At 46.2% G+C, this 57,671-nt stretch carries 40 protein-coding genes (1 of these 40 cut by a window edge); 26 read left to right on the top strand and 14 right to left on the bottom strand.

The window, feature by feature from the left end:
- From ON006_RS28215 to ON006_RS28190, 6 genes are all read left to right on the top strand, one after another.
- Positions 1-244 carry the 3' portion of a PfkB family carbohydrate kinase gene (locus ON006_RS28215; RefSeq protein WP_244821535.1) on the top strand. Its footprint begins 1,682 nt before the window's first position, so only the last 244 of its 1,926 coding nucleotides appear in the window; the start codon falls outside the window, past its left edge; its stop codon occupies positions 242-244.
- Complete coding sequence (locus tag ON006_RS28210; protein WP_244821534.1) at positions 241-2,499, top strand: ligand-binding sensor domain-containing protein; 2,259 nt, start codon at positions 241-243, stop codon at positions 2,497-2,499. Before ON006_RS28215 ends, ON006_RS28210 begins: the two co-directional genes overlap by 4 nt.
- A gap of 26 nt (positions 2,500-2,525) precedes the next feature.
- Complete coding sequence (locus ON006_RS28205; protein WP_244821533.1) at positions 2,526-3,587, top strand: polysaccharide deacetylase family protein; 1,062 nt, start codon at positions 2,526-2,528, stop codon at positions 3,585-3,587.
- Positions 3,584-4,780, top strand: coding sequence for a sialidase family protein (locus ON006_RS28200; protein WP_244821532.1), 1,197 nt, complete (start codon positions 3,584-3,586; stop codon positions 4,778-4,780). Before ON006_RS28205 ends, ON006_RS28200 begins: the two co-directional genes overlap by 4 nt.
- Positions 4,781-4,879: 99 nt before the next feature.
- Positions 4,880-7,108, top strand: coding sequence for a hypothetical protein (locus ON006_RS28195; RefSeq protein ID WP_244821531.1), 2,229 nt, complete (start codon positions 4,880-4,882; stop codon positions 7,106-7,108).
- A gap of 49 nt (positions 7,109-7,157) precedes the next feature.
- Positions 7,158-8,510 carry a DUF3748 domain-containing protein gene (locus ON006_RS28190; RefSeq protein ID WP_244821530.1) on the top strand — a complete coding sequence of 451 codons (1,353 nt, stop codon included), beginning with the start codon at positions 7,158-7,160 and terminating at the stop codon, positions 8,508-8,510.
- Here ON006_RS28190 and ON006_RS28185 read toward each other — a convergent pair.
- Positions 8,497-9,054 carry a Uma2 family endonuclease gene (locus tag ON006_RS28185; RefSeq protein ID WP_244821529.1) on the bottom strand — a complete coding sequence of 186 codons (558 nt, stop codon included), beginning with the start codon at positions 9,052-9,054 and terminating at the stop codon, positions 8,497-8,499. The genes ON006_RS28190 and ON006_RS28185 overlap by 14 nt on opposite strands.
- A gap of 80 nt (positions 9,055-9,134) precedes the next feature.
- Positions 9,135-10,160, bottom strand: coding sequence for a LacI family DNA-binding transcriptional regulator (locus ON006_RS28180; protein WP_244821528.1), 1,026 nt, complete (start codon positions 10,158-10,160; stop codon positions 9,135-9,137).
- Positions 10,161-10,333: 173 nt separating this feature from the next.
- On the opposite strand from ON006_RS28180, the gene uxuA reads away from it, so the two are divergent.
- The 4 genes from uxuA to ON006_RS28160 are packed head-to-tail and all read left to right on the top strand — an operon-like array spanning position 10,334 to position 14,688.
- On the top strand, positions 10,334-11,539 hold the full coding sequence (gene uxuA / locus ON006_RS28175; RefSeq protein WP_244821527.1) for a mannonate dehydratase: 1,206 nt from the start codon (positions 10,334-10,336) through the stop codon (positions 11,537-11,539).
- Positions 11,540-11,569: 30 nt separating this feature from the next.
- A complete protein-coding gene (locus ON006_RS28170) occupies positions 11,570-12,334 on the top strand; it encodes an SDR family NAD(P)-dependent oxidoreductase (RefSeq protein ID WP_244821526.1) in 765 nt (254 codons plus the stop codon).
- Between the two features lie 39 nt (positions 12,335-12,373).
- On the top strand, positions 12,374-13,213 hold the full coding sequence (locus tag ON006_RS28165; protein WP_244821525.1) for a ThuA domain-containing protein: 840 nt from the start codon (positions 12,374-12,376) through the stop codon (positions 13,211-13,213).
- A gap of 38 nt (positions 13,214-13,251) precedes the next feature.
- A complete protein-coding gene (locus tag ON006_RS28160; RefSeq protein ID WP_244821524.1) occupies positions 13,252-14,688 on the top strand; it encodes a Gfo/Idh/MocA family protein in 1,437 nt (478 codons plus the stop codon).
- A gap of 45 nt (positions 14,689-14,733) precedes the next feature.
- On the opposite strand, the gene ON006_RS28155 is transcribed toward ON006_RS28160, so the two are convergent.
- Entirely contained in the window at positions 14,734-15,594 is an 861-nt protein-coding gene (locus ON006_RS28155; RefSeq protein WP_244821523.1) for an AraC family transcriptional regulator, read from the bottom strand.
- Positions 15,595-15,888: 294 nt separating this feature from the next.
- Between ON006_RS28155 and ON006_RS28150 the strand changes: the two genes are divergently transcribed.
- The 6 genes from ON006_RS28150 (at position 15,889) to ON006_RS28125 (ending at position 22,459) form a co-directional block, all read left to right on the top strand.
- A complete protein-coding gene (locus ON006_RS28150) occupies positions 15,889-16,317 on the top strand; it encodes an META domain-containing protein (RefSeq protein WP_244821522.1) in 429 nt (142 codons plus the stop codon).
- A gap of 280 nt (positions 16,318-16,597) precedes the next feature.
- Positions 16,598-17,425 (top strand): sugar phosphate isomerase/epimerase family protein, encoded by an 828-nt coding sequence (locus tag ON006_RS28145; protein ID WP_244821521.1) that lies wholly within the window; start codon positions 16,598-16,600, stop codon positions 17,423-17,425.
- 608 nt (positions 17,426-18,033) lie between these two features.
- Positions 18,034-20,508: a TonB-dependent receptor gene (locus ON006_RS28140; protein WP_244821520.1), complete on the top strand. Its 2,475-nt coding sequence runs from the start codon at positions 18,034-18,036 to the stop codon at positions 20,506-20,508.
- A 28-nt stretch (positions 20,509-20,536) separates the two neighbouring features.
- Entirely contained in the window at positions 20,537-21,709 is a 1,173-nt protein-coding gene (locus tag ON006_RS28135; protein WP_244821519.1) for a PepSY-associated TM helix domain-containing protein, read from the top strand.
- Positions 21,710-21,785: 76 nt separating this feature from the next.
- Positions 21,786-22,079, top strand: a complete 294-nt coding sequence (locus ON006_RS28130) for a type II toxin-antitoxin system HigB family toxin (protein ID WP_244821518.1) — start codon at positions 21,786-21,788, stop codon at positions 22,077-22,079.
- Positions 22,076-22,459 carry a helix-turn-helix domain-containing protein gene (locus ON006_RS28125; RefSeq protein WP_244821517.1) on the top strand — a complete coding sequence of 128 codons (384 nt, stop codon included), beginning with the start codon at positions 22,076-22,078 and terminating at the stop codon, positions 22,457-22,459. The genes ON006_RS28130 and ON006_RS28125 overlap by 4 nt, the downstream gene beginning before the upstream one ends.
- A 207-nt stretch (positions 22,460-22,666) precedes the next feature.
- Here ON006_RS28125 and ON006_RS28120 read toward each other — a convergent pair whose 3' ends face one another.
- The 3 genes from ON006_RS28120 to ON006_RS28110 form a co-directional block, all read right to left on the bottom strand.
- A complete protein-coding gene (locus ON006_RS28120; protein ID WP_244821516.1) occupies positions 22,667-24,103 on the bottom strand; it encodes a glycoside hydrolase family 125 protein in 1,437 nt (478 codons plus the stop codon).
- A gap of 83 nt (positions 24,104-24,186) precedes the next feature.
- Positions 24,187-25,449 (bottom strand): acyltransferase family protein, encoded by a 1,263-nt coding sequence (locus ON006_RS28115; RefSeq protein ID WP_244821515.1) that lies wholly within the window; start codon positions 25,447-25,449, stop codon positions 24,187-24,189.
- Between the two features lie 28 nt (positions 25,450-25,477).
- Positions 25,478-26,032 (bottom strand): GNAT family N-acetyltransferase, encoded by a 555-nt coding sequence (locus tag ON006_RS28110; protein ID WP_244821514.1) that lies wholly within the window; start codon positions 26,030-26,032, stop codon positions 25,478-25,480.
- 234 nt (positions 26,033-26,266) lie between these two features.
- Between ON006_RS28110 and ON006_RS28105 the strand changes: the two genes are divergently transcribed.
- From ON006_RS28105 to ON006_RS28080, 6 genes are all read left to right on the top strand, one after another.
- Positions 26,267-27,394 (top strand): Gfo/Idh/MocA family protein, encoded by a 1,128-nt coding sequence (locus tag ON006_RS28105; RefSeq protein WP_244821513.1) that lies wholly within the window; start codon positions 26,267-26,269, stop codon positions 27,392-27,394.
- A 173-nt stretch (positions 27,395-27,567) separates the two neighbouring features.
- The gene (locus ON006_RS28100) at positions 27,568-31,323 is read left to right on the top strand and encodes a PVC-type heme-binding CxxCH protein (RefSeq protein WP_244821512.1); all 3,756 of its coding nucleotides are present in this window, start codon (positions 27,568-27,570) and stop codon (positions 31,321-31,323) included.
- Positions 31,324-31,475: 152 nt separating this feature from the next.
- Positions 31,476-35,294: a hydantoinase B/oxoprolinase family protein gene (locus ON006_RS28095; protein ID WP_244821511.1), complete on the top strand. Its 3,819-nt coding sequence runs from the start codon at positions 31,476-31,478 to the stop codon at positions 35,292-35,294.
- 35 nt (positions 35,295-35,329) lie between these two features.
- Positions 35,330-36,496: an NRAMP family divalent metal transporter gene (locus tag ON006_RS28090; RefSeq protein ID WP_244821510.1), complete on the top strand. Its 1,167-nt coding sequence runs from the start codon at positions 35,330-35,332 to the stop codon at positions 36,494-36,496.
- Positions 36,497-36,659: 163 nt separating this feature from the next.
- Positions 36,660-36,980, top strand: coding sequence for an ArsR/SmtB family transcription factor (locus ON006_RS28085; RefSeq protein ID WP_244821509.1), 321 nt, complete (start codon positions 36,660-36,662; stop codon positions 36,978-36,980).
- On the top strand, positions 36,977-37,471 hold the full coding sequence (locus tag ON006_RS28080) for an SRPBCC family protein (RefSeq protein WP_244821508.1): 495 nt from the start codon (positions 36,977-36,979) through the stop codon (positions 37,469-37,471). Before ON006_RS28085 ends, ON006_RS28080 begins: the two co-directional genes overlap by 4 nt.
- Before the next feature lie 66 nt (positions 37,472-37,537).
- On the opposite strand, the gene ON006_RS28075 is transcribed toward ON006_RS28080, so the two are convergent.
- From ON006_RS28075 to ON006_RS28055, 5 genes are all read right to left on the bottom strand, one after another.
- Positions 37,538-38,953: an APC family permease gene (locus ON006_RS28075; RefSeq protein ID WP_244821507.1), complete on the bottom strand. Its 1,416-nt coding sequence runs from the start codon at positions 38,951-38,953 to the stop codon at positions 37,538-37,540.
- Between the two features lie 184 nt (positions 38,954-39,137).
- The gene (locus tag ON006_RS28070; RefSeq protein WP_244821506.1) at positions 39,138-40,139 is read right to left on the bottom strand and encodes a 4-hydroxyproline epimerase; all 1,002 of its coding nucleotides are present in this window, start codon (positions 40,137-40,139) and stop codon (positions 39,138-39,140) included.
- Between the two features lie 49 nt (positions 40,140-40,188).
- On the bottom strand, positions 40,189-41,688 hold the full coding sequence (locus tag ON006_RS28065; protein WP_244821505.1) for an aldehyde dehydrogenase (NADP(+)): 1,500 nt from the start codon (positions 41,686-41,688) through the stop codon (positions 40,189-40,191).
- Positions 41,689-41,796: 108 nt separating this feature from the next.
- Positions 41,797-43,689 (bottom strand): DUF3857 domain-containing protein, encoded by a 1,893-nt coding sequence (locus tag ON006_RS28060; RefSeq protein WP_244821504.1) that lies wholly within the window; start codon positions 43,687-43,689, stop codon positions 41,797-41,799.
- A 61-nt stretch (positions 43,690-43,750) separates the two neighbouring features.
- Positions 43,751-45,787, bottom strand: a complete 2,037-nt coding sequence (locus ON006_RS28055) for a DUF3857 domain-containing protein (protein ID WP_244821503.1) — start codon at positions 45,785-45,787, stop codon at positions 43,751-43,753.
- 223 nt (positions 45,788-46,010) lie between these two features.
- Between ON006_RS28055 and ON006_RS28050 the strand changes: the two genes are divergently transcribed.
- The 4 genes from ON006_RS28050 to ON006_RS28035 all read left to right on the top strand — a co-directional run bounded on the left by ON006_RS28050 (position 46,011) and on the right by ON006_RS28035 (position 54,778).
- Positions 46,011-47,102 (top strand): Gfo/Idh/MocA family protein, encoded by a 1,092-nt coding sequence (locus ON006_RS28050; RefSeq protein WP_244821502.1) that lies wholly within the window; start codon positions 46,011-46,013, stop codon positions 47,100-47,102.
- A 661-nt stretch (positions 47,103-47,763) separates the two neighbouring features.
- The gene (locus tag ON006_RS28045) at positions 47,764-51,006 is read left to right on the top strand and encodes a SusC/RagA family TonB-linked outer membrane protein (protein WP_244821501.1); all 3,243 of its coding nucleotides are present in this window, start codon (positions 47,764-47,766) and stop codon (positions 51,004-51,006) included.
- Positions 51,007-51,044: 38 nt separating this feature from the next.
- Positions 51,045-52,625, top strand: a complete 1,581-nt coding sequence (locus tag ON006_RS28040; RefSeq protein WP_244821500.1) for a RagB/SusD family nutrient uptake outer membrane protein — start codon at positions 51,045-51,047, stop codon at positions 52,623-52,625.
- Positions 52,626-52,774: 149 nt separating this feature from the next.
- Positions 52,775-54,778 (top strand): T9SS type A sorting domain-containing protein, encoded by a 2,004-nt coding sequence (locus ON006_RS28035; protein ID WP_244821499.1) that lies wholly within the window; start codon positions 52,775-52,777, stop codon positions 54,776-54,778.
- A 79-nt stretch (positions 54,779-54,857) separates the two neighbouring features.
- Here ON006_RS28035 and ON006_RS28030 read toward each other — a convergent pair whose 3' ends face one another.
- From ON006_RS28030 to gltX, 3 genes are all read right to left on the bottom strand, one after another.
- Positions 54,858-55,637, bottom strand: coding sequence for a TIGR00266 family protein (locus ON006_RS28030; RefSeq protein ID WP_244821498.1), 780 nt, complete (start codon positions 55,635-55,637; stop codon positions 54,858-54,860).
- Between the two features lie 52 nt (positions 55,638-55,689).
- Positions 55,690-55,947: a hypothetical protein gene (locus ON006_RS28025; protein WP_244821497.1), complete on the bottom strand. Its 258-nt coding sequence runs from the start codon at positions 55,945-55,947 to the stop codon at positions 55,690-55,692.
- Positions 55,948-56,069: 122 nt separating this feature from the next.
- On the bottom strand, positions 56,070-57,620 hold the full coding sequence (gene gltX, locus ON006_RS28020; protein ID WP_244821496.1) for a glutamate--tRNA ligase: 1,551 nt from the start codon (positions 57,618-57,620) through the stop codon (positions 56,070-56,072).
- Positions 57,621-57,671: the final 51 nt, after the last annotated feature.

The raw sequence follows: 57,671 nt of genomic DNA, 5'->3' as shown, positions 1-57,671 counted from the left end.
CAACCTGCGTGGTAATGAACTCGCGGTTTTCGGCGACGGACCTGACGAAATACGGGAAGGAAGGCGCGCAGGCGGCGTTTCGGTGGGTATTACGAGCAATGAGGTGCAGCGTTTCGGGCATAACCCGGCCAAACGTCCACGCCTCGTGAAAGCGGGAGCGCAGTTGCTGATCCCCGACTTTTCCCAATACAAAAAGCTGGTAACCCTTCTCTTTCAGGAAAATGTAAATTACGCCGACGCATGACGGATCTTTTTCAAAAGACTTTTCCCGTGTACATTTTATGCTTTGGGTTAACATTCCTTATTTCCTGTGGAAGGAATATAACTGTTGATTCCGAGGATGGGATTTACCAGGATCAGGCTTTCTGGCAAGAGGTGCATCATGCATTTCCGGTAACCAATGAGCCCGCGGCCGGGGATGTCCGGAGTGTGACTGTTGATCATGGTTCTAATGTTTGGATTGCTACTGCAGCCGGTATTTTTCAAAAAAAGAAAGACGCTTCTGAATGGACCAATGTAATCACGGGCAATGACAAAGGCCCTGCATTTGTGGTCGAAGCCGGCTCCGATGGCAGCGTTTGGCTGGGAACATGGAATGGATTGTATCGTTTCAAAAACAATGCATTGGAGAAAGTCGCAGGTCCCGACGGCCCTGTATCGGCAGTATGTGTCGCGAAAGAAGGTACTTATGCACTAGGCCCGAACGGTTTCTGGTTCGACGGTGGGAAAGGTTTTCAAAAACTGAAAGCTAACATCTCAAAATCTGTCCGGGATGTCATTTCTGACGGGAGCAAAGGCTTATGGATCGCTACGGACGTAGGTTTATATCATTGGACGGAAAAGGAATTAAAACATTATTACAAAACAGATGCATTGATCAGCGGCTACGCAAAAGGTCTGGCATTTGACATTGACCAAAAACTATGGGTCGGCGGACTCGGCGGTGTAACGATTCGCCAAGCCGACCAGATTGAAAAAGAACTGCGTCCCGAAAATGGTATCCCTTCCAGATATGTGAGTGCGCTAAAATATGCCCCTGACAGCTCCATGTGGGTAGGTACGCAGGCAGGCATTGTCCGTTACCGGCACGATGGCAATCATTCTCTATTGTTTTCACGACGCTGGCTCCTTGATGACCAGGTTCGCGACATTGCTTTTGACCAAAATGGAACTGCCTGGGTCGCAACTGCGCAGGGTGTGAGTGCGATTGCAAAAAGTAAGATGACATTGACGCAAAAGAATGATTTCTTCTTTGACGTACTAATGAAGCGGCACATTCGAGCACCCTGGATCGCCGGACAAGCACATTTGAAGGTTCCCGGCGACACCACTACCTGGGAGCCGGAAGACGATGACAATGATGGGGAGTATACTGGTAACTACCTGGCTATGGAAAGTTTCAGGTATGCGGCAACCAAAAGTCCGGAGGCCAGAGAGAATGCGAAAAAGGCCTTTGGCTTTCTGAAATTATTACAGGAAGTAACTGGTACCGACGGCTTTTTTGCCCGTACCATTATTCCTTCGGACTGGAAAAATATGCATGACGGCAACCGGACTTTCACCGAGCGAGAAAAAGCCGATGAACTGGTTAAAGAGCCGCGTTTCAAGCCTGTGGAAGTACGTTGGCATTTATCAAAAGACGGAAAATGGCTTTGGAAAGGGGATACCAGCAGCGACGAAATGTGCGGCCACATGTTTGGTTACTATTTCTACTACACTTTGGTCGCCGACGATGCTGAGAAAAAAATCATAGCAAAGCACGTCAGTAATATTGTCGACCATTTGATGAAAAACAGTTTCAATCTGGTGGATGTGGACGGTACGCACACGCGGTGGTCCGTATGGTCGCCCGATAGGCTGAACAATGACCCGGAATGGCTGCCTGATCGCAATCAGAATTCAATGGAACTACTGGCATTTGTTAAACTTGCTCACCACATGACGGGTGATCAGAAGTACCAGAATGAATATTTGCGGCTGATCGAAAAAGAGCATTTTTTGGATAATATGGCGGAGGTGACCAAGCAAAATCCAGCCTGGCTGATCTATTTTGATGTGGTACTGCAAGCTTATCTCTATCCTATTCTGATCCATTGCGAGAAAGATCCCGAGCGGCGGAAATTTTACAAAAATCACCTGGAAGAATGGTTTACGCATCGGAAAGGCGACCATAATCCGCTGATCAATTTTATCTACAATTATTCCCTGGATCAAAAAGCGGAGCTGAATAATTCCGTCGATTTTCTGATAGACACCCCGCTGGATCTCGTCGACTGGCCCATTGACCATAGTAAAAGAGAAGACGTTCGCATTGTGCATGCGCCGGTACTGGAAGACGATCAGGTGGATCAGTTACAGCCTGCGAGCATCAGGATGACCGTGCGCTGGGATAAGAATCCCTGGACATTGGCAGGAGGAAACCCTCAGGTAGAAAGGGAGCCTGTTTTCTGGCTGCTACCCTACTGGATGGGCCGGTACCTGGGTATGATTTCCGAATAATAATAAACCTTATCAAAAAAGGAGATATGAAGCGATTAATAGTACCTTTTGTTATCACCATGCTGTCGCTCGCCATGAACCAGACCATCGCCCAAACGGGTGAAACTTATGCTGAAAAACTAGGTTGGCCCAAAGGCTCGAAAGTTGTGATTTTCCATGTGGACGATGCCGGTATGTCTTATTCGTCCAATCAAGGTGCCAAACGATCCATTGAAAACGGCATTGCTACATCGTGCAGTATTATGATGCCCTGCCCGTGGGCGGCGAGTTTCACAAAGTTCGCAGTAGCCAATCCTAAAATGGACGCCGGGCTTCACCTGACATTGACTTCTGAATGGCAAGACTATCGCTGGCCTCCGCTGGGCGGGATAGCACATTCACATGGGTTGGTGGATGAGGAAGGTTGTATGTGGCATGAGGTTGAACAGGTCATTAAAAATGCCAGTCCTGACGTGGTGGAGCAGGAAATTCGCGCCCAGCTGGACCGTGCATTGAAACTTGGACTCAAACCAACCCATATGGATTCTCACATGGGGACCCTTTTCGCACACATTCCTTATCTGGAAAGATACATTAAGGTCGGCGTCGAGTACGGCATTCCGGTAATGTTCCCGGGTGGAAATAACAAGCTACTTATCGAATCACTCAATAATCCGGTGATTAAAAAGCTGAAATCCGAAGGAAAATGGAAGGAAGGCATGAAACTTCCCGACCCTGAAATTACGAAGCAAACCGGGCCGGTAGGACAAAAAATATGGGCTGCCGGGCTACCTGTATTGGATGATCTGCACACGATCAGCGGCGACTGGAAACCGGAAGGTACCGACATTAGTCCGGCACAATGGGGCAAATATAAAGCGCAGAAATTCAAAGAGACATTAACCAAAATGCAGCCGGGCGTGGCGATGATGATCGTTCACAGCAGCGACATTACCGACGAATTCAAGCATATCAGCGCCTCGGGCGGCTCGCGTTATGCCGATATGCTGTCGATGTTAGATCCCGATTTGAAAGCATTTGTCAAATCCGAAGGCATTATCCTCACGACCTGGAAGGAGATGATGGAAAGAAGAAAAAAAGTAAAATGAGCGATAATTTGATGAAGAAACTGATCACAACCTTAGTTATTACCCTGTTTGTTAAAGTATTACTATTCGCGCAGAGCACACCTGTTGTTCAGCAGACGCTGATATTCCCTCCGCAGGAAAAACATGTGCACGGCAGCAGCATTGTCAGTTTGCCCAATGGGGATTTTCTGGTAGCATGGTTTCAGGGAAGCGGCGAACGTACCGCTGATGACGTGAGGATTATGGGTGCAAGATTAAAAAAGGGTGAAACGAAATGGAGCGAACCCTTTCTAATGGCTGACACGCCACATTTACCCGACTGCAACCCGGTACTGTTCCTGAATGCAGAAGGGAAATTGTTTTTGGTATGGATCGCAGTGCAGGCCAATCTCTGGGAGCAATCTATTCTGAGATTTAAAACTTCGACGGATTATAACAAAACAGGCGCACCGGTATGGAACTGGCAGGATAATATTTTGCTGAAACCGGATAACCGTTTCGCTGAGGAAGTTGCTAAAAAATTCAAGGACTTGCCGGAAAGTACCATTGGCTGGGCAGGGTATGCGCCCAAATACGATGAAATGATCGTAGAAGCCAGCAAGGATGTTACCAAAAGAAGCATTGGCTGGATGACAAGGATCAAGCCATTACTGATGGAGAATGGCAGAATCGTACTTCCGCTTTACTCCGACGGCTATAACTTCTCGCTTACCGCTATTTCCGACGACAACGGTACTTCCTGGAAACCAGGTCTGCCGATTGTAGGACGCGGCCCGATCCAGCCCGCCATTGTCAGGAAGAAAAACGGCACATTGGTTGCATATATGCGTGACAGCGGCGACGAGCCTACCCGCGTTCACGTGAGTGAGTCTGCAGACAATGGTGAAAGCTGGAAAGCAACTATTAAAACTGACATTCCCAACACAGCCAGCGTCGAACTCTTGACCCTTAAAGATGGCAAATGGGCGTTTCTGGGCAATGATATTGACAATGGACGCTACGAACTTAGTCTTAGGGTCTCTGACGATGAAGGTAAAACCTGGAAATGGAAAACGTTGATTGAGAACGATCAGAGCAAAAAAGGTGGCTACTCCTACCCTTCTCTTATCCAGACTGCGGACGGACTTTTACACATGACCTATTCCCATCACCCCGAAAAAGGAAAAAAATCGATCAAGTATGTGGTCGTTGATCCGAAGATTTTGACGCGTTAAAAATTACGAATAACTAAAACCGATAAGGGCACGAAGCATTGTTTCGTACCCCCCAATACAAGGCATCAGGCCTTTTTCATATCTAAAACCTGTATTTTAATGCAAAAGCCCAACCCAATTTCCCTGTTATCCCTCCTGTTCATTATTCTGATATTTGCTAAAAATGTCTCAGGCCAGTCGGTATATAAAGACAAACCTTTCTCACAGGATTTCAGCATCAAATTTTATACGGATACCACCAAGTCAACGCTTCTGCAAGCAGCCGCTGATCGCAACGGTAACATTCAAATTCTCGCGAAAGAAGGTTTGCAACATGTTTACGACGGACAGTTTTTATATCCGGGCACCATCCGGCCGGACAATACTTACCGCTTCATGAAAGACAAAAAAGTTGCGGCAATTGCAAGTTATCAGCAGCAATTTGTTTATCTGACCGATTCGGAGGTTTTGAGCAATGCGTGGGCCGGAACATTGTTTTCCAAACATACGCTTCCAAATGCAAACCTGTTTGCGGGAGGAAAGGATTTTGAATTTCTAATTTCAGACGGCAAATCTCTCCAGTTGATTAAAGATTCTCAAAATCTATGGAGTGGAAAATTGCCTGATGATGAAATACAAGGCCTGGCTTATCAAAAGAATGCTAATCAGTTCTGGGTTCTTGGCAAGAAGTCGCTGTACCTGTTCGCTGTCGCTGGCAAAAAACTGACCAAGGCTTTGGAAGGTTCCAATTTCACGAGCTTTGACATTACAAAAAAAGAGTCCAACGTCACGATCGGAACCACTGACGGCTACATTACATTCAACATTGCAACAGGCAAACAAGCCGGCCCCATTCAGAAAAAACTTCCGGTAACCAACATTACCGCAGTGAAGGAAATTAATGGAAAAATTTGGTTTGGATCGAATCAGGGTGCATTTGCACTTCGTACCGATGATAAATTCGATTACTACTACGGCGAACGCTGGCTACCAGGGAACAATGTTACCGACATTGCGCAAGGTCCAAAAAACTCTGTGCTGATACTTTCTAAAAAAGGTTTGGGACAGATCGTTTTCAAATCCATGACCCTGGAAGAAAAGGCATTGCTTTTTGAAGATCAGGTAAGAGCGAGACACATTAGAAACGGTTTTAATGCGACATTGGTAGGCCTAAATCACGGTGATCTTTCATCAGGTCGCATGGAAGATTCGGATAATGACGGGCTTTGGACGTCGATGTACCTCGGCGGTGAAATATTCAGATATGCGGTTACCAAAGATCCCGAGGCGTTGCAAAACTGCCGCGAGTCGCTGGATGCGATGGAAAGGTTATATTCGGTAACCCATATTGCGGGCTTTCCAGCAAGGTCTTTTGAGCGGTCGGGACATATAAATGAATTGCACGACCGGGACCGCTGGCAACACTCGCCGGAAAAAGAATGGGACTGGAAATCGACAACCAGCAGCGACGAAATTATAGGCCACATTTTTGCATTCGGTGCGATGGCTGAACTGGTCGATGACCCGTCTATGAAAAAAAGGGCCGTTGCGCTAATCGACACGGTGATGTCACATATTGTTAAAAATGATATGTACCTCATCGATTTTGACGGCAAGCCTACATTGTGGGGAAAATGGCATCCTGATTATGTCAATTCATTTCCAAAGAATGTGGGTGACCGCAAGCTGAACTCTTCCAACATTGTGGGAATGCTTCAAACTGCCTATCATTTTACAAAAAAAGAAAAGTATAAGAAAAAAGCATTCGAGCTGATGACCAAATATGGCTACCTCGACAACATGATGCGTCCTATGAGCGTGATCGGAAAAGCCCCTGAGGATGCGGACGAGCATAGCAAGCACATGTCCGACGGCTGGAACCATTCCGACGATGAAATGTATTTTGTCGGCTACTGGGGACTTTACAGATATGCCTTTAATGATACGCTGAAAGCTAAATACAAGCAATCCATCATCGATCACTGGCAGGCGGAAAGACCTGAAAAAGAAGGTGCATGGAATATTTTCACGGCACTAACCGGCACGAAAGAATTTGACTTGAATGAAGCCGTTTGGTACTTGCAGGAACATCCCGTGGACCTGGTAGACTGGGTGATTAAAAACAGTCATCGCAAGGATATTGAAATAGTAGAACCTAACTTCCGCAAGCAAACCACCAAAGAGGTGCTTCCTCCCGACGAACGTCCTATCCAACGCCATAATGGAAATATGTTCAATCTGGACAGAAACGGTGGAAATGGCAACTCTGAACATAGTGCCGGGGATATCTGGCTGCTGCCCTACTGGATGGGCCGGTACCTGGGCGTAATTACCGCACCTCAAAAATAATGGTATGCGAGCCGCAACTAACCTTTTTTTGTCATTAACCTTACTTTGCATGTTGTCCTGTCAAACTGATTCCATTTCCGAAGAAAAACAGATTACCAATGATCTGACCTACAATCACGATCTGGATAATAATGACAATTTTTCGCCTGATGGGAAATGGTTGGTGTATGACACAAGAACAGACGACGGAGGCATTGCAGCGTCGGCCAGAATTGAAAGGGTAAATATTGAAACAGGCGAAAAACAGGTTTTGTTTGATATAAAAAATAACCAGACCTGGGGCCCTGGCGCCGGGGCTGTGAGTTACAGTTCAAAGGACAATGCAGTTGTATTTATTCACGGATTAACGAATAGTACCGAGGCGAACCCCTACCAACAATGGCGCAGGACGGGAGTTATCATTCATGATTCCCGTCCTAACGAGCCTATTTATATGGATGCACGGGATGTTACTTTCCCTTTCACAGCAGGTGCGCTACGCGGTGGAACCCACCGACATGAATGGAGTGGCGACGGACAATGGATTGGCTTTACTTACAATGATGCGATATTAAAAGCACTCGAAGACTCGACCGGGCAAAAACGTAATCTGCGTACAATCGGTGTTTCGAAGAAAATAAAAGCTGTTCACGTCGACAAAAACGAAGAAAATGTTTCGGGAGAATGGTTTAGTGCGCTGGTAGTAAGAGTAGTACCGGAACCGGCTCCCGGAAGCGACGAAATCAGTCACGCAGCGGGTGACAGTTGGGTAGGTACAAATGGCTACCTGGCTGCAAATGGTCAAAAACAGATCGCCAGAGCATTTTTGGGCACTGTCAAGGACAAAAACGGAAAAGATGTACCGGAAGTTTTTGTTGTCGATATCCCCGAAGACATTACACAACCTGGCCCGCTTGGACCGCTGGAAGGAAGCAAAGATGACTTCCCAATGCCGCCCAATGGTACGGTACAAAGAAGGCTGACCTATACCGCCAATACTTCCCAGCCTGGTTGCCTGGGGATCGTCAGGTCTTCGCCCGATGGAAAATATCTTGCTTATTTGGCGAAGGATGAAAAAGGCATCAGCCAGATTTTTGTCATTTCTCCTACCGGCGGCAAACCGCAGCAATTAACAGAGCATGATTATGATGTAATAGGAAATGTAAGATGGCATCCCGATGGCCAGCACGTAACTTATGTTTGGAAAGGAAGCATTACATTATGCAAAACCGGAACTGAACCTTTCGCCGAAAGGATCAAAACGCTAACCAAACCAACTAACCCCGCACCGACCAACCTGGTATGGTCACACGATGGAGGTGTAGTAGCATTCAACAGGTTATTGAAAGGGAATGATACAGAGCCTGCGACCCAGCAGGTATTTGCTTGTAAAGTTGAACCGAAATCACTTACTGAAAACTGATCTTTTTGTAGATTGTCTTCACGGGAATTTCAATGCCAAAATAAGGAAGGGAAATAGTATCTTCCATTTTGTCATAGAGCTCTACATACCAGCGTTTGCCTTCACGAATGTAAATTTCGACAAAACAGCTTTCCTGATCAACGATCAGATAATATTGCAACGAAGGAATAAGCCGGTACTCATTCAGCTTGGCAGAACGGTCAGTTTTCGCTGTGCTTTCTGATAAAACTTCAACGATTAATAGTGGTTCAGTGGCATATCTGCCCAAATTTCCAGTCTCCTTAAAAACCAGGAAATCTGGCATACGGAAAACCTTGCCTTCCTGAACTTGTAGTTTTACACAATTTTGAACCATTATGTAAGGCTTATCCTCTAAAAAATTGCCTACATAACGATGTATGTTTCCCGCAATCTGATTGGCTATAACTGATTCTCCCGACATCTCTACTATTTCTCCGTTGACAAATTCAAAACGGCCTTCCTGCGTTTCACAGAAGGCAAAGTATTCCTCCAGAGTGTAAAGTTTTTCAGCCACAGCTTCCATAATCATCTGCTTTTATTCAAAAATAATGATTTACAGTTGAATTCCTAAATGGCATACGTTGTAGTCCGCAAGTTACTCAATCAGCCTTTTTTCAATGACGACCCTCTGATCATCAGTTCTGACCGGAGGATAATCGGGTCGTTTATTTCGATGTTTTGGGCGCCGTTCAGCTGGTTGATCATTGTCTTGACGGCGACTTTGCCCATTTGATAACCCGGGTAAAAAACGGTTGTGAGATTGGGCTCTATCACTTGCGAAACGGGGTCATTATTGAAGCCTACAACTGCAATGTCGGCTGGAATGTCGTAGCCCTTTTCCTTCAATGCCTTCATACAAGTGACAGCGCAGAGATCATTGGCGATGAAAATACCGTCCGGTCGTGCATCCATACTTGCCAGCTTATCGGCAGCCAGCCTCCCCGCTTCCAGGCTGAGATCGGTCACCATAATCAGAGATTCGTCAGGATCCAACCCTTTTTCCCGCAACGCCTGCCTATAACCCTCCAACCTTCCCGCGTACACATTACGCCTGAGGTCACCCGTTACGTGCATAATGCGCCTGCAACCTTCGCTGATCAGGTGTGAGGTAGCCTGATATCCCGCATTCACATTGTCGATAATAACACTGGTACATCTGGGATGCTCCATTACCCGGTCAAAAAAGAGAACGGGGACATTTTTGCCAAGGAACATTTCAAAATGCTCAAACGAATCCGTGTCGTAAGCAATTGATGCCAGTAACCCATCCACGCGGCTGGCGAACATCGTTCGGGCATTGGCTTTTTCCTTTTTTTCCAGTTCAAGCGACTGGCTGATCAGCAAATTATAACCTGCATTATTCGCCACTTCTTCCATTCCAGCCAGTACTGCTGACATGAAATTACTGTTGAGCCGCGGCACAATGACGCCCAGCGTGTTGGTTTTTTTCCTCCTTAAATTACTGGCAAAAGTGTTGGAACGATAGCCCAATTCCTGCGCCTTATTAAGAATCGACAGTTTTGTTTGGCTATTAATCGCCGGATGGTCATTCAAAGCCCTGCTAACTGTGGCCGGAGAAATCGCTAATATTTTGGCAATGTCATAAATCGTGATTTCTTTTTCGGTCATATCAATTATCGGTTCTTGTAGGGGAAAAAATCAATCAATTACGTCTTTTATGTAACACAATCATTTTCTGAATTTCTTTGAGCGGCCGGAATATCAAAATTACTGTTTTTTAATGCAATCGATTGCAATGCAAATTAATATCAGGATATTTATATCAAAAAATAAAGTTTACAATGATACAAACAATGCGCTGGTTCGGCCCTAACGATCCGGTTTCATTAATGGATATTCGCCAGGCGGGATGTAGCGGGGTTGTCAGTGCCTTGCATCAGATACCGGTCGGTGCGTTATGGACAATTGAAGAAATTGAAGCAAGAAAACTACTTATTGAAGCTGGTAATGAACGATTTAACACATTAAAATGGCTGGTAGTAGAAAGCCTTCCGGTGCATGAAGACATCAAAAAAGGACTGCCTTCGCGGGATATTTACATTGAAAATTATAAGCAGTCACTGAAAAATCTGGCTGCCTGCGGCATTAAAACGGTTTGCTACAATTTTATGCCTGTTCTTGACTGGTCGCGGACGGCTTTGGACTATACTTTTCCGGAAGGCCATAAAACGCTGCGTTTCGTTTGGGAGGATTTTGCCCTTTTCGATATGTACATTTTGAAAAGGCCGGGGGCGAATGATTACTATGATCCTGAAATTCAGCGATCAGCATTGGAAAAATTGCAGAGTATGTCGCCCGAGCAAATCGGCGTGCTCACCAATACTGTCCTGCTCGGCCTGCCGGGTTCAGAAGAGGCATTCGAGCTGACCAACTTTCAAAATCTCCTGAATGCTTACGCTCAAATTGGCGATAAAGAACTGAGAGAAAACCTTTACTATTTTATACGTCAGGTAGCTCCTGTGGCTCACGAAGTAGGTATTAACCTTTGCATTCACCCCGACGATCCCCCAAAATCACTGCTGGGCTTGCCAAGAGTTGTAAGTACTGAATCCGACCTGAATCAATTGCTCGATGCTTGTGATGTCAGGGCCAATGGTGTCACATTCTGTACCGGGTCACTGGGCGTGAGGGCAGACAATGACCTGCCGGGGATTATTGAGCGTCTGGGTGACCGCATTCATTTTGTGCATTTGCGGACTACCAGGCGGGAATCGGAAGATCAGCGGAATTTTCATGAGGCGCCACATCTTGATGGTGACGTCGATATGTATGAGGTAATAAAAGCACTAGTGAAGGAGGAACATCGGCGTGCTGCGGCGCATTATCCCGATCATGCGCTTCCAATGCGGCCTGATCACGGTTTTCAAATGCTGGATGATCTGAATAAAAAGACCTACCCGGGTTACTCTGCGATCGGTCGCCTCAAAGCGCTTGCGGAAATAAGAGGGCTGGAAATGAGTATTTCCCGTTCATTCAATGAATTATAGTAGTAACATTCTATCAGTGCTTTTTTAAATATGTCTATTCAAAATATTTTTTCGCTTGAAGGCAAGGTGGCGTTAATTACCGGTGGCGGTAGCGGAATTGGTTTTTACATTGCGCAATGCATGATTCAGGCCGGTGCAAAAGTGGTCATTACCGGCAGGCGGGAAACTGTTTTGCAGGAAGCGGTGGCCGCTCTTGGCGCAGGTTCAAGCTATTTTGTGAATGATATCACGGATTTAAAATCGATTCCCGCGCTCATCTCCGACATTGAATCTAAGGTTGGCCCAATTGATATTCTGATCAACAATGCGGGTATTAATATGAAAAAACATGCCGTGGAAGTCACAGACGAAGATTTTGACCGGATTATCCAAACTAACCTGCACGCGGTTTTTTCCATTACAAGGGAATGCGGCAAAAGAATGATCGAGCGTAAAAAAGGCTCCATCATTATGATTACTTCCATGGCAGCCCTCTACGGAATCGACAGGGTAGTGGCCTATACCGCCTCCAAATCAGCGGTTGGAGGTATGGTGAAAGCATTAACAACCGAATTTTCGCCATATAATGTCAGGATCAATGCTATTGCACCTGGTTTCATTGAAACACCCATGATGCTCACTGCCATGAATGGCGACCCTGCGCGGCGGGACAAAGCGATGGGCCGTACACCCATGGGAACCTGGGGTAAGCCGGACGATATTGGCTGGGCGGCCGTGTTCCTCGCATCGGAAGCTTCCAAATTTATCACTGGTGTGTCACTGCCCGTGGATGGCGGAAATTCGATCGGTTTCTAATATTTTACCAACGCATTTTATGACCAATACCCATATCCAATGAGAAAAATCAATTTCCTAAAACCTGCCTTCTTAATGCTCCTGATGCTTGTTATGTCCGCAACGACGGCTAGCTACGCTCAAAAAATTAAATGGAACAAAGTCAAAATCCTGGTCTATACCAAAAACGGGAAAGGCTATGTCCATGACAATATCGCCGCGTCCCTGGTGGCTATCCAGGCATTGGGCAAGCAAAACGGCTTTGCTGTGGATACCACTTCGGATCCTACCAAATTCACAGATGACAATCTGAAACAGTACGACGCCCTGTTTTTTTCCAATACCAACAATGATGTTTTCGATACGGACGCTCAACGCGTTGCCCTGATGCGCTACATACAGGCAGGCGGAAATTTTGTGGGTATGCATTCAGCTTCCGGTACTGAGCGGAAATGGAAATGGTTTAAGGATATGCTGGGCGGGACTTTCTTCTGGCATGAGCCGGGACAGGCTTTTTCTGTCAAGATACTGGATCCAAAAAACCCGTCACTGGCTCATTTACCAGCAGAATGGAAGCGTGAAAAGGATGAATTTTATTTTGTAAAAGAAATGGCTGTTAACCTGAATGTGCTCGCTGTTAATGATCATACTACCATTGAAAAACCTGCCGGTAAAGCGCTGGATACTTTTGGTACCGTATTTCCGTCAGTTTGGTGGCATGAATACGATGGCGGCCGGGCTTTCTACACTTCACTCGGACATGAAAAAACCGACTATGAAAAAGAAGATCTAAGAAAACACATTCTTGGCGCCATTGAGTGGGCTATTGGTCCGCAGAAACCGAGAAATTATAGCAAAGCCTACGCCGTCAGCCCGCAGGATGAGGTGCGTAAAAAGTAATCGTCAGACATTAGTTATAATCCTTAATCTGAAATATCATGAATGAAATAAATCAGGCAAACAACGGGAATAGGAGGGCATTTCTTAAAACCGCAGCTACCGGGACCGCGGGTATCATTGCAGCTTCGATGTTTCCGACCATCGTTCCATCTACTGTTTTTGGCAAAACCGCACCTAGTAACCGGATCAATATCGGACAAATTGGTTTCGGCCGTATCGGTTCATCCCACGATTTGCCGGAAGTGATCAAAAACGAAGCGGCTCACGTGATCGCTGTTGCTGACCTTGATAAAAACAGACTGGCCAAAGGGAAAGTCTGGATTGAAAAAAAATACGCGGACCGGACAGGCAAAGAAAAATACCTGGAAGTGAAGACATATGACGACTACCATGAGATTTTGGCAAGAAAGGACATTGACGCGGTGATCATCAGCACGCCGGATCACTGGCACGCGCAGCCTGCCATGGAAGCTGCCGTGGCAGGCAAGCACATATATATGCAAAAACCAACGTCGCTGACCATTAAGGAAGGCCGGATGATGGCGGATATGATTAAAAAGAAAGGGGTGATATTCCAGCTAGGAAGCCAGCAGCGTTCCGTTAATCCGTGGCCGCAATTCAAAAGGACGTGTGAACTGGTGCGCAATGGGAGAATTGGCAAACTGAAAAAGGTATATGTTGGCTTACCCGGTGACCCGGCAGGAGGCAGTACTGCCCAAATGCCCGTGCCATCGAACCTGAACTACGATATGTGGCTGGGCTCAACGCCTGAGATATATTACACACTCGACCGTGTGCATTCTCAAACTGATATTAATGACCGTCCGGGATGGTTGCGTTTGGAGCAGTTTGGGGCGGGGATGATCACCGGCTGGGGTTCACACCACATTGACATTGCGCATTGGGGTATGGATACCGAGCTTACCGGCCCGATTGAAATAGAAGGCAAAGCCACATTTCCTGCCAAAGGCTCAGGTCTCTGGGATGTTCACGGCGACTTTTTAGTAAATGCCAAGTATGCTAATGGTGTGGAAATGGAAATTGGCGGTACAAACCCGAACGGGGTCAAATTTGAAGGAACCGAAGGATGGATATTTGTTTCAAGAGGTAATGTCGGTGTAACGGCTTCCGACCCCGGCGCGGCTGTTGCCGCTGCCGAAAACAAAGCGTTCTATGCAAGTGATCAGAAGATTTTGGGATCGGTGATCCAGCCCAATGAAATCCATTTGTACGAAAGCCCGGAACAGCATCAAAACTGGATTGAAAGCATTCAAAGTGGCAAGCAAACGATCAGCCACGCTGAAATTGCCCAACGTTCCTGCACAGCTTGCTTATTGGCACATACTGCCATGAAACTGGGCCGCAAATTGAAATGGGACCCTAAAAAGGAAGATTTTATTGGCGACAAAGAAGCCAGTTCTATGCTTTCCCGCCCACAGCGCGGCCCATACGGGACAACTCGTGTGAAAGGTTGAAAGAAAAAGAGACTTGGCAAGCCTTCAAGGCTTACCAAGTCTTTCTTAATAATTCCCCTTGTACTCCCGCGGCGTATGCCCAATGTACCTCTTGAAATTCCGATTAAAATTGGAAAGTGAATCGAAGCCGCTGTCGTAAGCGATCTGTGCAATGGTCCATTTATCTTCCAAAAGCAGCTTGCAAGCGTGACCTATCCTGATTTCGTTGACAAAGTCAATGAATGTTTTGTTAGACCTGGCTTTAAAATATCTACAAAACGCCGCCTCCGTCATCCCCGCCAGGGATGCTACATCACCCAGCCTGATCTCCTGAAAGAAATGCTGTAAGACGTAGTTATGCACTTTTTGCATGCGTTCTGTTTCTGAAATCTTGTAAGTATTGACATACCCGTAGCTGGAAATCGGTTCGCCACCCGGCTCGTGCGCCAGCTTATCGAGGAGCGTCAGCAATTGGATAATGCTTTTGAAACCTTCCGCGTGATTGAGCGAAACGAGTTCATTGCGGATATGCTCACGCAAGACACCTTTGTATTCAATCCCTCTTTTGGAATCCATAAAAAGTTGGCGCAACGCCAGCATTTCAGGCTTTTCGAGGAAGTCTTTCCCGAGGAAATCCTCCTGAAAATATAATACGATCCCGTGAGTGGAAAGCGACGAGCCAGGCTCAAAATACCCCGGGTCGCTCCTCCATAAATGTGGTACGTCGGGACCCAGAAAAACAGTGTCGCCCGGCTCGAAAGTCTGCACCGAATCACCTATCAAACGCTTGCCCGTACCCTCCATCACTGTGAACAATTGGTAATGCGGATGAAAATGCCAGTTGGGGTCAAAATGAGGCGCTTTTAGCTCCTGAACAGTGACTGTATGGACTTGGCTTTCTATGTTTTTATGAATGGGTGCCTTCATGTAACCGACCTTAATTTTACCACAAACCTCTTTATTTCACAATATTAATATCAAAATATGATTAGTTGCAAGTTATACTCCTCAAAGAGGCGTTAAAGACAAAAGTAAAATTCAGTTATTAAGTGGCAAACGAATATCCGGCTGGCAGCGTTATCTTGTACACCCGGTATGGAAGATCCGACCTGGAAACGTAGAGTGGCATGGTTATTTTTATTCAAAGAACCGGTCAAATTTTTACAACCATTTTGTCAGATCCCACGTCCTCATTATCTCGTTCCTAAAAATTTAAGTGCTATGAAAAACCTATTACATTCACTCACAATGGTACTATTTTCCCTACTGGTTTCAAGCTGTGGAAAAACCACCACAATCAGCAGTAATATGGAGCTTACGGGAAAATGGCAACTGGAAAGTATAGTGCAGGAGGAAGATACGATTCGCAAGCCAGGCCCTGCCAAAGGACAACTGGATGTGAGCCTGAATTTTAAAGACAAAGGAGAACTCGAAGGAACATCATCAACAAATTATATTACGGGATTTTACGAAACAGCGCAGCAAAATACCATTCAGCTGGGCGGTGGCGGAACCGAGCGCGCTGAAACTTCCTGGGGCAATCTTTTTGTGAATGCGCTCCCGAATGTCAATGTGTACGATCTTAAATCAAACCGTTTGATTTTATTCTACGAAAACAACAATCAGCTAATTTTCAGCAGAGTGCAATAATTTCGGTATCCGATAACGGATTTTAAAAGGCAGCCTTCGATAGATTTCGGGGCTGCTTTTTCTTTTTTGACCGTACTAGTAGCTTTATTTTACCCTGCTAGCCAGTTATTGCCTTTTCATCAAATCAATATAGAGTCAATAATCGTCAAATGATGTGGATATATACGTATGATTTTTCTTTAAAATTGTAAGAATATTATCAGGACATTTACACTGATAAAGTATCCTATTTAACAACTCCGCCACTTCCCAGACAGAAGGGCCGCTTACAACCCGATTGATGAAGTATAGTATGAATCTCCTGCTATGGGGAAACCAAATTGATGACAGTCTTTTTCCAACCCTTGAATTGATCAAGAAAATCGGTTTTGACGGAGTAGAGGTCCCCATTTTCAATACTAATCCTGAACATTGGTTTAATTTCCGCAAGAAACTCGACGATATCGGTCTTGCATGTGAAACCGACACGATATGTGGCCCCGATGAGCATCTGATCAGCCCTGACTCTGCGATGAGAAGGCATACCATCGACCGCCTAAAAAGTGCATTGGACTGCTCACTGGTTCTTGGCGCCACCAAATTAATGGGACCATACCATTCTGCATTGGGCGTGTTTACCGGTAAGCCTGCCACGGAGGAAGAATGGAACTGGGGAATAGAGGGTATCAGAGAAGTTGCAGACTATGCGGAATCGCTTGACATTACGCTTGGCCTGGAATATCTGAACCGGTTTGAATTGTACCTCACCAGCTGCGGAGACGAGCTGATCCGGTTTGTAGACGAAGTAAATCACCCGAACTGCAAGATCATGTTCGATACTTTTCATGCCAATATTGAAGAAAAGAATATTGGAGATACCATTCGCAAAGCCGGTGATCGGATCTCATTTATCCAACTTTCCGAAAATGACCGTTCGACACCCGGTAAAGGAAATGTGGATTGGGAAGGCGTTTTCAAAGCCATCAATGACATTAAATACGACGGCTGGATTAGTATCGAAGCATTCAGCCCGAAATTGCCGGTCGCCAACATCTGGCGCAAAATGTTCGAATCCGAAGAGCAGTTGATGCGGGATGGGCTGGCGTTTATCAAATCCAATCTTGCGTAGTCACGGGTTAGTTGCATGCCTATGGCATTTCAACTAGCTTGAATGTCGTTTTCTCCCTACCGCGCGGCCGCCGAGGTTATATGCCTACGGCATTTGATGGTTTGAAATACTTTCTTCCCGTACCGCGTGGCGGCCGCCACGCGGCAAAAAACCCATTCATTCTTTCTAAGCCAAAATCGCGTCAGCGATGTAACATTGGTAGAGATTTTGCAACATTATACCAGTTCCTAAATCGCGTCAGCGATGTAACATTGGTAGCATAATTTTATATTAAATCCCCATTGCCAAATCGCGTAGCGATGCAACCTCGGTGGCCTCCGCGGTAGAAAAATCACCCCTCATTCATTCCAGATCAAAATCGCGTCAGCGATGTAACATTGTAGCGGCTGACTTCGCTCGACGATACCGTTTTTGAATCGTGCCTCAAAATGTAATCATTGATGCAAATACTTATCAATTAAAATATTGCCAGAAAAAATTGAACAAATAAAACGATTTTCAGATCACCTCATATTTTAATGTAAATCTGCTTTCTAATTATTTTGGATTAGTCTAAATAAGACTAGTTTTGCCTTACTATTTAGAAAGCATCTTATTTACATCACAGCATGAGAACATATATTTTACTCCTTTTTACCTTTATCAACGTCGCCGCATTCGCTCAAACAGGGAAAATTAAAGGCCAGGTCACAAATGGTTCAGGCGAACCCATAGAGTCCATTAACCTGATATTGAAAGGTACCGGCAGAGGTACCGTTACAACCGCCTCCGGTGATTTTGAGTTTAATACATTGCCAGCCGGAAATTACCAGGTTATTGGTACAGGAGTGGGTTTCAAGCGCATCGAAAAGCATGTCTCCCTTAATGCCGACGAAACGGTAACATTGCAATTGACAGCCACGGAAGATGCGCACGAGCTGCAAACAGTGGAAATCACAGGCCGCCGCGAGACTACTTACAAAAATGACCTGTCGTTTATCGCCAGTAAAACGGCGACGCCAATTAAGGAAGTGCCGCAGGCGATCAGCTACATTACGAAGGAAGTAATGCGCGACCAGGGCACTTTTCTGATGGGCGACGCAGTGAAAAACATGAGCGGGGTTAACCAGTTCACTTTCTATGATGACCTTACAATCCGTGGTTTCCGCATGAATGGTGGCAGCACTACCCAGCTTGTAAACGGCCTCAGGACATTCTCGGGCTTTTGGAAACAGCCGCCGGTAAACTACCTGGAAAGAGTGGAAGTGATCAAAGGTGCCGCGTCTGCATTGTATGGCAATACGTCGCCGGGCGGAACCATTAACCGGGTTACCAAAAAGCCTTTAACAACCCCACAAAAATCGCTCACATTCACGACCGGCAGCTTCAATACACTGCGGACGCTGGCTGACTTTACGGGGCCAATGAACGAAAAGAAAACATTGCTGTATCGCTTGAACCTCGGATACGTAAATGCACAAGGTTTCCGAAACCTTCAATTTGACAAAAACATCATCGTAGCCCCATCTGTATCGTTCTTACCAACCGATAAAACCCGCATCAATTTTGACCTGGTGTACAACAGATCCAACAGTCGCCTCGATCGCGGGCAGTCGGTGAAGGGAAATGACCTGTATTCCAGCTCCATCAAAACTTCACTGAATGCAGTGAATGATTACCTCAATGAGGAAACCTACCTGATCACGACTTCGCTGAACCACCAGTTTACCCAAAATACCTCATTCAATGTGGCCTACCTGCGTACCGGCTACTCTGAGGATCTGCTCGAACACCGCAGCAGCAATGTCAATGGTGTGGATTCGGCTGGAAAATCGATTGAAAACCTAGTGGCAAGACAAGTTTTTATCCGCAAAACAAAGTCTTTTATGGATAATGTTTCATTGTTCGTGAACCATAACTTCAACACAGGAATTGCAGAACATAAGCTTGTTGCGGGATACGACTACATTCAATCCATGACCCCAAAAGGCTCGGGACAGCAGACAGCGAATGGTTATTTGTTGAAAGCGGGAGGTGCTGCGGCTTACAATGCTAAAACACCTGAGAAATACATTTTCTACAATTACACTGAAAATGGTGTCGTAAGAAGTATTCCTAAACCCAACATTTCGCACTACGACCTCACGTTGCAGAACAACAACATGGAGGATCCTTCCAAGTACACTTTCAATGTCATTACCAATTCTGCCACTACACCTGTTCTTTACAAATTACACGGTCTGTACTTGCAGGAACAACTCAAAATCAAACGTTTACAGATTTTGTTGGGGTTGCGCTATGATACCTACATTGATAAAAAGAACTACACTACCAATAATGAAGCCAATGTGACTCAGCACGCTTTGCTGCCACGTATCGGGGCGGTGTATACGCTGACGAACAATATTAATGTCTATGGTACTTACACCAAAGGATACAATCCTCAGGACGCCACTGTACAGAGCGATCCGTTGTCAGGCGGACCGTTTGACCCGATCCGGAGCAGTTTGTCGGAAGCAGGTTTGAAAACAGAATGGATCGACGGCCGGTTGACAGCCAATGTATCTGTGTACCAGATCACACAAACCAACACATTATACTCAGCCAATGCAGCGGACAACCCGAATTTGATGCAGCAAATCGGTGAAGAAAAAGCGAAAGGTGTTGAGTTTGATATGACAGGAAACATCCTTCCTAACTGGAATATGATCCTTACATACAGCTATAACGATGCGAAGATCACGGACGCCGGTTCCAAAACAACGGATCAGGTTCTGGTGAATCTGCAAAAACCCAATGCGCCTAAAAATCAGGGAAGCTTATGGACAAAATATACATTCGTGAACAATGCATTAAGCGGCTTTGGGCTTGGTTTGGGAGGAAATTTTGTAACTGAGCGCAATGTTTCTATCAACAATACGCAAACCTTACCAGGTTACGCATTGCTGAACGGAGCGATTTATTACAAGATCGACAAATTCCAATTCCAGGTTAACCTGAACAACCTTGCCAACAAAACATACTGGGTTGGCGGATACGATTACCTGCGACTTTTCCCTGGCGCTCCACGCAATTTTATGGCGACGATATCTTACACTTTTTAAATGTTGGTCTATTTCATAAACTGAACCTGTGAAAAAAACATTGAAGAAAATTGCATCGCAACTGCATTTATGGCTGGGGATTTCCTCCGGCCTTGTGGTTTTTGTAGTGGCCCTGAGCGGCTGCCTGCTTGTGTTCGAAGACGAGCTGGAACCTGTTATCAACAAACAATTTCATGTCGTCAATGTCGTCGATGGTCAGCCAAGACTTCCGTTGGATGTTTTGCAGCGCAATGTCGCCCGGCAGTTTCCCGGCAAAAAAATAACCAGGATCTCATTCGAACCGGGTGCTGATCGTACCGTTGTTTTTGGATTAAAATCCGGCAAAAAAGAAAAGGATATATTTTCCGTTGCAGTCAATCCTTACACCGGACAAATCGCTGGTACGAGGCAGGAAAATGATGCTTTTTTTCACGTGGTACTGCAACTACACCGCTACCTGTGCCTCGAAGAAACCGGGAAGGTGATTACCGGCATTTCGTGTGTCATGTTCCTCGTCATCATGATCACCGGGCTGGTACTCTGGTGGCCCAACAGAAAAAACCGCAAGCAGCGTTTTACGGTAAAATGGGGTGCCAAATTCAAGCGGTTGAACTGGGATTTGCACGCCGTATTCGGGTTTTACACGCTGCCAATCGTGTTTATCATAGCGGCTACAGGCCTGGTTTGGAGTTACAAATGGGTCAACAACATGATCTACATTACTTTCGATGGCAAGCCTCAGCAAAAAAGAGAAGCGCCGGCGAACATTTCATTAGTACCGGCGAGCCAAGGCACTTTGGAAAAGATATTCACAGAAACCAATCACCAGCTTCCCAATCCCGGGAGAATACTAATGACCATTCCTGAATCCGACAGTATTTCCATCACCGTGTCCAAAGCCGACGATCATGCTGCAATCAGCAACATTGTCAATTTCCTGTATTTCGGTAAAAATGATGCTCGGCTGATCAGCAAGCGACTTTATGCCTCGGAAACGAGAGGAATGAAGGTCAGGAGGCTGGTGTACCCGATCCATACAGGCAGTCTGCTAGGCTGGCCCACCAAAATCATCGCATTCCTGGCAGCGTTGATCGCGGCGACATTACCGGTGACGGGGATTATTATCTGGCTTGGTAAGAAGACGAAGAGTAAGAAAACGCCGGTCAGAGCGGTTGGTGCGAGAAGACGGGCTGCAAAGTCCAAGATTGTCGTAGAGGGTTAGAGAGATTTAATTAAGAATTTCTTAACTAATTTAAGATTTTCTTAATTTTCTGATATCTTGCGTGCAAATACACACTATGATTATTTTTAGTACTAGTACGTTTCGGACTTTTATTGAACTGCATCCAGATATTGAAGATGCGCTCAACAACTGGAGAGCGATTGTTACAAAAGCGAGCTTTTCAAACTTTTCAGAAATTAGAAATCTATTTAATTCTGTGGATGCTGTTGGCAACGATTTGTATGTGTTTAATATCAGAGGAAACCGTTACCGTCTGATTGCCCGGATACACTTTAATGTGAGAACTGTCTATATCAGGTTTATAGGGACTCATAGTGAATATGACAAACTCGACGTCAAAGCTTTATGAAAAACGAAACTTCTAAATACAAGGTAACAAACGAGCAGGAACACGCGGAACTACTGGCGCGGGTCGATGTCTTGATGCGAAAAGGCGAAGAAAATGTGACATCTGATGAGTCAGAAGAAATTCGCCAGATCGCGCTTGCTTTGGAGGCATATGAGCTTGAAATTTATCCAATTTCAGCGCCGAAAACTTTGGAAGGAATGATTGAGTTACGTATGTACGAAATGCGTCTTAAACAAAAAGACCTCGCCGAGACGTTGGGTGTTTCTCCCGTCAAATTATCGATGATTCTCAGCGGAAAACAAAAGCCCGACATTCCATTTATCAAGGCACTTCATAAAAAATTGAACGTTTCCGCTGATTTCATTTTGGAACATATTTGACATTGAACTTCCCAACATTAAAAATGCCGTAGGTGATTGTTACATACCTACGGCATTTTTATATCGTATTGACTTTTATTTTCTACCGAGGTTACATCGCTACGCGATTTAGCACGGTCGCAAAAATCGCGTAGCGATGTAACTTCGGTAGCATTATGTTTGCATACCGCGCATTCAAAATGCCGTAGGCATGCAACATTATGCACATCAATAAACCTTCGCCAACAAATGCGGGCGCTCTTTTTCTAATTTCAGAATCAGTTCTCCAAAAAGCGTGTTGACCCAGGCGAACCATTTACGGGTGAACTTGGCGTCGTCGTCTTTATCGAATGATTCATGCATAAAACCGGTATGGTTATGCGTCATTTTCAGCTGCTTCAATTGCGCCTCAATTTCCCTATCGTCCGTAGAAGTGATAGCCCGGGCAATGATCCCCATTGGCCATACCTGGTCCACCAACGTATGCGGACTTCCCAATCCCTCTCCCGCTTTACCTTTGAAAAAATATGGATTAGAATCGCTCAGGACGAACTTCCGGGTATTGATATAAATTGGATCTTTCACCGACATCGCTCCCAGGTATGGCATACTGATCAGTCCAGGAATACCGGCGTCATCCATTAAGAGGTGATTACCAAAACCGTCCACTTCGAATGCATAGATCTTACCAAATTGAGGATGTGGATAAACCGCGAACTTTTTCAATGCATTCTCCACTTCCAGTGCCAGCGCCTTAAATTCCCCAGCCAGTTTAGCTTCTTCTGAACCCGCTGTTTTTTCCAAAAGCTCGGCGACTTCACGGAATGAAACTACTGCAAAGAAGTTGCTTGGAACAAAAAATGGGAACACCGTAGCATCATCCGAAGGCCGGAAAGTACTCGCAATCAACCCGTTTGGTTTAATGGGATTACCATAGCCGTTGCCGGGAACCGTATCGGTAGACCATGAAGTAACGCGGCCAAACTTATAGGGACCAGGACCCGTTTTACGCTGCTGTTCTTTGCAGGTTTGCAGGATTAGCCCCATCGCTTTCCGCCAGTCGGCGTCGAAAGGTTTGGTATCACCGGTTGTTTTCCAGTAGTTATATGCCAGCCGGATCGTGTAGCAAAGTGAATCCAGTTCCCATTTCCTTTCGTGGAGCATTGGTTTCATGGCCGTCGCGTCTTTCGTCCACTCGCTTTCCTTCGGGCGGTCGTAAAATGCATTGGCATAGGGATCGATGATAATGCATTTGGTTTGACGGTTGATCAGCCCCGCTACCATTTCCTTTAAGTGATCGTCTTCTTTTAATAAAGGCAGGTATGGCCAAACTTGTGCGGTACTGTCACGCAGCCACATGGCGTCGATGTCGCCCGTAATCACGAATGTATCGGGTTTGCCGTCAATGGGCTTGTAATGAACGGTGGTATCGATCGTGTTAGGAAAACAGTTTTCAAACAACCAGGCCAGCTCGGGATCCTTAACCACTTTTTTCATTCTGACGATCGTCGCCTCTACCGCCGCGCTTGTAAAGCTGCGCTTATCGGCTGGAATGCGCACTACCGGGAAATCTGCGGCTGCATTTTTGGCAAATGACCATTTCGAAATGCCTAGTCCTGCAACAGCCAGGGCACTGGTCTTTATGAATGTTCTGCGTTCAAACATTGGATTCAGGTGAAAATTTGAATTCTTAAAAAATTTTAAAGAAGCAATTTAGGTAAATTTTTCTGCTTCGCTTCATAAAGAAATCAAACCTTAAAGACCAGCTTATTACGGTAAAGAATAACCAAAATCGCAAACCACAATGTTAGGTACAGCAATGCATAAGCCAGCGACGCATTCATCGGATCGGAGAAAAGTGGCGAGATCTGGTATTGGTAGAGATAGGGCACAAAATCCATTTCTGCACCCGTTGGATTAGTTACTTTAACAGCATTCAAAATCCTTACGATCAGACCGGAAAAGAAGAAAACGACCATCGGATTTACACCAAAAATCACAAAGAATGTCGTCCAGCCGGAGTAACCTTTTACATCAATAATATAATACAGTAAAGCCAGGCATAACAGCGCCCAACCTGCGGCGTACAACACAAATGAACTGGTCCAAAGCGCTTTGTTCAAAGGAAAAGCCAGGCTCCACAGCCAGCCCAATGCTATACCGCCCAATGCTGCCATTAACAGGTACATTACCCTTTTGTTTTTATCCATGTTCGCCCGTAGCAATGTCCCGATCAGCAAACCCGCAATGCCCGTGCCGATCGCTGGTATGGTACTCAAAAGTCCTTCCGGGTCCCAGGTTTTGGAAGTAGCCCACAAATGTCCGGGCAGTAGCAGATTATCCAGCCAGGCAGCCAGGTTTGTGCCTTTATCAAGATTGGCCGCGCCCACTCCCGGAACCGGAATTAATGTCATCATGCCCCAGTAGCCGAGTAGTAACACAACGCCCACAATGGCCTGCGTCACCCAGCCGGATCTCAGATATAGTAGTGACGCGATCAGATACACGACGGCGATCCGTTGCAATACGCCGGGAATCCGCACGGTTTTAAATTGTTCAAATCCGCCAAATGCCAACACCATCATGACCAGAAATATGGACAATGCTGTGATAAACTGCCATTTCCGGTCGTAATCTGCAAATAATGCGACCACCACGATTGCGGTAAAAACAAGCCGGATGCCTAGCAATGGTAACCCTTCCAGGCCAAACATATGGATCCTGCTGAAAAACCCGTAAAACACGCCGAGGCAAAATATCCGGAGTGTCCGTGTCACAATCTTCTGGACAACAGTCGCATTCCACGATTTTTGAGGAGTAGCCAGCACAATGGAAATGCCTACAATAAAAAGAAAAGTAGGAAATACGAGATCAGTAGGTGTGCAGCCGTGCCACTCAGCGTGGAGCAGCGGCGCGTATACATGCCCCCAGTCGCCGGGATTGTTAACGATGGTCATCATGATAATGGTGAGCCCGCGAAGGACATCCAGCGAGAGTAGCCGTTGCTTCATATCAATATTTAAGAGTTTAGTTTTTCAATTACAATACTTTCCTGACCATATGAAAATACCTATGTCCCAGAAAGTCCTTTTCTCCGGCAACATCAAATCCCAGGTCTTCATATAGTCTTTTGGCTGCTGGATTGACCTTATCCACGATCAATCCCACTTTTTCGAAACCTGATGAGGCTGCAAGTTCACAAAAGGCAGTAATCAGCTTCTTGCCAATCCCTTTTCCCTGATGCGCCGGGTCGACACTCGCACAATCTATATAATATTCTCCGGCTTCCGTTTCGTCTCCGGGTGTAAAATCCGGCTGAAACTCGCGCAAACGGTCGATGACCGGCTGACGCAACTCGTGAAGCCGCGCACCATCGTAACCGGTAACAGAGCCGATAACCCCGGTCTCATCTTCAAAAACCAATGTATTAATGTAGCTGTACTGATTATCATCTCTCTCAAAGAATGTCTTCACCAGCGGAGTAGCAGCCTCATAATTTTCCGATCCTGCAAAAATACCCGCAATGTGTCCCAATGCCTGAACTAACAATGGCGCGACAGCATCTGCATCTTCCGGGGTCGCTTTCCTGATCATGAATTGTGTTTTTGGTTAAATAGCGTTATTTTTCTAGCCATTTTTTGCTTAAAAACCTCCAATGACTTAAAAATACATCAAAATACAGTCAGTACTAATCAAAAGACGTAAAGTTTTTAGCACTATTTTGTTTTAAAATTGTATTGTCAATCCAATTGCCTGTCCTTAGTGGCCGGGTTTCTCAATTTCACAGCACTAAACCATTCAAAACGAAATCATTAACCTGTTTTAAGTATGTCTCAAAAAATTAATGTTGCAATCGTTGGACTAGGCTTCGGAGCCGAATTTATCCCCATTTATCAGCAACATCCCAATGCTAATATGTATGCCATTTGCCAGCGTACCGAGTCCAAGCTGAATGCCGTGGGCGACCAATATGGCATTGAAGTGCGCTACACAAGTTACGATGATCTTTTGAATGACCCGAATGTAGATGCGGTTCACATTAACTCCCCTATCCCCAACCACGCCGAGCAGACATTGAAAGCATTGCGCGCCGGCAAGCACGTGGCTTGCACAGTACCCATGGCAACAAGCGTGGAGGATTGCATTGAAATCGTAAAAGCCACCAAAGAATCAGGCAAAAAATATATGATGATGGAAACCGTGGTGTACGCCCGGGAATTTCTCTTCGTTAAAGAATTATATGAAAAAGGCGAGCTCGGCAAAGTTCAGTTCCTGAAAGCCAGCCACCAGCAGGACATGGAAGGCTGGCCTGATTACTGGCCTGGATTACCCCCGATGCACTACGCAACACACTGCGTGGGACCGGTAGCGGGCTTGCTCAAACTGGAAGCGGAGTACGTTTCCTGCTTTGGATCAGGAACGATCAGTGAAGATCTTGCCAAAATTCATAACTCGCCATTCGCAGTAGAATCGGCACATATTAAATTCAAAGACAGCGATTTGTCGGCATATGTGTACCGTTCATTGTTTGATGTGGCGCGTCAGTATCGCGAAAGCTTTGAAGTGTACGGAAGCAAAAAGTCATTTGAATGGCCATTGATAGAAGGTGAAGATCCTGTGATCCACACTGCGAAAAAACCTGAGCATGAAATCGCTGAAAAGGTCACTACGCCGGATTACGCACATTATCTGCCGCAGGAAATTCAGCATTTCACCGGCCACGGCGTGTATGATCTCGACGATAATTCGCACTTATCATTTGTACAGGGCGGCGGCCACGGAGGCTCGCACCCGCACCTCGCACACGAGTTTATCAGCGCACTGATCGAAGACCGCGAGCCGTTCCCGAATGCATGGCAGTCGGCCAACTGGACCAGCGTCGGAATCTTGGCGCACGAGTCGGCATTGCAAGGCGGCGCTTTGATACAACTGCCTGATTTTAAGGAATTGTCATAGTACCCGCCCTTCGACTGCGCTCCTTTAGTGACAAATGCTTGTCAGCCTGAGCGCAGTCGAAGGCACATGCACAACGCTCGATAGGGCTGACAACAAACATAGAAGCAAAAACAAAGTAATATAGTAGTCCAAAGTGAAGCTGGCAATAAAACCATTAAAGAGAAATTAACTAGATGAAAACCAAAGCGTTATCCTTTATACTTGGTATTGTCCTGCTGGGCTGTGCCGCTCAGCCGTCCTCCCAGAACGCGTCGGTAAAAAGCGCGTCGTCCAAAAGCGAAGCCGGGAAAGCACGCCGCCTGGAAATCCTTTTCCTGGGAGACAACGGCCATCACAAACCCGCCGAGCGCGTTCCGCAGATTATGGCGGCATTAGGCCCAAAAGGTTTCAACTTCACCTACACGGATGACCTGAATGACCTCAATCCTGAAACATTAAACAAATACGATGCATTGATGCTGTACGCAAACTGGGACTCTATCGCGCCTCAGCAAGCCAAAGCATTACTGGATTACGTTGCCAGCGGGAAAGGCTTTATTCCTATACATTGCGCAACCTATTGTTTCCGTAACAACCCGGAAGTGGTGAAGCTCATGGGCGGACAATTCTGGCGCCATACCTGGGACACGATCCAACCGGTGTGGACCAAACCTGACCATCCTGCGATCGCGGGTGTAAAGCCATTCAAAACGGTGGACGAGACGTACCTGCATACTTTATTGCAACCTGACAACATCGTCCTTACCGAGCGTTTGATCCAAAAAGATCAGGCAAAAGACAGACCTGGTCAGGAAAAAGAGCCTTACACCTGGGTGAGAACGCATGGTAAAGGACGGATTTTTTATACCGCTTACGGTCACGACGAGCGTACCTGGGGTGTTCCAGGTTTCCAGGATTTACTGGAAAAAGGGATATTGTGGGCTGTAAACGATGATGCGAAAAAAGCATTGGCAGCTTTGAACCCGAAACCATTTGAATACCGGGAAGCCAAACTTCCAAACTACGAGCAGCGCCCCGGACCGCAAATGCAGCAATTGCCTTTGTCGCCGGAGGAATCTGTAAAGCACATTCAAATCCCGGTTGACTTCACATTGGACGTTTTCGCGCATGAGCCTGACGTTATGCACCCGATCGCGATGACCTGGGACGAAAAAGGAAGATTATTTGTACTGATCACCAAGGATTATCCCAACGAACGCAAGGATACAGGCGGTAGCGATTACATTCTGATCTGTGAGGATACTAACAAAGATGGCAAGGCTGACAAGTTCACGAAATTCTCCGACGACCTCAGCATTCCAACCGGTTTGGTGTTTGCCAATGGCGGTTTGATCGTGTCTCAGGCTCCGCATATGTTGTTTTTGCAAGATACTAATGGTGATGACAAAGCCGATGTGAAGAAAATCCTCTTCTCAGGCTTCGGCACCGGCGATACCCATGCAGGGCCTTCGAACTTACATTATGGATTTGACAACTGGGTTTATGGATCAGTAGGTTACTCCGGGTTCAAAGGCAAAGTGGGAGTGAGCGATTCTCTTAACTTCGGCCAGGCGCTTTTCCGTTTCAAACCGGACGGTACCAACATGGAAATCGTTGCCAAAACTTCCAACAATACCTGGGGTTTAGGATTCAATGAGGCTGGTGATTTGTTTGGTTCTACTGCCAATAACTCACACGGGTGGTATAGTGCTATCCCAAACCGCTACTTCGGGGCCAGCAAGGTTGATAATGGAAGCCGCAGCACTGATACGCATAAAGACATGCAGCCTATCACGCCAAAAGTGCGTCAGGTTGACGTTTTTGGAGGTTTTACAGCCGCAGCCGGACATAATTTCTATACGGCAAGAGCTTATCCAAAGAAATACTGGAATAAAGTAGCATTCGTTTCCGAGCCAACCGGACATATTCTGCACCAGAATATCATGGCAAAAAAAGGCACCGATTTTGAAGATAACCTGGGCTTTAACTTATTGGCTGGCGCTGACGAATGGGTTGCTCCTGTATTTGCAGAAGTAGGTCCCGACGGTGCAGTGTGGGTAGCAGACTGGTACAGCTACATCATTCAGCATAATCCGACGCCGAAAGGTTCTGAAAATGGTAAAGGAAATGCTTACGAAACCGATTTGCGCGACTTTACCCACGGACGTCTATACCGCATTGGCTGGAAAGACGCACCTAAGTATACGCCGATCACATTGAGCAAAGACCGCCCGGAAGAATTGGTAGCGACTTTGAAAAACAACAATATGCTTTGGAGACAACATGCGCAACGCCTGCTGGTAGAGCGCGGCAATAAAGATGTTGTTGCAAAACTGGTTGAACTGGCAAAAGACAAATCCGTTGATGAACTAGGATTGAATACTGCCGTAATTCACGCATTGTGGACATTGGAAGGCTTAAAAGCCCTTGAAGATCCACAAGTGCTGGCAGTAGTAACGGAAGCTTTGAAACACCCATCGAATGATGTTCGCAAAACTGCCGTTCAGGTTCTGCCCCGCACTGCTGCTACTGCGCAGTCATTACTGGCCGTGGATGCATTGCATGACAAAGATCCGTTGGTTGTTTTGAATACATTACTGGCATTCTCCGAAATTCCTTTTACGCCTCAAATCGAAAGTGCGGTACTGGCGTTACTGGATTCTTATTCGCAGGCTGATGACCGCTGGATGCCGGATGCTTTCGCAGCGATATTGAATTCGCATGATGGTGCTTTACGTGAAAAATACCTCGCGCAACGCATCAGCAAGGCCGCATCATCCAATGCCTCTGCGCAAAAAGCTGAAACCGCCAAAGCAATGGATCATTCAACAATGAACCACGATGCACATTCGGCGAACAAAGTAACCGTGCAGGGTTCTGCTGAGCTGGCGATTACCAACATTACTATTGAGCCCACTACGCCTTATGTACGCGAGTATGCCCGCGTGATCATTGAAATCACCAACCAGGGAAGTGTTGCCGTTCCAAAAGAGCTGGTACCGGTCGTGAATGTGAACGTAAGAAGCCGCTCATTGAACACGAATTACATCAGCCGTCAGCTTAACACCGGTATTGCTCCGGGCGAAACCGTCAAGCTGGTGGAAGGAAACAATGGCCCGTGGAGAAGTGGGTTTGGCTTCACATCTGACGAAGCAGGGAAAGTAAGCGTGACTGCTACAGTCGACGTCGATAATGTGGTTCCTGAAAAAGATGAGAACAAAAACAATACATTAAGCAAAACATTTGAAGTACGTCGCCTCGACCGTCTTTCGGACTTTGCACTGGAACGTGCTTCACGTGGCTACACTTCCTATGCAAGCGGTAATGACGTGATTAAGCTGATAGAGACGGCGCAATCACTGGATCCGCAGGGACGCAATGCGGTGATGAAAGGAATCCTCGGCACGTGGAATCCAAAGCGTAAGGAAACTGCGAATGACGAGAGCCGCAAAGTGCTGGCTTCTGCAAAAGCTAATATTTCCGACGATTTGACCGCGAAGTTTACGACGCTTCTGGAATCGTACGGCGTGAAAGACGAAGCACCGGTTGACCCTAATGTACAGGTTGTGCAGATCAAGGCGATCCGTGAAGAAATGAAGTTCAGTGTGACGGAATTCACGGCTATTGCCGGTAAAACCGTTGAAATCGTTTTTGAAAACCCGGATGCCATGCAGCATAATGTGGTAGTAGGCCGGCCAAAATCGACTGAGATCATTGGCGCTGCCGCCGACAAAATGATCACTGCCAAAGACGGAGCTGAAAAAAATTATGTCCCTAACATTCCGCAGGTACTGGCAGCCTCGCCGCTGGTGAACCCCGGCCAAACTTTCCGTCTTAGATTCGTAGTACCGGACCAGATAGGCGACTACCCATTCGTATGTACGTTCCCAGGCCACTGGAGACTCATGAAAGGGGTGATGAAAGTCGTGAAAGACAAGCAGGGTTTATAAGCGCCTGATCAGCGTGGACTTGATGATAAAGCAAATCGCTTTTTTAATATTAATCCTGGGTGCCGGAATTGCCGGTGCCCAGGATTCTTTGCAAATAAACATTCCTGTTCCAAAAACTACCACAAAATGCCGGCTGGCAATTTGATTGCCTGATGAATAGCCATTACCTTGGTACTTCATCATTAATCTCAGTAAGCCGGATCATTTTGGAACAAAAGAATAACCTATCCTGGAAAATATGGATTGACACCGGCGGCACCTTTACAGACTGCCTGGCCATTGACCCAACTGGCAACAAAACCCGGATCAAAGTACTAAGTTCAAGCCGTTTGAGGGGAAGGATTACTGAGAAGATTAAAGCTTTCCAGTACCGTTTTGAGGCAAATTGGGAGTTTAATGATGATTTATTGATTGGTTATCAATTCCGTTTGCAAGGTCAAACCCAATTCAGCAAACTGGCAGCCATTGATCATCAAGAAAAAATACTGACGCTGGAAGACGACATTCCCTTCACGCATCCGGCTGATTTTGAAATAACGACAAACGAAGAAGCGCCTGTGCTGGCTGCTCGGCTACTTACCAAAACTCCGCTGAACAGCTCGTTTCCTCCCATTGAAATGCGCCTCGGTACCACCCGTGGAACCAATGCATTGCTGGAAAGAAAAGGTGCGAAAACCCTGCTAGTCGTTACAAAAGGTTTTAAAGACCTGCTTTACATTGGCAATCAGCAGCGGCCTTCGCTTTTTCAACTCAACATTCCCGAACCTAAATTGCTTTATTCCGATGTGCTCGAAGTCGATGAGCGGCTGGATGCATCCGGGAACATTTTGCAAGATTATATTGAAGAAAATAATGTACTACAGGACACCGGAACATACGAATCAGTTGCGATTTCTTTGCTGCATTCGTACCAGAATCCGGTTCATGAAACAGCCATTGCTGATGCGTTCAGAAGTCATGGCGTTAAATATGTGTCTTCATCATCCAGTCTGTTTCCATTTTCACATTACCTGCGGCGGACGCAAACCGCTGTTGTGAATGCTTATCTGGACCCGATTCTGGACCGGTACCTTCATAATATTCAAAGCGTTTTGAGCAACGGCACACTCAAAGTGATGACCAGTACGGGAAGCTTGGCAGACCTGAGCGGATTTCGTGCCAAAGACAGTTTGCTAAGCGGACCGGCCGGCGGAATGGTAGCAGCGACCAACCTTGCCCGGCGGCTGGGATTCCCGAAAGTAATCACATTCGACATGGGCGGTACCAGCACCGATACTGCATTGATAGACGGCCAGCCGGAATTAAAATATATTTCGGAAATTGACGGGATCGAGTTCCATAACCCCATGCTGGCCATTGAAACCGTTGCTGCCGGCGGAGGTTCCATTTGCTGGTTCGACGGCTTTTCATTGCAGGTAGGGCCGGAAAGTGCCGGTGCCAATCCGGGGCCTGCATGCTACGGAGCAGGTGGCCCACTCACGATCACCGACGTAAATCTCTTGCTGGGCAAACTGGACGCCGCCAAGTTCGGTATACCAGTCCACCCCGAAGCAGCAGTCGCAAAACTTGACTTACTGGCAAAATCCATTGAGGAACGTACCGGCAACAAACTCACATTCCGTGAACTGCTCACCGGCCTGGAAAGGATCGCTAATGAGAAAATGGCCGATGCAATCCGTAAAATTTCAGTTGCAAAAGGCATTAGTCCCCACGATTATTCGCTCGTTACTTTTGGCGGTGCGGGCGGGCTTCATAGCTGCCAGCTGGCTGAGTTGCTGGATATGGACACGGTCATCATTCCGTACGACGCCGGGCTTTTCAGTGCGGTCGGTATGGGCGAGGCATTGATCAGTACCATTGTTTCCAAACAAATATTGCTTCCCTGGACAGAAGCGGAATCCCGCATTGAAATATGGAAAAATGATCTGATCCATTCGGCAGCGCTATCCATTCGGGCGCAGGGCGTGGAAGGTTATGAAGTTGCTTTTTGTTATGTATACCTCCGTTTTGCCGGGCAAGAAAATACGATTGAAACTGCATACGATGGTAGCGACACTTTACTGGCTTTTGAGAAAGCATACAAAACCCAATTCGGCTACTATCCCCAAAACCTGAGCATTGAACTGGAAAGCATTAAACTGAAAGTCCAGGAAAAAACAGCATTTAGGGAAACTGAATCAATCAAAAAAGACGGACTGACGATCCAACCTACCAGACAGGTTATTCCTTTTTTTGAAATAGAAAATAAGAACGACCCGGTTGGAATTTTTGAGTGGGATACTGTCACACCCGGAGGACAGATCAATGGTCCGGCGATTTTGCTGAACAATACTTCAACTTCCTTTATTCCAAAAGGTTGGAAACTGGTCATTCAGGATAAAAAAGATGCCATTGCATTCAGGGATACTTCTTCGAAAATGGATGCGGATAGTCATCGGGAGGAAGTAGCGCTGCAGCTTTTCACCAATCGTTTTAATGCTATAGCCGAAGAAATGGGCGTGCAGCTGCAAAGGACAGCGTTTTCGGTGAATGTAAAGGAAAGGCTGGATTTTTCGTGTGCATTGCTCGACGCGGAAGGTGAATTGCTTGTGAATGCGCAACACATTCCGGTGCATTTGGGTAGTATGGGAATTTGTGGCAGGCTTGTGAGGGCGGCGATTCCTATTGGCCCGGGTGACGTGATTATCACTAATCACCCAGGGTACGGCGGTTCGCATTTGCCCGATATCACATTGATTTCCGGTGTTTTTACCAATGAAAATCAATGTATCGGATACGTGATCAACAGGGCGCACCACGCGGAAATCGGTGGAAAAACTCCTGGTTCTATGCCGCCGGATGCTACTTACCTCGCAGAAGAAGGTGTGGTCATATTACCGCAATACCTGGTGCGCGCCAATGAATTTCAATGGGATACGATCAGTGCACTTTTCATGACTGGCCCCTATCCTACCCGGTCGTTTATTTCCAATGAAGCCGACATCATTGCAGCATTGTCGGCCTTGCGAAAAGGGAGCCAGCAACTTTTGAAACTGGTAGAAATTCACGGTCTTTCAGAAGTAAAGAAGTACATGTCGCTCCTCAAAGAAAGTACCGTCCAACAATTGCAAACCGCACTTTTGCCACTGCATAACCAAACATTTGAGGCCACTGAATACCTGGATGACGGCCATTGCATTCAGGTAAAAATCAATGTCACACCGACCAGGCAGATTTTCGATTTTACCGGAACATCGGCAGTTCATCCCAATAATCTCAACGCGAACATTTCGATTTTATACAGCGCCATTCTGTACGTTTTGCGGCTGCTGGTCGATAAAGAAATTCCATTGAATGATGGCTTAATGAAAAATGTGGAGATCCAACTTCCCAAAAACAGCTTCCTCCATCCCGATTTTTCAGACGATCCGCAACATTGTCCTGCCGTAGTGGGCGGCAATACAGAAGTCAGCCAGCGGTTGGTGGATACATTGTTGAAAGCATTCGGACTCGCGGCTTGCAGCCAGGGGACGATGAACAATTTTCTTTTCGGAAATGATCAGTTTGGTTATTACGAAACAATTGGTGGCGGAGTAGGCGCGGGAAAAACTTTCCCAGGAAGGTCAGCCGTGCACCAGCATATGACCAATACCCGCATTACCGATCCCGAGCAACTGGAACGCAAGTATCCCGTACGGCTACTGGAATTCGGCGTTCGCAAAAATTCGGGCGGAAAAGGACAGTTCAAAGGAGGCGACGGCATCGTAAGAAAAGTGGAATTCCTCGCGCCTTTGCAAGTAACATTGCTCGGACAACATCGCCGATCTGCGCCTTACGGTTTGAATGGCGGGGCAAACGGGCAATGTGGCAAACATACATTGGTTTCGGGGCAGGTAGTGAGAGAATTGCCGGGAATTTCCAGTTTAATGGTCGAAGCAGGTGATATTCTGACAATTGAAACACCGGGCGGCGGCGGCTTTGGGAATGAGTAAGCCTTATTAATTCGTGGCAACAAAAAAGCAAAACGATGTCCTCTAAATCCTCCAAAGCCCTGCTAGGCGCAGCTTTCCTGATGGCCACTTCCGCAGTAGGACCAGGTTTCCTGACGCAGACGACCGTGTTTACAGAACAGCTCATGACCAGCTTCGGCTTCATTATCCTGCTATCGATCATCATTGATCTTTGTGTGCAGTATAACATCTGGCAGGTCATTACCGTGTCAGGCAAACGCGCTCAGGATCTCGCTAACGAACTTTTCCCCGGCCTCGGATATTTTCTGGCTTTGCTGATAGTAGTCGGCGGACTGGCGTTCAACATTGGCAATGTGGCTGGTGCCGGACTGGGAATTGAAGCGATGACGGGAGTTCCCGTGCAGACCGGCGCGGTAGTGAGTGCGGGCGTGGCGATCACCGTTTTTCTGTTTAAGGAAGCGGGTAAGGTCATGGATACCTTTGCCAAAATCCTCGGATTTCTGATGATCCTGTTGATCCTGTACATTGCATTCACTTCTCACCCTCCCCTCGGCGAGGCGATAACACATACATTCTTTCCTCAAAAATTCGATCCTATCGCCACGCTTACCCTCGTAGGCGGGACCGTGGGCGGCTACATTTCCTTCGCAGGTGCCCACCGCCTGCTCGACTCAGGCGTACGCGGAGAATCTTCTCTTTCACAGGTTAACAAAAGTGCTTCCACCGGTATTCTGGTCACGGCTATCATCCGCTACCTGCTGTTTCTGGCCACATTAGGCATACTACTCGCGAGTGCGAAAATCAATCCCGGCAATCCCGCAGCTTCGGTTTTTGAAAATGCGGCTGGTGGTTTTGGAAAGCAATTATTTGGGCTAATGATCTGGGCGGCGGCCATTACTTCGGTGGTCGGCGCGGCTTACACTTCCATTTCGTTTTTGCGGTCATTTCATCCTTTTCTGGATAAGTACCACACGTATCTTACCATTGTTTTTATTCTAATTTCAACAGTTGTCTTCCTTTTGGTAGGGCGGCCTGTCAGGATTTTGATATTCGTGGGGACGTTAAACGGTTTCGTTTTACCGATAGCCCTCGCCATTATCCTCATCGCCAGCCGCAAATCCCGACTAGTAGGAAGCTACAAACATCCATTGGCATTGCAGGTGGCGGGTTGGGTAGTTGTGGGGGTTTTGATTGGTATGGGGGTGTTGGGGCTTAATGGCTGATCCGGCTTGATCCCGCAACCCAGGACTGAAGTCCTGGGCTAAGCGACCCTGCGCCACTTTCGATTTTTACATTTTTTCCAAAAAAACTTTCACAAAAAATTGCGCAACTCAAAAGTTGCATATATATTTGCAACCACAGAGTTGCGTATTATATAATAACATAATGAAAGGAGACATTTTTCAAGCAATTGCAGACCCGACCAGAAGGGCGATTTTGGTACTCATCGCCGCTCAATCTATGACGCCTAACGCGCTGGCTCAGCATTTTGACACAACCAGACAGGCGGTTTCGAAGCACATCAAAGTCCTGGCCGATTGTGAGCTGCTCACGCAGGCCAAGACCGGGAGAGAAATTCATTATTATTTCAATGGTGTAAAAATGAAGGAATTAGACCACTGGCTTGCTCAGTTCAAAAAGCACTGGGAAGACCGTTTCAATCAACTGGATCAAGTATTAATCAACCTAAATTCAAATAACCAATGAAAACTGACCTGTTAGTTAATTTTTCTGTCGACAAGGAAAATAACAAAATCAATGTAGAAAGAGAATTCGCGGCACCTGTTGCCAATGTATGGGCTGCATGGACCCAGAGTAATATTCTCGATCAATGGTGGGCTCCAAAACCATGGAAGGCCAGAACAAAAAGTATGGATTTCAAGGAAGGCGGTCACTGGCTGTACGCAATGGTAGGGCCGGAAGGCGAAGAGCATTGGGCCAGACTCGATTACAAATCCATATCTCCACTGAAAAGTTTTACAGGGATAGACGCATTCTGCGACGCAGAAGGAAATCTTAACCCTGCCTTTGGGAGATCTACCTGGACCAACGAGTTCACAGGTGCGTCTGATTCCACCACGGTGTCTATCAGCATTCAGTATGATAACCTTGCGGATCTGGAACAAATTATTCAGATGGGCTTTAAAGAAGGGTTTCTTGCCGCAATGGAAAATTTGGACGAAATTTTTCAGAAATAAAATAAGCCTGCCTGTAACGTTACACATGCAAACGTTACAGGCAGGCTTATACTTTCTATAATTCCGTCAGGCAGAAATCTCTTTGCGAGCGACCATATAATAGACCGGAATACCCAGTAGCACAATGATCAGTCCCGGCCAGGTGTACTCAGGTTTGTAAATGATGAGCAGCACACAAAATGCGATACCCATTACAATGTAAATGATCGGCAGAAATGGATAGCCAAACGCTTTGTAAGGTCTTTCCGCATCCGGCCGCTTTTTACGAAGTATGAAAATTCCAATGATCGTGAGCATGTAAAATACTACTACCACGAAAGAAATCATATCCAGCAAGTTACCATACTTGCCGCTCAATGCCCACAACGAAGCGATGATACATTGGATCCACAGTCCGAATTCAGGAACTGAGTTTTTGTTCAAAACCCCTACTTTCTTAAAAAACAATCCGTCTTTGGCCATCGAGTAATAAACCCTGGCGCCCGACATAATCAATCCATTATTGCAGCCAAATGTGGAAATCATGATCATGACTGCAATAATGATCGTTCCTGAGCTTCCGAAAATCACATTGGATGCCGTTACTGCCACACGGTCTTTATCCGAAGAAGCGATTTCCTGCAATGATAAAACGCCGGTGTACATCACATTGGTCATCACATAAATGATGGTCACAATGATTGTTCCCAATGCAAGGCTCAACCCGATATTGCGCTGCGGATTCTTAATTTCCCCAGCGATAAAAGTTACATTATTCCACGAGTCGCTACTAAAAATTGAGCCCACCATGGACGCTGCTATCGCTCCGAAAGCCGCAATGGTTGTCAGGGAAGCCACGCTTCCGTCCACATTCAGCTTGTGCAAATCCCACATGGTGGCCGAATCCCAGTTGGCCGCCCATATTTCAGGTTTCATGAAAAGCAAGCCGAATACGATCAGGCCAAGAAGGCTTAACAGTTTGGTCAGCGTGAAAGTAGTTTGAATGATTTTTCCGCTGTTGACACCACGTGTATTGATAAACGTCAACAAAACGATGACTACAATGGACAGTAACTGGGCGGGGGAAATTTTGAGAAAACCTAAATCAAGCGCCACAATGTCTTCGCTGAATTGCGGTAGCAGATAGGCGGTAAATTTAGCAAATGCAACCGCCACGGCAGCAATGGTCGCCGTTTGGATCACCGTAAAAAAGCTCCAACCGTACAGAAAGCTGATCAGCGGATTGTATGCTTCTTTGAGATAAATATACTGGCCGCCCGCTTTCGGAAACATGGCACTCAGCTCTCCGTAACTCAATGCAGCCGTAAGCGTCATAAATCCCGTGATCAGCCAGACAAACATCAGCCAGCCCACACTTCCGGTATTTCGCACGATGTCTGCGCTGACAATAAAAATGCCCGATCCGATCATGCTACCGGCAACGAGCATTGTAGCGTCTACAAGACCCAATGTGGGTTTAAAGGAATTGCTGTCCGAAGGCATAAAAAGTTTAAGAGTTAGTTGTCAGGTGTTAATATCTCTAAGCTACAATATTATAATTCCACAGCCAATATTTTATCGCAGGTGCGCGAAAATGACCAATAACCGCCAACCATTGACTATTGTTTGTTAGCTGATGACGATTGACCATCGACAGTCGACCATGGTCAATCGTCAATCGTCAATTTCACAACACCTGAAACCCGAACGCATACGGATCTTCTTCGTCGTCAATAAAAATCGTATTGTAGCCCGTCACGACTGCCCAACCTTCGATGCCCGGAATGATGGCAGGTTTGCCTGCGATGGTAACCTCCTCCTCCACTGTGCCTGTAAATTTGGAACCAATGATGCTTTCGTGAATAAATTGATCGCCTTGTTTCAGTTTGCCCTTGGCATGCCATTGGGCCATTCTGGCCGAAGTACCGGTGCCGCAGGGAGATCTGTCGATGGCTTTATCTCCATAAAAAACCGCATTACGTGCAGTAGATGTCGGGTCTAATGTCGCCCCTGTCCAGAGGAAGTGGCTCAGGCCGTTGATATGTTCGTTTTCAGGATGGACGAATTTATATTGCTCGTTCATTCGCTGACGACAAACCCTGCTCCAACTGATCAATTGATCGGCAGTATAGTTTTCAATGCCTTTGAAATTCTCCTGTGGATCGACGATAGCATAAAAGTTACCTCCGTAAGACACATCCACAGTCAATGTACCGAGATCAGGACATTCCACCTGCAAATTCTCAGCAGCCAGAAACGACTTAATGTTAATCAGCTTGACTGATTTAACTTTTTTACCTTCCTGAACATATTCTACTAAAACAAGTCCTGCAGGTGTTTCCAACCGTAGCTTGCCCGGAATTTTGGGTGTTACCAGGCCTTCCTCGATCGCAATAGTTACAGTACCGATCGTTCCGTGGCCACACATCGGCAGGCAACCACTGGTTTCAATGTACAATACACCAATATCGTTGGCAGGATCAACGGGTGGGTACAATATGCTACCACTCATCATGTCGTGCCCGCGTGGCTCGAACATCAGCCCTTTTCTGATCCAATCGAATTCTTTGAGAAAATGAAGCCTACGCTCCATCATGCTATTACCCTGCAAAAGTGGCCCGCCGCCCGCTACGACACGCACGGGATTGCCACAGGTATGGGCATCAATGCAAAAAAATGTTTTACGCATAACTTTGGCTTTCGGCCGTCGGCTATCAGCTTTCGGCCTCTGATATTTTTTACTTGACAGCCGACGGCCGATCGCCGACAGCCCCATTCGTTACCTCATTATTTACTGTTCTGAAAATAGCCAACGGATTTTCATTTTTCAATTCGTCAGGCAAAAATTCATCCGGCCAGTTCTGGAAACTCAATGGTCTCACAAAACGCTTGATCGAATCGGCACCGACAGATGTAAACTGGCTGGTGCTCGACGATGGGAATGGCCCGCCGTGGTGCATGGATTTACAAACTTCCACGCCAGTAGGGAAATTATTAAAAATGATCCGTCCACATTTAGTCTGAATCACTGCAACGAGTTCCTGATAGGTCGCAAGGTCTTCACCAGTCGCCAGCAATGTAGCGGTAAGCTGCCCATGTACTTTACCTGCAACTGCCAGCAGCTCCTCGGCATCCTTACATTTAACAATTAACGCAAATGGCCCAAAAACCTCCTGCTGCAAGTCATCATTGATCAAAAAGTCAATTCCTGAAACCGTCGCGACAGTAGCAGCACCCTGGCCTTCCGCTGCTTCGGCGGTCGCGACAGCGAGCAATTCTACCCCAGATTGGGTCATCACTTTTTGGCGATTGCCCGTGTATCCTTTTGCTATACCTGCATTGAGCATTGGAGCAGGCACTATTTTCAGTATTTCCTCAGTCAATGCCTCCGCGAATTCTTCAAGTCCGGGTCCATCAAGGCTTATCAGTAATCCGGGATTGGTACAGAACTGGCCTACACCCAAAGTCAGTGAGGCGGCATATTGCTTGGCTGTCTCGCTGGCAGAAGTATTTAGTTTTCCGGGTAAGAGAAATACCGGATTAATGCTGCCCATTTCGGCGAAAACCGGAATCGGTTCAGGACGCTTGTTGGCAATGTCCACCAACGCCAGTCCGCCACGGTTTGATCCCGTAAATCCAACAGCTTTGATCACCGGGTGACTTACAAGTGCCTGAGCCTCTTCATTGGTTTCACAAAAAATATGAGCAAATGTTCCTTCTGGAAAACCACTTTTCTCCACCGCACGACTGATCGCGTCAGCCATGATCTGCGAAGTTTTAGGATGGCCCGGATGTGCTTTTACCACCACCGGGCAACCCGCGGCGATGGCACTGGCCGTGTCACCGCCCGCTGTCGAAAATGCAAACGGGAAGTTACTCGCTCCAAAAACAGCCACAGGGCCTAGTCCGACATTGGTTTTTCTGATATCCGGCTTGGGCGGTGTACGCTCTGCATTGGCGGTATCAATGCTGGCGTCCAGCGACTGGCCACGCTCTACAGCATCGGCATAGCTGCGCCATTGAAATATGGTCCTTCCTTTTTCTCCAGCCAGACGTGCTTCGGGCAGGTTCGATTCTGCCATGGCGGTCTGGATCAGTTCCGGACCAAGGGCTTCAATTTCATCCGCAACAACCCGCATGAAAGCCACTCGTTTTGAGATGGAATAGGTGTTGATGATGTTAAACGCTTCCTGTGATTTTTCAAGAATGCTTTCCAATGTATGCTTTGATGTAGTCATAGTTAAATACAGGATCTCAATTTATTTCAAAAGTAACTGATTACGCAATGCCAACATTCTCATGTATTAATCATTTACTGACCAATTTTAACATAAACAGCATTTCTGTCAAGGCTTGTTTTCGACGAATACAACCTGCGCGCGGTCCGCTTTTCGGATTTTTTTAAGAAAGTCTAACCACGCAGGAAAATCTTTGGCATCATACCTTCCGCCATTCATTATTACTTTTCGCGAACAAACGAGCCTGTTATTTTCAAAAACGGCCCGGGATTCGTAGGAACCAAAAATTGAACTGATTTGAGCCGAAGGTAAGGTTGTTTCCATTTTATAAGTCACTGGAACCTGATAAGATACTGTATCAAGATCGGTAAAGTTGTACTCAGACAATGGCAGGTAAAAATCGCTTGTGCGCTCAGAAACAGCGGGTAGTTCAAAAGGTCGGCTTAACAGGCTCGGTTTGATGAACAAGCGTGTCCCCGTTTTCGTTGCACAGTTCCGCACATTCAACGTCAGCTTTTCAGTGATCGTCGGCTCCTGTTCTTTATTTTCCAGCAGCTCAAAACGTTGCAAATCAAGACTTGGCAGGTTAATGTGATTGATGAGCCATTTCTTTTGCTCTTCTTTGTTTCCATTGTGCAGTACACTCGATCTGGACTCCTGCTGTAATCCGGTATAGAGCACCTGCACGTCCACGATACCATCGCCGGTTTCTTCCAGATTAACGTTGGCTTTGCTTTTTCGAATGTTCTGTGGCGACTTATAATCTATAGTTGAAACCAGTTTTCCTCCCTGCGGCATCACAAGCAAGGCGTGCCTACCACCTGTGAACGTGCCCATAAAATTAGGACGGGAGGTTTGATCGGTACATTCAAGCCACACCGTATCCTTTGCAATAATGGCGCACGCGATCACATGGTTGAACTGGCTGCTGGGAAAATCAGCCTTAATTTTTTCCTCCTCCCCCGCACGAATCAGCGCTGCATGGCACGTTATTCCCGCAGACCTAAGTGCTGCCAATGTGAAATTGGTCAATGCTTTGCAATCCCCGTATCCTTTGCCTGCTACCGTTGTAGCATCGATCGTCTGCCAGCCACCGATACCCAGCTGAACGCTCACATAGCGCGATCTAGCCTGCATCCATTTGTAGATCAGCTCCACTTTTTCACGGTCCGATTTGGCGTCTTTGATAACCGTCTTAATTTCCGCCACCGTTGCTGGTGGAAGTGCGTCCCTACCCGCATTTAATGCGTAGTAAAATTTACTGAGATCTTCCCAGCTATTGAAATTCCCCTGGTAATCCTGGATCTCAAAGTCTGTCGGCGCCGCCATAACCAGGGGCGACTGATCCATTAATGGTAAGGGGTAGAGATCGTTTTTCTTCACAACAGGTTTGTTATCCATCACCCATTGATAGAGATCGCTACCCGCTTCGGTCTTTTTCACAACTGCTGCGACGCCATTGTACTCCTTATACCTAAATCTAAATCCGGCCGGCGTTTTAATTGTGTAAGATGCATGCTCCACTGCGGCACTGGCATCGGCAAGTGGCATCCACGAAGGATAAAACATCATGTTCCTTTTCTTCGATTCGTAGCTGAATTCAATGGTATAGGGATATGCATAAGCCTTTTTTCCAAACCCGGCCGTCTTGATCCGTGCATCAGTAATGTCATCACTGCCTAATCCATAGCCAAAATCCTGAATGTCAGCGTTTTTAAGCTTTTTGATTAGCTTGCCGTCTGCATTGTACAGTTTGCCATTTATATCTGTAATTTTAGTAAACTTGTCATATCCAATGCTCAACTGGCCGTACAATGCTTCTCCTCTTTCATTAAATATGGTCACAATTGAATGTTCACTCAGTCGAGCTTCTCCTATTGATTCTATTTCCCAAACTGTTTCGCTGAGACGCACTACTGCATCTGCTTCCTTAACAATATCCGGTTTGATTTTGCTAACACTTAAATCCGATTGAGCATTTACGATCGATGAAATAATCATCGCCCAAAAAAATGCAGTCTTAACAAACAATAACTTGATTCGCATCACAAATGGAGATGTATTAATTGCCCTTTTTCTTAATTACCAGAGGTTGTGAGTGTTTCTTTACGACCCTGTCAAAGAATTCTCTGAGACCCGCATATTCCGTCGGCAAGAATTTAATCTTATTAATGGTCACTTTGCTACTGACCTGTATAATGTTACCATCCTGCTTTACCTGATATAAGAACTTAGCCGCACCCCCAGGTAGACTGATTACTTCCGATTTGGGCATTTCCTCAATAACATACCCATCAGGTAATGTATATTTTCCAAGAAAAGAGGTCGCGATATTGGTCGTAAAGTCTAACGGGTATATTCTGTTTACTGATTTAAGAGGATTGTCCTCCATTTTACCTGCCAGCATTGGATTAAAATAAAATAATCCGGCAGCAGCTGTCTCAACATCAGTTTCAAATTCACATTTCAAACTCACCGGCAATTCCAACTTTTCCGACTTGTTTGACACATTCAGCTGTTCGATTTTCCAGTCGGGAAATTCCCTTTTAAAATCATCATCAAGTTGCGTTTTTTCCGATTCGTCCGCATATTGCTCCCGCCAATCCAATGCCTGATAACCGCCCAATGAGGCACTGTACCAACCTTTTAAACTACCTTCATCAGGTATTATTTCTGCCTCGATAATTTCCAACTTGTTTCTGGAATCCTTTGGTATAATTTCAAGGAACTCGCCCTGATACTCTTTAGGAATAAGCCGGCCCAAACCATTCAATGCATGCTCCGGTACAGATCCTAGTCGCATATACTGCTGAGTAGCATCAAGCAAATATTCAATGCTATCTATTTTGACCCGACAAATGATGTAGTTGAAACTTTCAAGAGAAGGGAATTCCTTAAAAATCCGTCCATGGGAGCGTGTACTCAACAGTACAGGGTCGCACTCCAATCCGGCCTTGCGCAATAACCCAAGAAGCAACATATTAACGGCAGCTGCATTCCCTTTCCTATTTTCGTATGCTTTTTTTAGTTCGGGTATGGGATACAAGCCACTGGTTTTATCCCATTTCATAGCTCTTTTTATGTGGTTATACCCAATATTCATCTTTTCGACCTTACTTATTTTATTCCCCCAAAAAGACTCAGGTACTTCTTTTCCAAATGGCATTTTATTGGTCTCCGGTGCAAACCAGGGTGAGTTTCTAAGTCCCCGATCCACCTGATCCCATGTTTCCGTAAATTGTTCCGTAATAATCCCGGCAACTTTATATCCCGACGGCTCAAAGCTTACTTTAGAAATGTAGTCTGTGTCCGTGGTAATGTAAGGTTCATTAATGAATGCGGGCGAATCCTTAACTACCAACCTGTAGGCCGTACCTGTACCATCATATAATTTCTCCCCAAAGGACATGTCGACCGACTGAGATCTATTGATATGAAATGGAAGGTAACCTCCCAATGTGATGTGATATTGAAGAAAGTTGGGAATAGACACGCGATACTCACTCCATTTGATAGGGGCGGTCCCTTGAAAAGCCCACATCTCAGGAGCATTTTGGACAGCGAGAGGAGTGCTGCGTGTATAAGTATATTCTAATATTGATCCCTTCTTTACATTGGGAAGATTAAATTTTTTGATTAAATAAAAGTCAGCTGCCTTCTCAATTTGAATAGACTTCTTGTCCATCGCGGTGGCGACTATTTCATTTTTATCAAGATTGTAAACATACCCGTCAATATCATCCAGCTTTTCTTTTTCAGATAACTTCGACCCCTCGTAATAAGGTAATGATACACTCGCCCGATTCAGGGCTGATTCTTTGAGAATTTTTATCCTTACCCAGGTTTTCATTTTAATAACAAACCCTTTGTAAGCGTCAAGCGCAAATGTCGCCTCGCCATAGTCGTAAAGAAATACAGCGTCGGCAGTACTGTCTCCTGGAAACTCGGTCATTTCGAGCGAAGCTTTGTCTATCACACCAAATGTTGGCTTGAAATCGTCCTGGCCTAAAACAGTGAATGAAATGAATAATAATGGAAGGATGAACACTTTGAGGTTCGCAAAGCAGAGCTTTCTTTGCCGAAGTAAAGAGTAAGCCATAAAAAAAACTAAATAGTGAAGGGGTATAAAGTGCTGCATTATTGCAGCTATAATTTTAATTTCAAAAAATATTTGTAACTGATCGGAGATTTTTTTTCACTCAAAAAAGTCTCCCCGCGAAAAACGATTTAAATCCCTAATTTTGACACGAAATGAAGCACCGCGTTGTTGCTTCATTACCTATTCCATACTAACCCAAAAATCTTAACATTACCCATTTATTATGTCATCTTTTGAAAATGAAAGCCCACTTCGCGTACTGGTAGTCGGTTGTGGCAATATGGGCGCATCCCATGCATTTGCCTATCAGTTACTGGACGGTTTTGAGATCTGCGGGATCGTTTCCACAGGAAAAAGCAAGGAAACCCTGAACGAGAAGCTAGGTGGTGGTTACAGCCTTTTCAGCGATTACGATGCTGCATTGCTGGAAACCAAGCCTGATGCTGTCTGTATTTCGACCTACCCGGACACGCATGAGGATTTCGCGGTTAAGGCGCTGGAAGCGGGAGCACATGTGTTTATCGAAAAACCATTGGCTGACACCGTAGAAGGAGCGAAGCGTGTGGTAGAAGCTGCGAAAAAGGCTAACAAAAAAGTAGTTGTGGGCTATATTTTGCGCGTTCACCCTTCCTGGGAACGTTTCGTGGCAGAAGCTCAAAACCTGGGCAAGCCACTCGTTATGCGTATGAACCTGAATCAGCAAAGTCACGGGTACATGTGGGGAGTTCACCGCAACCTGATGAAAAGCCTGAGCCCAATCGTGGACTGCGGTGTACATTATATTGATGTAATGTGTCAGATGACGCGTTCAAAACCACTTCGTGTGAATGCGATCGGCGCGCGCCTGACGGAAGATATCCCTGCCGGAAATTACAATTATGGACAACTTCAAATCTGGTTTGAGGATGGATCAGTAGGTTGGTATGAGGCTGGCTGGGGGCCCATGATCAGCGAAACTGCCTTCTTCGTAAAAGATGTGATCGGACCGAAAGGATCTGCTTCCATTGTTGCCAAAGATGCGGGCGGAAGTGGTAAGTCTTCGTCCGTGGAAGCACATACCAAAACAGAATCCATTCGTATACATCATGCCGACCTGAACGATCAGGATGAGTTTGTACAGGAGGATACCTGGATCAATCTGGAAGACGAGCCGGACCACCAGGAGCTATGTAACCGCGAACAGCGTTACTTTCTGAAAGCAGTCCGTGAAAACCTCGATCTGACAGATCACCTGCAGGATGCCGTGACGAGTTTACAAATCGCATTTGCCTGCGACGAATCGGTACGTTCAGGGCGCACTGTGGACCTCGCTTAACACTGCCAAGGCAGTTTTATAGCAACAAATCTCATGCCTTACATGTAGTATTTTTGCAAAAGCTGATACTGATCATCCAGAAATAGTTGATTTTTTAAGAAGAAACCGTTTTGCCAAATTCAGGTGCAAAACGGTTTTTTTGTATCTAAATGGAAACTAACTGCCTGATCAGGCGGGACTAAGCTCCAATGTTAAGCTAAAATTATGCAAACGTTTGCACAAATAATTATGTTTTTTCTCCGACCCTCATTCAAAATTTAGTGTTTAATATTATAATATTGCAAGGCATTTTTAAGACATATTAATTAATCGCAACCGACACCAAACAACTTTGAGTGATTTTTAGGCAGGTCTCCTGCTTTTCTGAGTTCATTATCCGTCAACCCCAGCTACGTCAGAAAACTTATTGTTGCAGCAGTCTCCCTCTTAAATTTAAACCAGGACGTCATATAGTCCATGCCGTTGGCAAAACGCAGATGCCAATTCATGATCGAAAACAAATAGAATTAAACAAATATTACTTATAACTTTTCAAACTACTCAATTTAACCTCAAACAATTTATCTATGATGAACAAAAAAGAAACCTGGTTAACCCGAAAATCCTAAACGCTAAAATTTAAATCTAACGCATGAAAAACGTTTAACAAACCGACCTTTACATGAAAAATACCGATACCAACCAGTGGTTGCTCCGAATGAGGGGCATCCGGAATTCCCTACTGTTACTGCCGGCACTCTCGTGCCCCCTGCTAGCAGCCGCTCACAACAACGTTGGAAACGCGACTGCTTCTTTCACCAGAATAGATAAAACAATCAAAGGTAAAGTTACCGACAAAGAAAATGGAGACGGCCTGCCGGGCGTGAACGTTGTGGTTAAAGGAACCAGCACGGGAACAACTACGGACGGAACAGGAAGCTACACCCTGTCGATCCCTGACAATGGCGCTACATTGGTTTTCAGCTTCGTAGGATATGTAAGCCAGGAAATTGAAGTGGGAAACCGCTCAACTCTGGACGTTGCGATCGAATCCGATTCCAAAGCACTAAGTGAAGTAGTCGTTATCGGGTACGGTACCGCAAAGAAATCTGACTTAACAGGATCTGTTGGTTCCGTTAAAGAAGATCAATTGAAAGAGCGCCCAGCTCCTTCGTTGAACCAGGCTCTGCAGGGTAAAGTATCCGGGGTACAGGTAAACGTAAACTCAGGACGCCCAGGTGGACGTGGTAACGTTCGTATCCGTGGTTTCAGCTCGATCAACGCATCAAACAACCCATTGTATGTAGTGGATGGTGTAATGCTTCCACAAGGAAACCAGAATCAGCAAAGCCAGGCAATCGACTACATCAACCCGAACGATATCGTATCGGTGGAGGTGTTGAAGGATGCTTCTTCAACTGCGATCTACGGTGCCAGAGGTGCTAACGGCGTAATCCTTGTTACAACCAAAAAAGGAAAAGCGGGAGAAGGTGTAATCACTTACAATCTGGACCTGAGCGTGCCTACTGTCGGCCCAAAAAGAGCGGACGTGCTCAACGCTCAGCAGTATCTGGACGTGGAAGACCTTTCGTATAAAAACATGGCGATTTACGATCCGACCGGATGGGCAGCAGGTAGCTATGCCTCCCACAATCCTCAGATCCGCCGTGCAGCGTTACAGGCCGCACACCCTGATATTTTCACGGTTACCACGAACCCGGACGGTACGAAAAAATTTGCACCGAATTACGATACAGATTGGTTTAGAGAAGCAACTCAAAACAAATTGTCTCAGAATCACCAGCTTGGTATCAGCGGCGGTAACAATAAAACAACCTATGCAATCTCGCTCAATTACCGCGATGACCAGGGCCTGTTGAAAACTTCTTTCCTGAAACGCTATTCGACACGATTCAGCATTGATGACCAGGTTAAAAAGTGGCTAAGAATGGGTGCAACCCTGAGCTACAACAACCAGGCTGAAAACCTTGTGGATATCAACGACGCTGTGCCACGTCAAATGGTAGAAGACTTCCCTTTTCTTCCGGTAAAATACCCTGACGGCACTTATGCAAACAACCGGGATTATCCTGGTGCAGAAGGCTCTTTCAGCTCAGTTCACCGTTTGATGGGCCGTAAGTTCAACCTGAATACGCAGACTACACTTGGAAGTTTGTATTCTAATATAACACTTGCTCCTGGTCTTGAAATGCGTTCAGTACTGGGTATCAATGTGGTACAGCAGGAAGTGAACCAGTCGGAAACAAGAACGCTACGGATCGGCGAGTCTGGTACAGCCAGTAAAGACAACAGAAAAGAGACGTTCTGGTCTTTTGAAAACTACCTTACTTATAACAAAACCTTCGGAGGTATCCATAGCGTTAACGCTTTGCTGGGTATTTCATGGCAGGAAACCAATATCGCAACAAGCGGTGCCAGTGTTCGTAACTTTTCAACGGATTACTTCACCTTTAATAACCTTGGAGCAGGTGCAACGCTCCCGGCTGTTGGTTCAGGTGCATCACGTTTCGCGTTCAATTCCTATTTTGGTCGTGTGAACTACACATTGATGGACAAATACCTGTTCACGGTAACTGGCCGCGCAGATGGATCGTCTAAATTTGGAGACAACCACAAGTTTGCGTTCTTCCCTTCTGCGGCTCTTGCCTGGAAAGTTTCTGACGAAGAGTTCTTAAAAGGAAACACATTGATTTCTAATTTGAAGGTGAGAACCAGCTATGGTTTGACAGGTAACTCTGAAATCCCTTCTTACTCGTCATTGTCACTTTTGAGCTCTGGCTATGCTACCGTCTACGGCGACACAAGGGTTGGTGGAACAGGTATCAACAGACTTGCTAACCCTGACCTGAGATGGGAAAAAACAGCACAGACCGACGCTGGTCTTGAAATTAGCTTCCTGAAAGGCAGAATCTCGGTTGAAGCAGATTACTATTACAGAAAAACCACGGATATGCTTCTGGATGCGCCAGTTCCACGTACCAGCGGTTATGCTGTAATTCGTAAGAACATTGGATCTATGGAAAACAAGGGTGTTGAGCTAGCTTTGAACACAACTAACATAGAAAGAGGCAATTTTAGCTGGAACACTACTTTCAATATTTCCTTCAACAGAAGTAAAGTACTATCTCTTGCGACACCTTCGGATATCTTCAACGTGGGTGGACCGGGTATTACTAACCCAACCAGTGTTATCCGTATCGGACAACCAGCTGGTGCTTTCTGGGGACTTACACGTCTGGGAACATGGAGCGAGGCTGAAAGAGACGAGGCAGCCAAATTTACCACCTATCGTGGCGCATTTAAAATGTTGCCAGGTGATATCAAGTACAAAGATGTTAACGGCGACGGCGCTATCACTGATAAAGACCGCAGCATCATTGGAAACGGTAGCCCTAAAGGCTGGGGAACACTTGCCAACACAGTTCGTTACGGCAACTTTGACCTTACATTCGATATGCAGTTTTCATATGGTAATGATGTAATGGATATGAACCTGCACGCCAGTGAGGACCGTGTTTCATTGGCAAACAGCTACACGAGCGTGTTGAACGCCTGGACTCCTGAGAACCAGAATACACCTATTGCACAGCTGCGTGATACAAAAGCAGGTTATGTAACCAACGTGGATACGCACTGGATTTTCGACGGCTCATTCCTTCGCGGCAGAAACCTGCTATTGGGATATAACTTCCCGTCGGAAATGGTCAACAAGATCAAGCTAAGCAAACTGAGAGTGTATGTATCAGCACAGAACTTCTTTTTGCTAACCAAATATCCTTTTGGTGATCCTGAAATGACACCTCTTCGCGGTGGAGACGGGGACAACGTATTTTCACAAGGTATGATCTGGCATGGCTATCCTAAACCAACCACTTACCTGGCTGGTCTGCAGATCGCATTTTAATGAACAGGTTAACATAGTTTTATAAACAGACATTTAATATGAAGATATATCATTTGAAAAATATAGGAAAGGCCATGCTTTGCGGTGCTATATTGCTTGGCCCAACGAGCTGCTCCGATTTTCTGGACGAAAAAGATCCGGTGAACCTTACACCTGAGAGTTTCTACACGATTCCAGATCACGCCGAAGCTGCCATAGCTGCAACTTATGCTAACTTACGCTTTTACGGAGACGGCGCAGGTATTTTCTCTGCCAACTGGCAGATGCTGGAAGCAGTAACCGGAACTGCGTCGACGCAAACAGGTCAAAATTCGGATTTGAACAACCTCTATTCCCTTACTTACGACGGAAACACAGGACATGTCGTAAACTGGTGGAATGGTCTTTACCGCCTGATCGCGAATGCCAACCTGGCCCTGGATAAAATTCCTACGATCGATTATAAGGCACCTGCAACCGAAGCACAAAGAACGAAACTCCTTGGAGAAGCTTCTTTTCTTCGTGCTTGGGCCTACTTCAATGCGGTAAGACTTTGGGGAGATGTTCCTTTGGTTACAAAGCCTCAAACAGCTACATCTGAGGATTTCTTCGCAACCCGCGCTCCTCAGGAAGAAGTATATGCCCTGATCGTTGCAGATCTGCAAAAAGCAGAAGCAGCTGGTCTTCCGTTGACAGATGTAAACGGTCGCGCAAGCCAAATGGCTGTAAAAGCATTGCTTTCGAAAGTGTATCTGACCATGGCAGGCTTTCCATTGAGCAAAGGCGCAGCTTATTACAAACTTGCTGCGGACAAAGCCCTGGAAGTAATTACCTATGCAAAAGCAAATCCCGCAACTGTAAATCTCTTCCCGACTTATAAGGAGCTACACCAGGAAAACCTTAAAAACAGGGTTGAGCATTTATTCCAGATCCAGTACAATGCTGCCGCGGCAGGTGTTGGCGGGTTCCCGCTAAACGATTATTTCCCGAACTTCAAAGCGGTAACCTATTCAGGTCCGGGTGGAACTGGTAGTACTGTACCGACACTCTCCTTCTATAATTCGTATGAAACGGGGGACTTACGTACCAAAAACCAGGAAGGATGGTTCTATACTTCGTACTATATCAACGGTACCGGAGCGGAGTTCAGCCTGGATGCACCGTATGTCTTCAAATACTTCAACATCGCTGCATTGGGCGGACCAGGTATTACGCCTACCAAACTGAATAACCTGAACGTGAACCTGATCCGTTATGCGGAAGTATTGCTGATCTATGCGGAAGCGCAAAATGAAGTGGGTGGTCCTAATCAGGAAGCTTATGACGCTTACAAAAGGATTCGTGACCGGGCTAAGCTTACCACGCCTGAACTGGGAACTTTCACCGCAGCAACCTTCCGTGAGGCGGTTTGGAGAGAACGTTGGTACGAATTCGCCTATGAAGGTATTACCTGGTTCGACATGGTTCGTCTGCGCAAGGTATTCAACGAAAAAACCAAAGGGTTTGATAACTTCGTAGGTCACGTCAACCTGAACATAAGCACAGGAGCAACCTTGCAGGAGAAGCATTTGCTGTTCCCGCTTGGCGTACAGGAAATGCTCAACAACCCAGGCCTGAAAACTCAGAACCCAGGTTACTAAGTATTAGAATTAGAGAAAAAAGCCCGGCCCGATCGCATAAACTGTGATCGGGCCGGGCTTTTTTTATTTAAGATGTCACCTCTTTTCGCATTGAAGTCAATTTTCGGTTAAATTCATTCGTTAAAACATTCTGACAAGAAATCCCGCAAATGGTGAAATGGCTACAAATCCTGTTCTTTCTGTTCACTGGCCCAGTTAATCTTTATGCGCAGCTGGTCATCACTTCACCAGTTAACAACCAGATCATGCAGCGGGACGCGGATGGTAACGCCACGATCCCGGTGACGGGATATGCCCACTTTCCCTACAAAAGCATCGCCGCTTTGCTTACTCCCATTGAAGGAAATGTACATAAGGCGAAGCAATGGTCATTCAGTCAGGAACAGGTAGAACAAGGGTTTTTGAATACCGTAATAAAAGCTGAAACAGGCTGGTACCAGTTAAAACTGATCGGGTATTCTGACGAGGGCATTACCGATTCGGTCACCGTGCCGCGGGTGGGTGTGGGCGAAGTATTGATGGTAACCGGTAATTCCAATGCAATGGGCTTGCCTGGGTTGGGCGCGAAAAGTATGTCCTCACAGGTGATTTCCATGAATATGGTCAACAAAACCCTGAATGCGGAAAACATTACGGTGGCCCCCGACGACCCTATGCAGCCACCACAATTTGAAATACTCAAAAGTGACAATTACATTTTTCCCAATGGCGAAACTGCCTGGTACTGGGGAAAATTGGGCGAAATGCTATCGAAAAGGTGGAACACCCCAGTACTCTTTTTCAATGCGGCCTGGGCGGCGGCGAATTCCGAAAACTACCGCGACGCTGCTTCGGGCAAGGATGCCTATAATTTGTATGTTGGCAAATTCTGGCCAAACCGACAACCTTACAGCAATATCGTCAACACGATCAGGTACTTTGCTTCATGGAGCGGGATCAGAGCGGTGCTATGGTCACACGGTGAAAATGATGCCCAGCTTCGTTTCAAAGAAGACGATTATTTCAATTACATCCGAACGCTAATAGCCAACAGCAGGCTGGACACCGGTTACAACATTCCATGGGTAATTGCCCGAAATTCGGCCAGCAATACACAAAAGGAGCCCTATCTCCCCATCTTGAATGCACAGAACAGGCTAACCGAGATCAAAAACTTCAATATATTCAAAGGCCCCTACCTCGATACCATTCAAATTCCAAGACCGGTTTCGGGTCACTTTGAAAATGTCACAGGCGGTTTGCAAGGTCTGACATTGGCCGCAACCTCCTGGAACCGCAGTTTGCCAGATTCTATTGTAAAAAAGATCATCCCTATTCAGCCCGCATACTTCATTCACACGGGTGTCACCCCTGCCCGATTGTATCCGGGCGCATCATTTACCCTTCCTTATGAGCTCACCGGCGAAGCAAGCGGCACCATTTCAATGCAAGCGGAGCTACTGGATAAAACCGGCAAATATGTAGCCAATGCAGGCTCCGGCACGAAAAGCCCGTTAGCTATTACCATTCCGCCCAACGTTCCCAATGGTGATTACAGGCTCAGGCTCACTGCCAGTAAACCGGTACTCCCGGGAAGCGTATCGGACGAATTTTATGTAAACAGTAACTATAAAGAAGTTGAGTTTGTCAACACCATTGCGGCCAGGATAGAAAGTCAAAGCATTTACGTTTCGTGGCTGCTCGCTGCTGACCCGGAATTGAAGCAAATGATCTTGCAAAAGACCACGGACGGTACCAATTACAATGATCTGCAAAGTTTCGCGGGTGCAGGTACGGTTTCACAGGTTTATGGCTACAAGGATAATAACCCCGGTGGCGGTAGCATTTTTTACCGGCTTCGAATGGAATATGCCAATGGTACCGTGGCGTATTCCACCATTGTCACCATTTTCCTAAATGGAGCGCCGCCGGATCTCCTGGTGTTTCCAAATCCAGTGGCCAATCAGCAGTTTTACCTGAAAGCGAAAACCGGTACGACCATCCAATGTATGCTTTTTGACATTTCGGGGAATGAGCATCCCGTCTATACCTCCGACCGGGAAGCGATTGGACTGATCACTGTGCGACCGGTGTATCATTTGCCTTCTGGTGTTTATATTTTAAAAACCGTGACAGATACCGGTAGTACTACGCAGAGGATATTGTTCAAATAGATCTGAAACACCCAGTTTGACTAAAAAGAAAGGCAAGCGCGCGTGCACTTGCCTTTATCTATTGCTTTAAATTCAACTATTAGTCTTCAAACAACCTTCCTAATCCACCGATCACGGAACCGCTTTCTTTTCCTGCATTAGGGCCGGCGATAGATAGTCTCTGGATCAGTTTGGAGATCGGCATGGATTGGATCCAGCAGCGACCAGTACCTCTTAATGTAGCCAGGAACATTCCTTCACCACCAAAAACCATTGATTTCAACCCACCAGAACGCTGTATATCAAAGCTCAATGATTGCTCGAATGCAACCACACACCCCGTATCGACACGCAATGTTTCGTTATTCAACTGCCTTTCGATCACGACTCCTCCGGCGTGCACAAAAGCAAGGCCGTCGCCTTTCAGCTTTTGAAGTATAAAACCTTCTCCGCCAAAAAGACCAGATCCGAAACGCTGGTTAAAATGTATTTTCATGCTCGTTCCCATTGCCGCGCACAAGAAGCCGTCTTTCTGAACGATCAGCTCATTGCCGTAGATTTTCGAAAGATCAATAGGCATTACGGTACCTGGATATGGAGCCGAAAAAGCTACTTTTTTCTTCCCTACCCCGCGGTTTGTAAAATGAGTCATGAAGAGCGATTCTCCTGTGATCAACCGCGTACCAGCCTGGAAAATCTTGCCCATAATGCTTTGATTAGCCTCTGAGCCGTCACCCATTTTGGTTTCAAACTGAATGCCGTCCTCCATAAAAAGCATTGCACCAGCTTCCGCGATCACTGTTTCATTCGGATCTAGCTCAATTTCTACGACCTGGATATCGTCGCCAATAATTTTGTAATCAATTTCGTGTGAGATCATCTTTACGCAAAAGGTTTAATTGATAGTAAGTTTGAACTGCAGTAACGGCTTGCTATTCCTCCTCCTCTTCTTCCTCTTCAGACGTTTTTTTCTTGGACTTCCGTGTTTTTCTGCCTGGTATATCTTCCCGGTCGCGTAGCTTTTTGTCATCCACATTTTTATTCAAAAATTCATTGATACGGTCCATATCAAAGCTGGTGGTAATTTCACCGAATGAATTGATTTGAATGTCAAAACCGTCCAGATCCTTATGAACGCGGGGTTTTTCCGCTGCTGGCTTGGACGTATCTGCTTGTTTTTTCTTAGCCATGTGTCTGATCGAAATAAGCCGTTTCCACGGGGGCCGTTTCCACGGGAGTGTTTCAATGATTACGAAATTATGCAATGATCAATCCGGTTTCAAAGTAATTTGATCATGCGGTAATATTAGGATTATGCCAGGCGAATTTGCGCCGGTAAACGGTCAACTGCATTTTCCAGCCTCTCGATCACCTCAGCTTTACCCAGAATCTCCATGGTGATCATCAGGTCCGGGCCTGTTCCGGCACCAGTTACCGCAAGACGCAGTGCCTGCATGATCTTGCCCATTTTGATACCCAGGGATTCCATTGTAGCCGAAAGCAATTCTTTAATGTCATGTGCGACAAAATCTCCTTCAAATTGCGCCAATGCATCCTTAAACCCGGAAATAGCATTGACAGCTTCTTCATTCCACTTCTTAGCCACCACATCCTGGTCATAAGTATCCGGCGCGTGGAATAAAAAGACAGATTCTGTGACGATCTCTTTGACGAAATGTACCCTGTCTTTCAGCAAATGAACGATTTGGACAATTTGCGCTTCACTTACTTCAATTCCTTTGTCCTGATAAAGTGGTATCAATGACGCAATAATGGCCGAGTCATCCAACTGTTTCAAATATTGCTGATTGAACCAGTTTGCTTTCTGAATATCAAATCTCGCACCTGCTTTATGAACACGTTCGAAACTGAAAGAACTGATCAGCTCTTCCATACTGAACATTTCTTGCTCCGTACCGGCATTCCAGCCGAGCAATGCGAGAAAGTTAGCCGTAGCAGCAGGAAGATATCCCTCTTCACGGAAACCTCTGGCTTTATCGCCGGTTACAGGATCAGTCCATTCCAGCGGGAAGATCGGGAAACCGCCCAGGTCCGCATCGCGTTTAGATAGCTTTCCGTTTCCATCAGGTTTTAAAAGCAAAGGCAAATGCGCAAACTGAGGCATGGTGCTTTCCCAGCCCAGGTAACGATATAGTAAAACGTGCAATGGAGCCGATGGAAGCCATTCTTCGCCACGGATCACATGGGTAATGCCCATCAGGTGATCATCCACAATGTTGGCCAAGTGGTAGGTAGGCATGCCGTCAGATTTCAACAATACTTTGTCATCAATCTGCGATGAATGCACTACTACCCACCCACGGATCAGGTCATTGAAACGGATATCCTCTTTTGGCATGATCTTCATCCGGATCACATAAGGGTCCCCGCTATCAATGCGTGCTTTTGTTTCTTCGGCGGACAAAGTCAGCGAATTGGTCATTTCAGTGCGGGTGATCGCATTGTATTGCGCGGCGGCTACTTTGGCCGCTTCGAGGCGCTTACGCATATCGTCAAGCTGCTCGGGCGTATCGAAAGCATAGTACGCTTTTCCTTCCTGAATCAGTCTTTCCGCATATTCACGGTACATTTCTTTTCTTTCCGACTGGCGGTACGGTGCGTTCGGGCCGCCTTGCTGCGGGCCTTCATCAATTTCAATACCCAGCCATTGTAAAGCATCAAGTATATATTCTTCCGCGCCGGGAACGTAGCGGTTTTGGTCTGTATCTTCAATACGAAGCAACATCTGGCCACCCTGCTGGCGTGCAAACAAATAGTTATACAAAGCGGTACGCACACCACCTGCATGAAGCGGGCCGGTTGGGCTGGGGGCAAATCTTACTCGAACGGGTTGACTATTCATTTATGCTGAAACTATTTTACTTAATATAACTAGTTGTCATTCGTTATCATG

Origin of the sequence: Dyadobacter pollutisoli (genome assembly GCF_026625565.1) — a bacterium.
Classification (GTDB): Bacteria; Bacteroidota; Bacteroidia; order Cytophagales; family Spirosomataceae; genus Dyadobacter; species Dyadobacter pollutisoli.
This window is presented reverse-complemented; position numbering and strand designations above follow the sequence as displayed.

Coding starts and splice junctions, on each gene's coding strand:
- ON006_RS28170 (WP_244821526.1), top strand. CDS start 11,570: ATGTCTATTCAAAATATTTTTTCGCTTGAAGGCAAGGTGGCGTTAATT.
- ON006_RS28150 (WP_244821522.1), top strand. CDS start 15,889: ATGAAAAACCTATTACATTCACTCACAATGGTACTATTTTCCCTACTG.
- uxuA (WP_244821527.1), top strand. CDS start 10,334: ATGATACAAACAATGCGCTGGTTCGGCCCTAACGATCCGGTTTCATTA.
- ON006_RS28195 (WP_244821531.1), top strand. CDS start 4,880: ATGCAAAAGCCCAACCCAATTTCCCTGTTATCCCTCCTGTTCATTATT.
- ON006_RS28030 (WP_244821498.1), bottom strand. CDS start 55,637: ATGATCTCACACGAAATTGATTACAAAATTATTGGCGACGATATCCAG.
- ON006_RS28025 (WP_244821497.1), bottom strand. CDS start 55,947: ATGGCTAAGAAAAAACAAGCAGATACGTCCAAGCCAGCAGCGGAAAAA.
- ON006_RS28055 (WP_244821503.1), bottom strand. CDS start 45,787: ATGGCTTACTCTTTACTTCGGCAAAGAAAGCTCTGCTTTGCGAACCTC.
- ON006_RS28190 (WP_244821530.1), top strand. CDS start 7,158: ATGTTGTCCTGTCAAACTGATTCCATTTCCGAAGAAAAACAGATTACC.
- ON006_RS28155 (WP_244821523.1), bottom strand. CDS start 15,594: ATGAAGGCACCCATTCATAAAAACATAGAAAGCCAAGTCCATACAGTC.
- ON006_RS28070 (WP_244821506.1), bottom strand. CDS start 40,139: ATGCGTAAAACATTTTTTTGCATTGATGCCCATACCTGTGGCAATCCC.
- ON006_RS28160 (WP_244821524.1), top strand. CDS start 13,252: ATGAATGAAATAAATCAGGCAAACAACGGGAATAGGAGGGCATTTCTT.
- ON006_RS28075 (WP_244821507.1), bottom strand. CDS start 38,953: ATGCCTTCGGACAGCAATTCCTTTAAACCCACATTGGGTCTTGTAGAC.
- ON006_RS28145 (WP_244821521.1), top strand. CDS start 16,598: ATGAAGTATAGTATGAATCTCCTGCTATGGGGAAACCAAATTGATGAC.
- ON006_RS28165 (WP_244821525.1), top strand. CDS start 12,374: ATGAGAAAAATCAATTTCCTAAAACCTGCCTTCTTAATGCTCCTGATG.
- ON006_RS28110 (WP_244821514.1), bottom strand. CDS start 26,032: ATGATCAGGAAAGCGACCCCGGAAGATGCAGATGCTGTCGCGCCATTG.
- ON006_RS28065 (WP_244821505.1), bottom strand. CDS start 41,688: ATGACTACATCAAAGCATACATTGGAAAGCATTCTTGAAAAATCACAG.
- ON006_RS28205 (WP_244821533.1), top strand. CDS start 2,526: ATGAAGCGATTAATAGTACCTTTTGTTATCACCATGCTGTCGCTCGCC.
- ON006_RS28100 (WP_244821512.1), top strand. CDS start 27,568: ATGAAAACCAAAGCGTTATCCTTTATACTTGGTATTGTCCTGCTGGGC.
- ON006_RS28060 (WP_244821504.1), bottom strand. CDS start 43,689: ATGATTATTTCATCGATCGTAAATGCTCAATCGGATTTAAGTGTTAGC.
- ON006_RS28180 (WP_244821528.1), bottom strand. CDS start 10,160: ATGACCGAAAAAGAAATCACGATTTATGACATTGCCAAAATATTAGCG.
- gltX (WP_244821496.1), bottom strand. CDS start 57,620: ATGAATAGTCAACCCGTTCGAGTAAGATTTGCCCCCAGCCCAACCGGC.
- ON006_RS28185 (WP_244821529.1), bottom strand. CDS start 9,054: ATGGAAGCTGTGGCTGAAAAACTTTACACTCTGGAGGAATACTTTGCC.
- ON006_RS28140 (WP_244821520.1), top strand. CDS start 18,034: ATGAGAACATATATTTTACTCCTTTTTACCTTTATCAACGTCGCCGCA.
- ON006_RS28120 (WP_244821516.1), bottom strand. CDS start 24,103: ATGTTTGAACGCAGAACATTCATAAAGACCAGTGCCCTGGCTGTTGCA.
- ON006_RS28085 (WP_244821509.1), top strand. CDS start 36,660: ATGAAAGGAGACATTTTTCAAGCAATTGCAGACCCGACCAGAAGGGCG.
- ON006_RS28200 (WP_244821532.1), top strand. CDS start 3,584: ATGAGCGATAATTTGATGAAGAAACTGATCACAACCTTAGTTATTACC.
- ON006_RS28090 (WP_244821510.1), top strand. CDS start 35,330: ATGTCCTCTAAATCCTCCAAAGCCCTGCTAGGCGCAGCTTTCCTGATG.
- ON006_RS28130 (WP_244821518.1), top strand. CDS start 21,786: ATGATTATTTTTAGTACTAGTACGTTTCGGACTTTTATTGAACTGCAT.
- ON006_RS28080 (WP_244821508.1), top strand. CDS start 36,977: ATGAAAACTGACCTGTTAGTTAATTTTTCTGTCGACAAGGAAAATAAC.
- ON006_RS28040 (WP_244821500.1), top strand. CDS start 51,045: ATGAAGATATATCATTTGAAAAATATAGGAAAGGCCATGCTTTGCGGT.
- ON006_RS28050 (WP_244821502.1), top strand. CDS start 46,011: ATGTCATCTTTTGAAAATGAAAGCCCACTTCGCGTACTGGTAGTCGGT.
- ON006_RS28035 (WP_244821499.1), top strand. CDS start 52,775: ATGGTGAAATGGCTACAAATCCTGTTCTTTCTGTTCACTGGCCCAGTT.
- ON006_RS28115 (WP_244821515.1), bottom strand. CDS start 25,449: ATGAAGCAACGGCTACTCTCGCTGGATGTCCTTCGCGGGCTCACCATT.
- ON006_RS28105 (WP_244821513.1), top strand. CDS start 26,267: ATGTCTCAAAAAATTAATGTTGCAATCGTTGGACTAGGCTTCGGAGCC.
- ON006_RS28045 (WP_244821501.1), top strand. CDS start 47,764: ATGAAAAATACCGATACCAACCAGTGGTTGCTCCGAATGAGGGGCATC.
- ON006_RS28210 (WP_244821534.1), top strand. CDS start 241: ATGACGGATCTTTTTCAAAAGACTTTTCCCGTGTACATTTTATGCTTT.
- ON006_RS28095 (WP_244821511.1), top strand. CDS start 31,476: ATGAATAGCCATTACCTTGGTACTTCATCATTAATCTCAGTAAGCCGG.
- ON006_RS28125 (WP_244821517.1), top strand. CDS start 22,076: ATGAAAAACGAAACTTCTAAATACAAGGTAACAAACGAGCAGGAACAC.